General features: G+C 63.6%; 55 protein-coding genes, 1 tRNA gene and 2 pseudogenes (2 of these 58 only partly in view). 20 read left to right on the forward strand and 38 right to left on the reverse strand.

What is annotated here, in order from left to right; all coding sequences use genetic code 11:
• The 7 genes from lolB to hisC form a co-directional block, all read left to right on the forward strand.
• Nucleotides 1-601, forward strand: the 3' portion of a protein-coding gene (gene lolB, locus HV770_RS25455; RefSeq protein ID WP_175164177.1) for a lipoprotein insertase outer membrane protein LolB. 32 nt of this gene lie to the left of the window's left edge; 601 of the gene's 633 nt are visible here — the last part of the coding sequence; its start codon lies off the left edge, out of view; it ends in the stop codon at nucleotides 599-601.
• Between the two features lie 62 nt (nucleotides 602-663).
• Nucleotides 664-1,545 carry a 4-(cytidine 5'-diphospho)-2-C-methyl-D-erythritol kinase gene (gene ispE, locus HV770_RS25460; protein ID WP_175164179.1) on the forward strand — a complete coding sequence of 294 codons (882 nt, stop codon included), beginning with the start codon at nucleotides 664-666 and terminating at the stop codon, nucleotides 1,543-1,545.
• A gap of 52 nt (nucleotides 1,546-1,597) precedes the next feature.
• Nucleotides 1,598-1,674, forward strand: a tRNA-Gln gene (locus HV770_RS25465).
• Between the two features lie 47 nt (nucleotides 1,675-1,721).
• Nucleotides 1,722-2,678, forward strand: coding sequence for a ribose-phosphate pyrophosphokinase (locus tag HV770_RS25470; protein WP_006048037.1), 957 nt, complete (start codon nucleotides 1,722-1,724; stop codon nucleotides 2,676-2,678).
• 164 nt (nucleotides 2,679-2,842) lie between these two features.
• Nucleotides 2,843-3,463 carry a 50S ribosomal protein L25/general stress protein Ctc gene (locus tag HV770_RS25475; protein WP_175164181.1) on the forward strand — a complete coding sequence of 207 codons (621 nt, stop codon included), beginning with the start codon at nucleotides 2,843-2,845 and terminating at the stop codon, nucleotides 3,461-3,463.
• A gap of 151 nt (nucleotides 3,464-3,614) precedes the next feature.
• Complete coding sequence (gene pth, locus HV770_RS25480; RefSeq protein WP_175164183.1) at nucleotides 3,615-4,217, forward strand: aminoacyl-tRNA hydrolase; 603 nt, start codon at nucleotides 3,615-3,617, stop codon at nucleotides 4,215-4,217.
• Nucleotides 4,218-4,428: 211 nt separating this feature from the next.
• Nucleotides 4,429-5,508 (forward strand): histidinol-phosphate transaminase, encoded by a 1,080-nt coding sequence (gene hisC, locus HV770_RS25485; protein ID WP_175164185.1) that lies wholly within the window; start codon nucleotides 4,429-4,431, stop codon nucleotides 5,506-5,508.
• A gap of 84 nt (nucleotides 5,509-5,592) precedes the next feature.
• On the opposite strand, the gene HV770_RS25490 is transcribed toward hisC, so the two are convergent.
• The 3 genes from HV770_RS25490 to rsmD form a co-directional block, all read right to left on the reverse strand.
• Nucleotides 5,593-5,850 (reverse strand): YfhL family 4Fe-4S dicluster ferredoxin, encoded by a 258-nt coding sequence (locus HV770_RS25490; protein WP_175164187.1) that lies wholly within the window; start codon nucleotides 5,848-5,850, stop codon nucleotides 5,593-5,595.
• Between the two features lie 63 nt (nucleotides 5,851-5,913).
• On the reverse strand, nucleotides 5,914-6,429 hold the full coding sequence (gene coaD, locus HV770_RS25495) for a pantetheine-phosphate adenylyltransferase (protein WP_175164189.1): 516 nt from the start codon (nucleotides 6,427-6,429) through the stop codon (nucleotides 5,914-5,916).
• Between the two features lie 111 nt (nucleotides 6,430-6,540).
• Nucleotides 6,541-7,155: a 16S rRNA (guanine(966)-N(2))-methyltransferase RsmD gene (gene rsmD / locus HV770_RS25500; RefSeq protein WP_175164191.1), complete on the reverse strand. Its 615-nt coding sequence runs from the start codon at nucleotides 7,153-7,155 to the stop codon at nucleotides 6,541-6,543.
• Nucleotides 7,156-7,409: 254 nt separating this feature from the next.
• Between rsmD and ftsY the strand changes: the two genes are divergently transcribed.
• Nucleotides 7,410-8,600: a signal recognition particle-docking protein FtsY gene (gene ftsY, locus HV770_RS25505; protein ID WP_175164193.1), complete on the forward strand. Its 1,191-nt coding sequence runs from the start codon at nucleotides 7,410-7,412 to the stop codon at nucleotides 8,598-8,600.
• 85 nt (nucleotides 8,601-8,685) lie between these two features.
• Here the strand turns inward: ftsY and maiA are convergent, their stop codons facing one another.
• Nucleotides 8,686-9,330: a maleylacetoacetate isomerase gene (gene maiA / locus HV770_RS25510; protein WP_175164195.1), complete on the reverse strand. Its 645-nt coding sequence runs from the start codon at nucleotides 9,328-9,330 to the stop codon at nucleotides 8,686-8,688.
• Nucleotides 9,331-9,359: 29 nt separating this feature from the next.
• Nucleotides 9,360-10,058: a fumarylacetoacetate hydrolase family protein gene (locus tag HV770_RS25515; protein ID WP_121316452.1), complete on the reverse strand. Its 699-nt coding sequence runs from the start codon at nucleotides 10,056-10,058 to the stop codon at nucleotides 9,360-9,362.
• A 236-nt stretch (nucleotides 10,059-10,294) separates the two neighbouring features.
• Between HV770_RS25515 and ybiB the strand changes: the two genes are divergently transcribed.
• Both ybiB and HV770_RS25525 read left to right on the forward strand, forming a co-directional pair.
• Nucleotides 10,295-11,263 (forward strand): DNA-binding protein YbiB, encoded by a 969-nt coding sequence (gene ybiB / locus HV770_RS25520; RefSeq protein WP_175164197.1) that lies wholly within the window; start codon nucleotides 10,295-10,297, stop codon nucleotides 11,261-11,263.
• Nucleotides 11,264-11,806: 543 nt separating this feature from the next.
• Nucleotides 11,807-12,832: pseudogene (locus HV770_RS25525) on the forward strand (2-isopropylmalate synthase); the annotation flags it as partial.
• 203 nt (nucleotides 12,833-13,035) lie between these two features.
• Here the strand turns inward: HV770_RS25525 and HV770_RS25530 are convergent.
• Nucleotides 13,036-13,419 (reverse strand): nuclear transport factor 2 family protein, encoded by a 384-nt coding sequence (locus HV770_RS25530; protein ID WP_175164201.1) that lies wholly within the window; start codon nucleotides 13,417-13,419, stop codon nucleotides 13,036-13,038.
• 42 nt (nucleotides 13,420-13,461) lie between these two features.
• On the reverse strand, nucleotides 13,462-14,025 hold the full coding sequence (locus HV770_RS25535; protein WP_175164203.1) for an acyloxyacyl hydrolase: 564 nt from the start codon (nucleotides 14,023-14,025) through the stop codon (nucleotides 13,462-13,464).
• A 360-nt stretch (nucleotides 14,026-14,385) separates the two neighbouring features.
• On the opposite strand from HV770_RS25535, the gene rpoH reads away from it, so the two are divergent.
• Together rpoH and cydP are read left to right on the forward strand one after the other, a co-directional pair.
• Complete coding sequence (rpoH, locus tag HV770_RS25540; protein ID WP_121316448.1) at nucleotides 14,386-15,321, forward strand: RNA polymerase sigma factor RpoH; 936 nt, start codon at nucleotides 14,386-14,388, stop codon at nucleotides 15,319-15,321.
• A 393-nt stretch (nucleotides 15,322-15,714) separates the two neighbouring features.
• Nucleotides 15,715-15,935, forward strand: a pseudogene (gene cydP / locus HV770_RS25545) (cytochrome oxidase putative small subunit CydP); the annotation flags it as partial.
• A gap of 132 nt (nucleotides 15,936-16,067) precedes the next feature.
• On the opposite strand, the gene nagE reads toward cydP, so the two are convergent.
• The 5 genes from nagE to HV770_RS25570 form a co-directional block, all read right to left on the reverse strand.
• Nucleotides 16,068-17,855, reverse strand: coding sequence for an N-acetylglucosamine-specific PTS transporter subunit IIBC (gene nagE, locus HV770_RS25550; RefSeq protein WP_175164205.1), 1,788 nt, complete (start codon nucleotides 17,853-17,855; stop codon nucleotides 16,068-16,070).
• Between the two features lie 98 nt (nucleotides 17,856-17,953).
• A complete protein-coding gene (gene ptsP / locus HV770_RS25555) occupies nucleotides 17,954-20,545 on the reverse strand; it encodes a phosphoenolpyruvate--protein phosphotransferase (protein ID WP_175164207.1) in 2,592 nt (863 codons plus the stop codon).
• Nucleotides 20,546-20,556: 11 nt separating this feature from the next.
• Nucleotides 20,557-21,564 carry an SIS domain-containing protein gene (locus HV770_RS25560; protein WP_175164418.1) on the reverse strand — a complete coding sequence of 336 codons (1,008 nt, stop codon included), beginning with the start codon at nucleotides 21,562-21,564 and terminating at the stop codon, nucleotides 20,557-20,559.
• The gene (nagA, locus tag HV770_RS25565) at nucleotides 21,557-22,660 is read right to left on the reverse strand and encodes an N-acetylglucosamine-6-phosphate deacetylase (protein WP_175164209.1); all 1,104 of its coding nucleotides are present in this window, start codon (nucleotides 22,658-22,660) and stop codon (nucleotides 21,557-21,559) included. Before nagA ends, HV770_RS25560 begins: the two co-directional genes overlap by 8 nt.
• A 122-nt stretch (nucleotides 22,661-22,782) precedes the next feature.
• Nucleotides 22,783-23,517, reverse strand: a complete 735-nt coding sequence (locus HV770_RS25570) for a GntR family transcriptional regulator (protein WP_175164211.1) — start codon at nucleotides 23,515-23,517, stop codon at nucleotides 22,783-22,785.
• 372 nt (nucleotides 23,518-23,889) lie between these two features.
• On the opposite strand from HV770_RS25570, the gene HV770_RS25575 reads away from it, so the two are divergent.
• Nucleotides 23,890-24,816 (forward strand): bifunctional helix-turn-helix transcriptional regulator/GNAT family N-acetyltransferase, encoded by a 927-nt coding sequence (locus HV770_RS25575; protein WP_175164213.1) that lies wholly within the window; start codon nucleotides 23,890-23,892, stop codon nucleotides 24,814-24,816.
• 54 nt (nucleotides 24,817-24,870) lie between these two features.
• Here the strand turns inward: HV770_RS25575 and HV770_RS25580 are convergent, their stop codons facing one another.
• Together HV770_RS25580 and HV770_RS25585 are read right to left on the reverse strand one after the other, a co-directional pair.
• A complete protein-coding gene (locus HV770_RS25580) occupies nucleotides 24,871-25,683 on the reverse strand; it encodes a MetQ/NlpA family ABC transporter substrate-binding protein (RefSeq protein WP_175164215.1) in 813 nt (270 codons plus the stop codon).
• Nucleotides 25,684-25,910: 227 nt separating this feature from the next.
• The gene (locus HV770_RS25585) at nucleotides 25,911-27,794 is read right to left on the reverse strand and encodes a methyl-accepting chemotaxis protein (protein ID WP_246291157.1); all 1,884 of its coding nucleotides are present in this window, start codon (nucleotides 27,792-27,794) and stop codon (nucleotides 25,911-25,913) included.
• Between the two features lie 248 nt (nucleotides 27,795-28,042).
• Between HV770_RS25585 and HV770_RS25590 the strand changes: the two genes are divergently transcribed.
• Nucleotides 28,043-28,333: a YciI family protein gene (locus HV770_RS25590; protein ID WP_175164219.1), complete on the forward strand. Its 291-nt coding sequence runs from the start codon at nucleotides 28,043-28,045 to the stop codon at nucleotides 28,331-28,333.
• A gap of 84 nt (nucleotides 28,334-28,417) precedes the next feature.
• On the opposite strand, the gene HV770_RS25595 is transcribed toward HV770_RS25590, so the two are convergent.
• From HV770_RS25595 to HV770_RS25615, 5 genes are all read right to left on the reverse strand, one after another.
• Nucleotides 28,418-29,035, reverse strand: a complete 618-nt coding sequence (locus HV770_RS25595; RefSeq protein WP_175164220.1) for an SCO family protein — start codon at nucleotides 29,033-29,035, stop codon at nucleotides 28,418-28,420.
• Nucleotides 29,036-29,039: 4 nt separating this feature from the next.
• Nucleotides 29,040-29,945, reverse strand: coding sequence for a heme o synthase (cyoE, locus tag HV770_RS25600; RefSeq protein ID WP_175164222.1), 906 nt, complete (start codon nucleotides 29,943-29,945; stop codon nucleotides 29,040-29,042).
• 6 nt (nucleotides 29,946-29,951) lie between these two features.
• A complete protein-coding gene (locus HV770_RS25605; protein WP_175164224.1) occupies nucleotides 29,952-31,061 on the reverse strand; it encodes a COX15/CtaA family protein in 1,110 nt (369 codons plus the stop codon).
• Between the two features lie 36 nt (nucleotides 31,062-31,097).
• On the reverse strand, nucleotides 31,098-31,760 hold the full coding sequence (locus HV770_RS25610) for an SCO family protein (RefSeq protein ID WP_425497476.1): 663 nt from the start codon (nucleotides 31,758-31,760) through the stop codon (nucleotides 31,098-31,100).
• A 159-nt stretch (nucleotides 31,761-31,919) separates the two neighbouring features.
• A complete protein-coding gene (locus HV770_RS25615; RefSeq protein WP_175164227.1) occupies nucleotides 31,920-32,636 on the reverse strand; it encodes an SURF1 family protein in 717 nt (238 codons plus the stop codon).
• Between the two features lie 111 nt (nucleotides 32,637-32,747).
• Here HV770_RS25615 and HV770_RS25620 point away from each other — a divergent pair, with 111 nt between their 5' ends.
• On the forward strand, nucleotides 32,748-32,957 hold the full coding sequence (locus tag HV770_RS25620; protein WP_121316432.1) for a twin transmembrane helix small protein: 210 nt from the start codon (nucleotides 32,748-32,750) through the stop codon (nucleotides 32,955-32,957).
• 190 nt (nucleotides 32,958-33,147) lie between these two features.
• Here the strand turns inward: HV770_RS25620 and HV770_RS25625 are convergent, their stop codons facing one another.
• From HV770_RS25625 to HV770_RS25660, 8 genes are all read right to left on the reverse strand, one after another.
• The gene (locus HV770_RS25625) at nucleotides 33,148-34,005 is read right to left on the reverse strand and encodes a cytochrome c oxidase subunit 3 (protein ID WP_121316431.1); all 858 of its coding nucleotides are present in this window, start codon (nucleotides 34,003-34,005) and stop codon (nucleotides 33,148-33,150) included.
• Between the two features lie 138 nt (nucleotides 34,006-34,143).
• Nucleotides 34,144-34,353 carry a DUF2970 domain-containing protein gene (locus tag HV770_RS25630; RefSeq protein WP_042328736.1) on the reverse strand — a complete coding sequence of 70 codons (210 nt, stop codon included), beginning with the start codon at nucleotides 34,351-34,353 and terminating at the stop codon, nucleotides 34,144-34,146.
• Between the two features lie 35 nt (nucleotides 34,354-34,388).
• Nucleotides 34,389-35,003: a cytochrome c oxidase assembly protein gene (locus HV770_RS25635; protein ID WP_175164229.1), complete on the reverse strand. Its 615-nt coding sequence runs from the start codon at nucleotides 35,001-35,003 to the stop codon at nucleotides 34,389-34,391.
• 48 nt (nucleotides 35,004-35,051) lie between these two features.
• Nucleotides 35,052-35,186, reverse strand: a complete 135-nt coding sequence (locus tag HV770_RS38240) for a cytochrome oxidase small assembly protein (protein WP_217468646.1) — start codon at nucleotides 35,184-35,186, stop codon at nucleotides 35,052-35,054.
• Nucleotides 35,187-35,303: 117 nt separating this feature from the next.
• Complete coding sequence (ctaD, locus tag HV770_RS25645) at nucleotides 35,304-36,917, reverse strand: cytochrome c oxidase subunit I (protein WP_121316429.1); 1,614 nt, start codon at nucleotides 36,915-36,917, stop codon at nucleotides 35,304-35,306.
• 44 nt (nucleotides 36,918-36,961) lie between these two features.
• Nucleotides 36,962-38,572 carry a cytochrome c oxidase subunit II gene (gene coxB, locus HV770_RS25650; protein ID WP_175164231.1) on the reverse strand — a complete coding sequence of 537 codons (1,611 nt, stop codon included), beginning with the start codon at nucleotides 38,570-38,572 and terminating at the stop codon, nucleotides 36,962-36,964.
• Nucleotides 38,573-38,638: 66 nt separating this feature from the next.
• On the reverse strand, nucleotides 38,639-39,112 hold the full coding sequence (locus HV770_RS25655; protein WP_121319223.1) for a DUF2244 domain-containing protein: 474 nt from the start codon (nucleotides 39,110-39,112) through the stop codon (nucleotides 38,639-38,641).
• Between the two features lie 295 nt (nucleotides 39,113-39,407).
• Nucleotides 39,408-40,373 (reverse strand): methyltransferase domain-containing protein, encoded by a 966-nt coding sequence (locus HV770_RS25660; RefSeq protein WP_175164234.1) that lies wholly within the window; start codon nucleotides 40,371-40,373, stop codon nucleotides 39,408-39,410.
• A 167-nt stretch (nucleotides 40,374-40,540) separates the two neighbouring features.
• Here HV770_RS25660 and HV770_RS25665 point away from each other — a divergent pair, with 167 nt between their 5' ends.
• On the forward strand, nucleotides 40,541-41,242 hold the full coding sequence (locus tag HV770_RS25665; RefSeq protein ID WP_175164236.1) for a ComF family protein: 702 nt from the start codon (nucleotides 40,541-40,543) through the stop codon (nucleotides 41,240-41,242).
• A gap of 18 nt (nucleotides 41,243-41,260) precedes the next feature.
• On the forward strand, nucleotides 41,261-41,731 hold the full coding sequence (trmL, locus tag HV770_RS25670) for a tRNA (uridine(34)/cytosine(34)/5-carboxymethylaminomethyluridine(34)-2'-O)-methyltransferase TrmL (RefSeq protein WP_175164238.1): 471 nt from the start codon (nucleotides 41,261-41,263) through the stop codon (nucleotides 41,729-41,731).
• Here the strand turns inward: trmL and HV770_RS25675 are convergent.
• The 5 genes from HV770_RS25675 to HV770_RS25695 all read right to left on the reverse strand — a co-directional run bounded on the left by HV770_RS25675 (nucleotide 41,704) and on the right by HV770_RS25695 (nucleotide 44,694).
• Entirely contained in the window at nucleotides 41,704-42,252 is a 549-nt protein-coding gene (locus tag HV770_RS25675; protein WP_175164240.1) for an O-acetyl-ADP-ribose deacetylase, read from the reverse strand. The two genes, trmL and HV770_RS25675, sit on opposite strands and share 28 nt — an antisense overlap.
• Nucleotides 42,253-42,362: 110 nt before the next feature.
• Nucleotides 42,363-43,361: an NAD(P)H-dependent glycerol-3-phosphate dehydrogenase gene (locus tag HV770_RS25680; protein ID WP_175164242.1), complete on the reverse strand. Its 999-nt coding sequence runs from the start codon at nucleotides 43,359-43,361 to the stop codon at nucleotides 42,363-42,365.
• Between the two features lie 22 nt (nucleotides 43,362-43,383).
• Nucleotides 43,384-43,854: a protein-export chaperone SecB gene (gene secB, locus HV770_RS25685; RefSeq protein ID WP_074762880.1), complete on the reverse strand. Its 471-nt coding sequence runs from the start codon at nucleotides 43,852-43,854 to the stop codon at nucleotides 43,384-43,386.
• Between the two features lie 157 nt (nucleotides 43,855-44,011).
• A complete protein-coding gene (gene grxC / locus HV770_RS25690) occupies nucleotides 44,012-44,272 on the reverse strand; it encodes a glutaredoxin 3 (RefSeq protein ID WP_013088272.1) in 261 nt (86 codons plus the stop codon).
• Nucleotides 44,269-44,694, reverse strand: a complete 426-nt coding sequence (locus HV770_RS25695; protein WP_175164244.1) for a rhodanese-like domain-containing protein — start codon at nucleotides 44,692-44,694, stop codon at nucleotides 44,269-44,271. The genes grxC and HV770_RS25695 overlap by 4 nt, the downstream gene beginning before the upstream one ends.
• Nucleotides 44,695-44,832: 138 nt before the next feature.
• On the opposite strand from HV770_RS25695, the gene gpmA reads away from it, so the two are divergent.
• From gpmA to HV770_RS25710, 3 genes are all read left to right on the forward strand, one after another.
• A complete protein-coding gene (gene gpmA / locus HV770_RS25700) occupies nucleotides 44,833-45,579 on the forward strand; it encodes a 2,3-diphosphoglycerate-dependent phosphoglycerate mutase (RefSeq protein WP_175164247.1) in 747 nt (248 codons plus the stop codon).
• A 307-nt stretch (nucleotides 45,580-45,886) separates the two neighbouring features.
• On the forward strand, nucleotides 45,887-47,464 hold the full coding sequence (locus HV770_RS25705) for a S41 family peptidase (protein WP_121316423.1): 1,578 nt from the start codon (nucleotides 45,887-45,889) through the stop codon (nucleotides 47,462-47,464).
• Nucleotides 47,465-47,627: 163 nt separating this feature from the next.
• A complete protein-coding gene (locus HV770_RS25710; RefSeq protein WP_175164249.1) occupies nucleotides 47,628-48,386 on the forward strand; it encodes a HesA/MoeB/ThiF family protein in 759 nt (252 codons plus the stop codon).
• A gap of 83 nt (nucleotides 48,387-48,469) precedes the next feature.
• Here the strand turns inward: HV770_RS25710 and ptsP (HV770_RS25715) are convergent, their stop codons facing one another.
• From ptsP (HV770_RS25715) to HV770_RS25740, 6 genes are all read right to left on the reverse strand, one after another.
• Nucleotides 48,470-50,218 carry a phosphoenolpyruvate--protein phosphotransferase gene (gene ptsP, locus HV770_RS25715; protein ID WP_175164251.1) on the reverse strand — a complete coding sequence of 583 codons (1,749 nt, stop codon included), beginning with the start codon at nucleotides 50,216-50,218 and terminating at the stop codon, nucleotides 48,470-48,472.
• A 301-nt stretch (nucleotides 50,219-50,519) separates the two neighbouring features.
• Nucleotides 50,520-50,789 (reverse strand): HPr family phosphocarrier protein, encoded by a 270-nt coding sequence (locus tag HV770_RS25720; protein WP_175164253.1) that lies wholly within the window; start codon nucleotides 50,787-50,789, stop codon nucleotides 50,520-50,522.
• Nucleotides 50,790-50,903: 114 nt separating this feature from the next.
• Complete coding sequence (locus HV770_RS25725; protein WP_175164255.1) at nucleotides 50,904-51,431, reverse strand: PTS sugar transporter subunit IIA; 528 nt, start codon at nucleotides 51,429-51,431, stop codon at nucleotides 50,904-50,906.
• Between the two features lie 329 nt (nucleotides 51,432-51,760).
• Nucleotides 51,761-52,717 (reverse strand): glutathione synthase, encoded by a 957-nt coding sequence (gene gshB, locus HV770_RS25730; RefSeq protein ID WP_175164257.1) that lies wholly within the window; start codon nucleotides 52,715-52,717, stop codon nucleotides 51,761-51,763.
• A 102-nt stretch (nucleotides 52,718-52,819) separates the two neighbouring features.
• On the reverse strand, nucleotides 52,820-54,109 hold the full coding sequence (gene gshA / locus HV770_RS25735; protein ID WP_175164259.1) for a glutamate--cysteine ligase: 1,290 nt from the start codon (nucleotides 54,107-54,109) through the stop codon (nucleotides 52,820-52,822).
• Between the two features lie 236 nt (nucleotides 54,110-54,345).
• Nucleotides 54,346-55,397: the 3' portion of an ammonium transporter gene (locus HV770_RS25740; protein ID WP_175164261.1), read on the reverse strand. The gene runs 427 nt beyond the window's last position; the window shows 1,052 of its 1,479 coding nt (coding positions 428-1,479); its start codon lies off the right edge, out of view; the stop codon is at nucleotides 54,346-54,348.

A 55,397-nucleotide genomic window follows, 5' to 3' on the forward strand; every position in this document is an offset into this window, starting at 1 on the left:
GGCGCCTCGCGGCGCGGCGCTCGGATTCGCTGCGGCAGCGGTTGTCGCGTTGGCCGGCTGTGCGTCGGTGAAACCGCAGGGGCCGTCCACGTCGAATGCCGCCACTTCGGTCACCGCGCAGACGAGCCGCGCTTACCAGGGCCGCTTCGCGATCCAGTACAACGATCAGAACGGCCAGCAGCGCAACGCTTACGGCAACTTCTCCTGGCAGGAAACGGGCGACACCGTAACGCTGCAATTGCGCAACCCGCTTGGCCAGACGCTCGCGATCGTCACGTCGTCGCCATCCGCGGCCACGCTTGAATTGCCGAACCGCCAGCCCCTGACCGCGGACAACGTGTCCACGCTGATGCAGAATGCGCTCGGTTTCGCCCTGCCTGTCGAGGGTCTGCGTTATTGGCTGCAACCGTCGCCCGCGCCTACTTCGCGCGCCAAGACAGAGAACGACCCGGAGCAACCGTCGCGTCTGAAGCAGATCACGCAGGATGGCTGGACCGTCGACTACCTTGCGTATGCCGACGCGCCCGCCACCGGCGTAAAGCGCCTCAACCTGAGCCGTTCAGAGCCGCCGCTTGACATCAAGCTCGTGCTGGATCAGTAATCCGCGTCTGTTCGCAACCTTGCCGCTTCTTCGGCGCCGCTTGGCGCATGTAGCCTCGACTCATGATTGAAACGACCGATTCGCTGCGCGATTGCCTCGCGCCAGCGAAACTCAACCTCTTCCTGCACATCACCGGCCGCCGGCCGGATGGTTATCACACACTGCAAACTGTTTTCCAGTTGCTCGACTGGGGCGACACGCTGCACTTCAAGCGACGCGACGACGGGCGCATCACGCGCAGCACCGAGATCGCGGACGTGCCGCCTGAGCATGACCTGACCGTGCGCGCCGCTACTTTGCTCAAGGTGCATACGGGCTCGTCCGAGGGTGTCGACATCCAGATTGACAAGCGCCTGCCGATGGGCGCCGGCCTCGGCGGTGGCAGCTCCGACGCGGCGACGACGCTGCTCGCGTTGAACCGTCTGTGGAAGCTCGACTTGCCGCGTCTGGAATTGCAGGCATTGGCATTGAAGCTGGGCGCTGACGTGCCGTTTTTTGTTTTCGGACAAAATGCGTTCGCAGAGGGTGTCGGTGAAGCTTTAGACGTTGTACAATTGCCGCCGCGCCACTTCTTGGTGGTGACGCCGAGGGTGCAGGTTCCGACTTCAGCGATTTTTTCCGAAAAAGCGTTGACAAGAGATTCAAAGCCCCTCATAATTACGGACTTTCCTGCAGAACTTAGCTGCAATACTGAATGGCCGGAAAGTTTTGGCCGTAATGACATGCAGCGGGTTGTCGTAGAAAAGTACGCGGAAGTAGCGCAAGTGCTGCGATGGTTTGAAAGCGTCGCGCCAGCGCGGATGTCTGGATCAGGTGCAAGTGTCTTTGCAGCGTTCCGTAGTAAAGCTGAAGCAGAAGCGGTGCAAGCCAGGCTGCCAGCCGAATGGAACAGCGCAGTGGCCGCCGGTCTGGATCAACATCCACTCTTTGCTTTCGCGTCATAAGTTTTGCATCGTCGAACGAAACTCCACGTTCGGCGGAGCTCAGAGTTAGTGTAGGGGAGTCGCCAAGCTGGTTAAGGCACCGGATTTTGATTCCGGCATGCAAAGGTTCGAATCCTTTCTCCCCTGCCAAAAATTTCTCGCATTTCCCCTCGCCCCCAGCCTGAAGCAGGTGCATGATGAGCAGCCATGACGGCCTGATGGTTTTTACTGGCAACGCGAATCCCGCGCTTGCACAGGAAGTCGTCAAAATCCTCGGTATTCCCCTCGGCAAAGCAATGGTTAGCCGTTTCTCGGACGGTGAAATCCAGGTCGAGATTCAGGAAAACGTGCGTGGCAAGGACGTCTTCGTCCTGCAATCCACGTGCGCGCCGGCGAATGACAACCTGATGGAACTAATGATCATGGTCGATGCGCTCAAGCGCGCATCCGCTGGCCGGATCACCGCTGCCATCCCCTACTTCGGTTATGCCCGTCAAGATCGTCGCCCGCGTTCCGCGCGCGTCGCCATTTCGGCGAAGATCGTGGCGAACATGCTGGAAATCGCGGGCGTCGAGCGGATCATCACGATGGATCTGCACGCTGACCAGATTCAGGGCTTCTTCGACATCCCGGTCGACAATATCTACGCTACGCCCGTGCTGCTCGGCGATCTGCGCAAGCAGAACTATGAGAACCTGCTGGTCGTTTCGCCGGACGTCGGCGGCGTGGTGCGCGCCCGTGCATTGGCGAAGCAGCTCAATTGCGATCTCGCGATCATCGACAAGCGTCGTCCGAAGGCGAACGTCGCCGAAGTGATGAACATCATCGGTGAGGTCGAAGGCCGTACCTGCGTGATCATGGACGACATGGTCGACACCGCTGGCACGCTCTGCAAAGCAGCACAGGTTTTGAAGGAACGCGGCGCAAAGCAGGTGTTCGCTTACGCTACCCACCCGGTTCTGTCGGGCGGTGCAGGCGAGCGTATCGCGGCTTCCGCGCTCGACGAACTCGTTGTCACGGACACGATCCCGCTCGGCGAAGAAGCCCGCTCGTGCGCAAAGATCCGTTCGTTGACCAGCGCCGGCCTGCTTGCCGAAACGTTCTCGCGCATTCGTCGCGGCGATTCGGTCATGTCGCTGTTCGCCGAAAGTTAAGTATTTGCGAAGGCGCAGCGCATCGCTTCAGGCGGCGCGCTGCGCTTTTGCACAATCGGCACGAGCGAACGAAGGTTCGTGCCGCAGCTCTGGGGCCTCAGCCATATTGGCTTGGAGGCCCCGTTTTTACTGCCTGGTCGCGGGCAGTGCATTGGAGATTCAACATGAAAGTAGTCGCTTTCGAGCGTTCTTTGCAAGGTACGGGTGCGAGCCGCCGCCTGCGTAACTCGGGCAAGACCCCGGGCATCGTATATGGCGCTGGTGCTGAAACGCAATTGGTCGAACTGGACCACAACGCGCTGTGGCACGCGCTGAAGAAAGAAGTTTTCCACTCGTCGATCCTCGACCTGGAAGTGGCAGGCAAGTCGCAACAGGTTCTGCTGCGCGACGTGCAATACCACCCGTTCCGTCAGCTCGTGCTGCACGTGGACTTCCAACGTGTCGACGCGACGAAGAAGCTGCATACCAAGGTGCCGCTGCACTTCATGAACCAGGAATCGAACCCGGCAGTGAAGCTGTCGAGCGCGGTGATCTCGCACGTTCTCAATGAACTGGAAGTCGAGTGCCTGCCGTCGGCACTGCCGGAATTCATCGAAGTCGACCTGGCGAAGATCGAAGCGGGTCAATCGGTTCACGCTAAGGACATCGCGCTGCCGGCAGGTGTGTCGCTGGTTGCTCACCTCGACGCAGAAAACCCGGTGGTCGCCGCTGCAACGATCCCCGCTGGCGCAATCGCTGAAGGCGACGCCGCCGCTGCTGCTGAAGGCGAAACGCCGGCTGCTTAAGGACCTTTCGGGTTCTAGCCAAGCAATCCTCTCGATCCGTTTTCAATGAAACGGTCGATGTGACCCGCCGAGGTTCGCCACGGCGGGTTTTTTTTCGGTTTTTTTCGGCCCGGTCGAGTTCAGCTCCCTGGCCAGATGGACCTACGCAATCATGATCAAGCTGATCGTCGGGCTCGGCAATCCGGGCGCCGAATACACCGCGACGCGCCACAACGCTGGCTTCTGGCTGGTCGATCAACTAGCGCGCGAAGCAGGCACGACGCTGCGCGACGAGCGGCGCTTCCACGGTTTCTACGCGAAAGCGCGGCTGCACGGCGAGGAAGTGCATCTGCTTCAACCCCAGACGTATATGAACCGCTCCGGCCAGTCGGTCGTGGCGGTCGCGCAGTTCTTCAAGATTCTTCCCGACGAAATTCTGGTTGCGCACGACGAACTCGACATGCCGCCTGGCAGCGTCAAGCTGAAGCTCGGCGGCGGCAGCGGCGGCCATAATGGGTTGAAGGACATCACAGCGCATCTGTCATCGCAACAATACTGGCGACTGCGGATCGGTATCGGTCATCCACGCGATCTGATTCCTGAAAGCGCGCGTGCCGGCGCGAAGCCAGATGTCGCCAACTACGTGCTGAAGCCGCCGCGGCGGGAAGAGCAGGAGGAGATCGACGCATCGGTCGAGCGGGCGCTTGCCGTGATGCCGAAAATTATCGCAGGCGAGCTGGAGCGCGCGATGATGCAGTTGCATCGCAATCCTTGAGCTGGCCCGCCTGCGGACGTATTGCTGTAGCGTTATCGCTCGCTACTGCAACTAGCTGCATGGGATCGGAGTAAGCGCTAAAGCGCTAACTCTGGTCGACCGCCTTGCATGGGACCAGAGTAAGCGCTAAAGCGCTAACTCTGGTCGACCGCCTTGCATGGGACCAGAGTAAGCGCTAAAGCGCTAACTCTGGTCGACACAGGAGAATTGCTTGAGCCGCTATTGGAGTGACATCGTTCATCGTCTGACGCCGTATGTGCCAGGCGAGCAGCCCGTGCTCGCGCGTCCCGTGAAGCTGAACACCAACGAGAATCCCTATCCGCCGTCGCCGCGCGTGCTCGATGCGATCCGTCGGGAGCTGGGCGACGCCGGTGAATCGCTGCGGCGCTATCCCGATCCGACCGCGCTCAAACTGCGCGAAACGGTGGCCGCCTACCATGGCATCCGCGCAGACCAGGTGTTCGCGGGCAACGGTTCGGATGAAGTGCTGGCGCTCACGTTCCGGGCATTGCTGAAGCACGACCAGCCGCTGCTGTTCCCGGACATCACGTACAGCTTTTATCCGACCTACGCACGGCTCTTCGAAGTCGACTATCGGACCATCGCGCTCGACGACAGCTTCGCGATCAATGTCGACGACTACACGGCGCCCAATGGCGGCGTGCTGTTCCCGAACCCGAATGCGCCAACCGGCCGCCCTCTGCCGCTCGCCGACATCGAGCGTCTGGTGGCAAGCAACACGGAATCGGTCGTCGTAATCGACGAGGCTTACGTGGATTTCGGCGCGGAGTCGGCCATTGCGCTGATCGACCGCTATCCGAACCTGCTGGTCGTTCAGACGACCTCGAAGTCGCGCTCGCTGGCCGGCATGCGCGTAGGTTTCGCGTTCGGCAATCCGGCGCTGATCGACGCGCTGAACCGCGTGAAGGACAGCTTCAACTCCTATCCGCTCGACCGCCTCGCGCAAGCCGCCGCCACCGCCGCGTACGAAGATGACGCGTGGTTCCGCGACACCTGCGCCAAGGTGATCGCGAGCCGCGAGCGGCTGGCGGCGGGACTGACGGCGCTTGGCTTCGAGGTCGTGCCATCAGCGGCCAATCTCCTGTTCGCGCGCCATGAAGGCTACGACGCGGCGACGCTCGTCTTGCAGCTGAGGGAAAAGGAGATTTTCGTGCGCCATTTCAAGGCGCCGCGAATCGACCAACATCTGCGGATTTCGGTCGGCACCGACGCCGAATGCGACATTCTGCTGGTGGCGTTGCGCGATATCTTCAGCGCTTACGTCGGCTAGTCCGCGCACGACGAGAAAGCGCCGCGGCAAAAAGAAAAACGGCGAGGCCAAGGCCTCGCCGTTTTCTCATCCACATCGCGGATCTTATGCGCCCTTCGCGGCTTGCAGCGCGTGATACTTCGCCATCAAGCCCTCGGGCGTTTCCAGGTGGTCAGGATCGCGCGGAATGCACTCGACCGGGCACACCTGAATGCACTGCGGCTCGTCGAAATGGCCGACACACTCGGTGCATTTCTTCGGGTCGATCACGTAGATTTCCGGGCCCATCGAGATCGCGTCGTTCGGGCACTCGGGCTCGCACACGTCGCAATTGATGCACTCGTCGGTAATCATCAAGGCCATACTTCTCTCACTTCACGCCGGCCGCAGCCGGCTCTGATCCGTCAAACCAACAGTTTACGCCGGTTACGGCTGCGCCGCCGAAGCGCCGTCGTTCGGATCCAGCGCGGCGACCTTCTCGTGCAGCCATTTTTCGACCGATGGGAACACGAACTTGCTGACATCGCCGCCCAGCTGCGCGATCTCGCGCACGATCGTGCCCGAGATGAACTGGTACTGGTCGGACGGCGTCATGAACATGGTTTCGACGTCGGGCAGCAAATAGCGGTTCATGCCCGCCATCTGGAACTCATATTCGAAGTCCGACACGGCGCGCAAGCCACGCACGATCACCCGTGCGTTATTGCTGCGCACGAAGTCCTTCAGCAGTCCCTTGAAGCTCATCACCTGGACGTTCGGGTAGTGCCCGAGCACCTCGTGAGCGATGTCGAGGCGTTCTTCCAGCGTAAAGAACGGCTTCTTGTTGCGGCTATCGGCAACGCCCACCACCAGCGTGTCGAAAATGCTCGACGCGCGCCGAACGAGGTCTTCGTGACCGCGCGTCAGCGGGTCAAACGTGCCCGGGTACACGGCGACTACCATGAGACTTCTCCTCTCTTCAGACAAAGGGCACGTCAAAGCGTCCACACGACGCATTTGGCACCGACCGCGCTCGTGACGTCAAACCGCCCGGCGCCTGTTTTAGAACGCGCATTATTCCTTATTTTCGCGCTGCAGCAAATGAAAGTGGACGGCGCCCGCTTTCCCCTGCCGCACGATTTCCCAGCCCGCGAGTGTCTCGTTCCCGTCGAGTTCGAGCGCCTCGCCCGCTTCCACGTATAGAAACCCTGCCGCGCTGACGAGCGGCACGGCCAACGCGAGCGTTTTGCCGAGCAGGTCGCCGTCGAACGGCGGATCGAGGAACACCACGTCGAACGAGCCGGGTGCGAGACTCGCGGCGAGACGCAAACCGTCCGCCTCGGCAATTTCGATCGTGCGCGCGGCCAGCCGTTCCTGGTTCGCGCGCAACTGGCTGGCGGCACGCGCGTTGCGCTCCACCATCAGCACCCGCCCAGCACCGCGCGACGCGGCCTCGAAGCCCAGCGCACCACTGCCGGCGAACAGGTCCAGGCAGCGCTGGCCGTCGAGGCGCTGGCCCAGCCAGTTGAACAGTGTTTCGCGCACGCGGTCCGGCGTGGGGCGTAGGCCGTCGAGATCGAGCACAGGCAAAGGCGTGCGCTTCCAGTCGCCGCCGATGATACGGATGGCGTGCGGCTTGCCGCCTTTGGACGAAGCGCCGTGGGCGCGTGAGGGTGCGGAACGAGGCATGCAGTTTCAATGACGTGATGAACGCAACCGCGACGTCGATACGCGCGGGGTCGGAGCGCCAACGTTACCACAGGGGCGGCCCGCGTCCAGCCTGGCCGATCGGCCGATACGACGGGCGGCGGCGCGCCTGATAAAATGTGCGGCTTCCAGCGCCTTGCATCCCGCGCTTTGTCTACCCCTGCAACGCTGCCTGCTGCTCCCGCCGGTCTTGTGCCGGCTGCGCGCATCGGCGCGCGCTCTCACCACGCCAGATCATGTTCAGCTTTTTCAAACGATTCAAGGGTTCGAAAGAGTCCGATACCGCGGCAGACGAATCGCAGGCGGCACCCGAAGGCTCGGCGCCCGATGCCGCCGCAGAGGTGCCCGCAGTGCCTGTCGTGCCGGCTGCGCGTCCTGCAGCCTCCGTTGGCATCGAAGCCCCGGCGCCCGCCCCGGCCGCAAGCGTGCCGGAGCCCGAGCCGGAACTCGAGCCGGAACTCGAGCCGGAAGCAGCCGCGCTCGAAACCGTCGAAATCGTCCCGCCGCCCGTGCAGGACGCGGGCGCGAAACGCTCGTGGCTCACGCGCCTGAAAACCGGCCTGTCGAAGACGAGTTCGAGCCTGACCGGTATTTTCGTCGGCGCGAAGCTCGACGAAGACCTGTACGAAGAGCTCGAAACCGCGCTGCTGATGTCGGACGCGGGCGTCGAGGCCACCGAATTCCTGCTCGAGTCGCTGCGTGAGAAAGTGCGCAGCGAGCGCATCACCGATCCCCAACAGGTCAAGGGCGCGCTGCGCGCGCTGCTGGTCGACCTGCTCAAGCCGCTGGAAAAATCGCTGATGCTCGGCCGCGCGCAACCGCTCGTGATGATGATCGCGGGCGTCAACGGCGCGGGCAAGACCACCAGCATCGGCAAGCTCGCCAAGCATCTGCAGAGCTTCAATCAATCGGTGCTGCTGGCCGCGGGCGACACGTTCCGCGCCGCCGCGCGCGAGCAACTGGCGATCTGGGGCCAGCGCAACAACGTGACCGTGGTATCGCAGGAAAGCGGCGACCCGGCGGCGGTAATCTTCGACGCGGTCGGCGCCGCGCGCGCGCGCAAGATCGACGTGATGATGGCGGACACGGCCGGCCGTCTGCCGACCCAGCTGCATCTGATGGAAGAATTGCGCAAGGTGAAGCGCGTGATCGGCAAGGCGCACGACGGCGCACCGCACGAGGTGCTGCTGGTGATCGACGCGAACACCGGCCAGAACGCGCTCGCGCAAGTGAAGGCCTTCGACGACGCGCTCGGCCTCACCGGCCTGATCGTCACCAAGCTCGACGGCACCGCGAAGGGCGGCATTCTCGCCGCCATCGCTCGGCAGCGTCCGATTCCGGTGTACTTCATCGGCGTCGGCGAAAAGGTCGAGGACTTGCAGCCCTTCAGCGCGGAAGAATTTACGGACGCATTGCTGGGAGGTTGAATCTCTCGGCCGCGCAAGGTTCGGCGCACGTGTCAGCAAAAAGGGCACTCCACGGAGTGCCCTTTTTTCATTCGACATCGTCCTGTCACTCGGCGTCGGGTTGCACGCCAGGCGCTGCACGGGCAAACGCGTCGATCTGCATCGCGTGGTCGTAGATGCGCTGGATCGTCGGAAACCGCGTCGTGTCGACCTTGAAGCGCTGCGCATTGAACACCTGCGGGATCAGACAGGCGTCGGCGAGCGTCGGCGTATCGCCAAAACACAGCTTGCCGGTGCGCGCGCTGCCGGCCAGATGGGCTTCGAGCGTCGCGAAGCCCGCTTCGACCCAATGCCGATACCAGGCGTCTTTCGCGTCGTCGTCGACACACAGCGTGTGCTTCAGATACTTCAGCACCCGCAGATTGTTCAACGGATGAATCTCGCACGCGACCTGTAACGCCAGAGAACGAACGTACGCGCGGTCGCCGGGCGCTTTGGGCAGCAACGGCGGCTCGGGATGCGTCTCCTCCAGATACTCGATGATCGCAAGCGACTGCGGCATCAGCTCGTTGCCGTCGACGAGTGTCGGCACGATGCCATCCACATTCACTTTGCGATACTCCGGCTTCAGTTGCTCGCCGCCGTCGCGCACGAGGTGCACGGGCACATAGTCGTACGGCAGCTTCTTCACGTTCAGCGCAATGCGCACGCGATAGGACGCCGAGCTCCGGAAATAGCTGTAGAGCTTCATGTTGTCTGTCTCCTCCAAGCCGCCGCCTGTCAGACGACGCGCACGCTGAACTCGCCGAGTCCGTCCACACCGCCCTTCATCAGATCGCCCTTCGCCACCGCGCCGACGCCTTCAGGCGTGCCGGTGAAAATCAGATCGCCGGGCTGCAATTCGAACAGCGTCGACAGATAGGCGACCGTCTCCGCCACCGACCAGATCAGCTGCGACACGTCCGAGCGCTGCTTTTCCTCTCCATTGACCGACAACCAGATCGCGCCGTTGCCGACATGGCCGATCGCCGTCACGGGATGGATCGGGCCGAGCGGCGCCGAGTGATCGAAGCCCTTCGCGGTATCCCACGGACGGCCCAGCTTCTTTGCTTCGGCTTGCAGATCGCGGCGCGTCATGTCGAGACCGAGTGCATAGCCGTAGACGTGGTCGAGCGCGCTTTCGGCCGGAATGTCCTTGCCGCCTTTGCCGATCGCGGCCACCAGTTCCATTTCGAAGTGGACGTTTTTCGACTGCGTCGGATAGGGGAATTCGCCGGTGGCGCCGGGCGCGACATACAGCACGGCATCGGCTGGCTTGGTGAAGAAGAACGGCGGCTCGCGGTCGGGATCGTGACCCATCTCGCGCGCGTGTGCTTCGTAGTTGCGTCCCACGCAGTAGATGCGACGCACCGCGAACTGCTCGCTGGACCCCACAACCGGCACCGCCACCTGCGGTGCGGGTGCAAATACGTAACTCATCCCGTTCTCCGTTGCTTGATTTGCGCCGACGACGCGGCGAGAAAACTTCGAGTGTAACGCGCGGCAAAGCGCCGCGCGCGGCGGTCGGGCAGGTGCGCGCGGGCGGACGGCCGCGCACCGCGCCTCGCAGTATCGCCATAGATGCGATACTGACACCGAACAGCGACCAACAGCTTCCCTTGAATACCATGGCGAGCCGCCCGCGCGCGGCACGCCATCACGCCCCCTTGCGCCCGATGACCGACACCGCCCTTGACACCCCATTCCCCTGCGCCCGCTTCATCAAGGAAATCGGCCGCGGCCCGAATGGCGCCCGCGCGCTGACCGCTGAAGATACGCGCGCGCTCTACACCGCGATGCTCGATGGCCGCGTGGCCGAGCTCGAACTGGGCGCGGTGCTGCTCGCTTATCGTGTGAAAGGCGAAACCGCCGACGAACTCGCCGCGATGCTGGCGGGCGCGCACGCGTCGTTCGAGCCGATCCATTTGCCGCACGGCGCATTCCGGCCCGTGTCCATCCCCACCTACAACGGTGCGCGCAAGCAGCCGAACCTGGTCCCGCTGCTGGCCCTGCTACTGGCACGCGAAGGCGTGCCGGTACTGGTGCACGGCGTCACCGAAGATCCGGGCCGCGTGACGAGCGCGGAAATCTTCACCCATCTGCAAATCCAGCATGCGCGCTCGCACGCCGATATCGAAGACGGGCTCGCCGAGCACCGTCTCGCGTTCGCGCCGATCGACGTGCTCGCGCCGAAGCTCGCGCGCCTGCTCGCGCTGCGCCGACGCATGGGCGTGCGTAATTCGACGCACACGCTGGTGAAAATCCTGCAGCCGTTCGCGCCGGCGGGGCTGCGCCTCGTGAACTACACGCATCCGCCGTATCGCGACAGTCTCACGCAGTTGTTCAACTCGCATCCGGACGCGGCCCTGGGCGGCGCGCTGCTGGCGCGCGGCACCGAAGGCGAAGCGGTGGCCGACACGCGGCGTCAGGTGCAGGTGGACTGGCTGCACGACGGCGTCTGCGAAACGCGCGTGCCGCACGAGCGCTCGTCGCCTGATGCGCCGGAAGTCGACTTGCCCGAAGCGCGCGATGCCGCCACCACGGCCGCGTGGATCAGCGCCGTGCTGCGCGGTGAAGCGCCGGTGCCGAGCGCGATCGAACGGCAAGTGGAACTGATCGTGGACGTCGCGAAAATGCCGGTGTGAAGCGTTGAAAAAGAAGTTGAAGTCGAGGTCGACGCGCATGCGTGAGCCGGCGTGGCGCGCTCCTATGGCATGAGTTGGCGCGAGGAAGCGGTGGTCGCGGGTTGACACACCGCTTCATACCGTCATACATTCAGGCCCATGCGTTCCCTTCCGAACACCCTCCGAATTACCTTCGGCCGCCTAGCGCGGCCCCTATCGCTACGCCTGGCGTAAGTCAGGCATAGCGCCGTTCGTTGGCAACCCTCGTTGCCGCCGGACGGTCCTCCAGGCAGTGTCGCAGCTCCCGTTTCGCCCCCCAGCGTAGTTCTTCACAACCAGTAGTCGTTTGCGTTCGTCCGTTTACCGTGCGGACGAAGCGCGAGGGTCAAATGCACGTTGCATGGGCATCATCCACGTTCGTTTTCGTCATCCTCGTGACGTTGTTCGTTCGCGCCCGTTCGTTGTTGCCGCTAGCGATCGGCTGGCGGGCCGTGCATCCGTGGCAGTCCGCCAACCGCTCAATGCCACCGCCTTTCGCATACGACACAACGAACAAGGCACATCATGTTGCGCAATCCCGCTGAAAAATACCGTCCCTTCCCTCCCGTGCGCCTCACCGGCCGCAAATGGCCGAGCCGCACGATCGACCAGGCGCCCGTCTGGATGAGCACCGACCTGCGCGACGGCAACCAGGCGCTGATGGAGCCGATGAACGCTGCACAAAAGCTCGAATTCTTCGAGGTGCTGGTCGCGATCGGCTTCAAGGAGATCGAGGTCGGCTTTCCGTCGGCGTCGCAGACCGACTTCGATTTCGTGCGCAAGCTGATCGAGGAAAAGCGCATTCCCGACGACGTGACCATCGAGGTCTTCATGCCGTCGCGCGCGGACCTGATCGCTCGTACGTTCGAGTCCCTCGAGGGCGCGCCGCACGCCATCGTGCATCTGTATAACGCGATCTGCCCGTCGTTCCGGCGCATCGTCTACAACCAGTCGAGAGCCGGGATCAAGGCGCTGGCCGTGGACGGCACCCGCCTCATCAAGGAACACGCGCAGGCGCGCGCGGGCACGCACTGGACCTTCCAGTACTCGCCCGAAACCTTCAATACAGCCGAGCTTCCGTTTGCCCGCGAGGTCTGCGATGCCGTCGCGCAAACATGGCAGCCCACGCGCGCGCACAAGATGGTCCTCAACCTGCCGGCGAGCGTCGAGGCGGCGACGCCGAACGTCTTCGCCGACCAGATCGAATGGATGGATCGTCATCTTGCTTATCGCGACAGCATCGTGCTGTCGGTGCATCCGCATAACGATCGCGGCACCGCGGTGGCCGCGGCGGAACTGGCGCTGCTCGCGGGTGCGGACCGCGTCGAAGGATGCCTGTTCGGCAATGGCGAGCGTACGGGCAATCTCGATCTCGTCGCGCTGGCGATGAATCTCAATGCGCAGGGCATCGCCACCGGGCTCGATTTCTCCGATATCGCGGCGGTGCGGCGCGTGGTCGAGCGGTGCAATCGGCTTCCGGTGCATCCACGGCATCCGTATGCGGGCGATGCAGTGATGCAGGCGGCCGATGCGGGGCGCCGCCAGAGCGTCGCCGCGGATCAGGAGGGTGCGGCGAGCGCAATCGACACGGCGGGTCGTGCCGAGTCGCGCGTAGAGGAGCGGCAGCGCGTCGCCGCCTGAGATTTGCGCGGGAAGAACGAGCAAAGCGACGAGGAAGAGCGCGTACCCCGCGCTCTCAGCCTGCCGGCGCGTTCACGAGACGCGACCGGCCTGACGATGTGAACCCACGAGGCTTACTCCAGCGCGCACCGCGTGGCCTGCCACGCAATCAGGCGCCACTGCCCGTCTTCCTGCGTGTGAATCGCGGTGTAAGCGATCGGAAACAGCAACGCGCCGTTATTCGCCTCCATCTCGATCAGCGCGCGGCCGGTGACGACATACGTTTCCCGTCCGGCCGGCAGCACCTCCTGCGACTGCACTTCGATCTGCCGATAGCGGCGGCGTCCTCCGGTGATCCCGTCGATGAACTGCCGCTTCGTTTCGCGTTTGCCATTCGTGTGCACATAGCTCACGTTGTCCGCCAGCAGCGTGTCGAGCGATTGTCCGTCGCCTTCGACCATCGCACGAAAGCGCTCTCGCTCCAGCCCGCGAATCGCTTCGATCGTCTTTGCCGCCATTGCTCAGCCCCCACACCGGTAAGCCAAACGCGGCCTCGGTCGTCAGAAGTTATATTGCAAATATAACTGGCTGAAATTTATACCAGGATTCGGCTCTTTGATACCGCCGTTGGAAATATGCTGGAAGCGGTAGCCCGCGAGGTACTGCTGGCGGTGGCCGAACTGCACGCCGACGCCCGCCATTTCGGCGAACTGGAACGCGGTGCCGAGCGTGAAGTCCGAAGCAATCCGGGGGCTCGATAGCAGGCGGATGCCCGCGCCCACTTCGACGAAGGGGCGAACCCATCCCGACGTCTTGATGAAGCGGATCACAGGCGTCACGCCGATTTCGCCGATGTCGCCGTGCACGTTCCCTTCGTTGGTGTGCCACCAGGCCGCGTGCGCTTCGCCGATCAGCGCGAAATGCCAGTCACCGATCTGCCACCAGTACAGCCCGGGATCCCACGCGACGCCAAGGTCGAATTTCTTGACGTGATGATCGGCCGCGCCGGCAGCGACCTGAAGCCCGAACTGGCCGGCGGACGCCAGATCCGGGCCCACGAATAACAGCCCGACCACGACACTTTTTAGAGCCAGACCAAGCAAGACATTGTTTTTGTTGTCCATCTAACACCCGCAGCTGCCGAGGTTAAAAATACATAACTGTTTTGCTTATTCTAGATAGAAAGTCGATTTCGTTGATCGTATGAAAAATACTCATTTTTCGCAATTAGTTGCTGCTGATCCGGAAAATATCTGTCATTTATGAGAGCAGGAGCGCGCGAACGGATAACTTCTGCGTCCTGCGCAAGATGCTCCGTTGGTGTACCCTGTGGCTATTAAAACGCGACTTTCAATAGGACTTTGCGGAACCTGGATGCCCCTACTCCCTCTAAGTATTAGCACTCGCCGAACCGGAGTGCTAACATCCAACGCTGGAGTCGTTTACTGAATACGTTTTTGTCTGATTCCAAAGGAGTTTTCCACGTGAGCCATGCAATGACCCTTCCGAGTGTTTTGAGCCCGTCGTCGGCTAAGGCCGCTTCGGCAGGTGCACTGGCGCTCTCGCATTCCTCGCTGCTGCCCGGTCAACTGGGCAATATCGACGCCTACATCCAGGCCGTTAATCGGATTCCGATGCTGACGCCGGCGGAAGAACGCCAGTTCGCCACCGAATTTCGCGAGCAGGACAACCTGGAGTCCGCGCGCCGTCTCGTGCTGTCGCACCTGCGGCTGGTCGTGTCGATTGCGCGCAACTATCTCGGTTACGGACTGCCGCACGCAGACCTGATCCAGGAAGGCAATATCGGCCTGATGAAGGCCGTGAAGCGCTTCGATCCGGAGCAGAACGTGCGCCTCGTGTCATACGCGATGCACTGGATCAAGGCTGAGATCCACGAATACATTCTGCGCAACTGGCGCATGGTGAAGGTCGCCACCACCAAGGCGCAGCGCAAGCTGTTCTTCAACCTGCGCAGCCACAAGCAGGGCTTGGGCGCGTTCACGCCGGACGAGATCGAAGGTCTCGCGCAGGAACTGAACGTGAAGCGCGAAGAAGTCGCCGAAATGGAAACGCGCTTGTCCGGCGGTGACATCGCGCTGGAAGGCCAGGTCGAGGACGGCGAAGAGTCGTATGCGCCGATCGCCTATCTGGCCGACTCGCATAGCGAACCCACTGCCGTGCTGGCTTCGCGTCAGCGCGACCGCCTGCAAAGCGACGGTATCGCCAGCGCGCTGGACGCGTTGGACGCCCGCAGCCGCCGCATCATCGAAGCACGCTGGCTGAAGGTGGAAGACGACGGTTCGGGCGGCTCGACGCTGCACGAGCTGGCAGACGAGTTCGGGGTGTCCGCCGAGCGTATCCGGCAGATCGAAGCGAGCGCAATGAAGAAGATGCGCGGCGCACTGACCGAATATGCATAAGGCCTGAGGCTGTCAGCACGCCGGTTCGCCCGGCGTGCGCATCCGGCCTCGAGCCTCGCCCTCACAAGACGGCGGGGCTTTTTTTCGCCCACGCGGCAGGGCATTCGCGCACGCACACCCTGGCTGGATGAAATGGCCCGACCACGGCCTGCCGCCACAGCTGCTTTCTTGACGTATCACAAACCAGATAGCAATACTGGACAAACAAGGCGAGTTTAGCGACTCAATGCCGCACTGCCGAATCGATGCGCGCGAGGGGTTGCGCTCCCAAAATCGGGATGCACTCGCCAGACCGCTCACGCGGCCTGGAACCAGCCGGATTCACCGGTTTGAAGTCGCTTTCGACCGACTATGGCCATAGCCCTCAATCGCAATACCACTCTGCGGTAGCGCTGGCGCAAGCGACTCGCCGGCTGGGTGCGCGGTCCAACGCTGGCGCGGGATATCGCCATCGTCCTCGCCATCAAATTCGTTCTGCTGATGGCGCGCTCAAATACACCTTCTTCAATCATCCGCAGGCTGAGCATATGTCGCTGCCGCCTGAACAGGTCGCGCAGGCGCTGCTGTCCGCGCAAAGCGCACTGATGCAGTACGAACCGGCCTCGATCCGGTAAACGCAAAAGCGGCACCTTGCATCAAGGTGCCGCTTTTTTCGTTGCTGACCTATCACCGCCGCATGATCGCTTTACTGCCGACTCAGCGAATGCGCGCCGTGGCAGGGCACTTCGTTAGCAGCCCTGTGCGCTTTACGCGGGCAACGGCGTCGCGCCGCCGCTTTCCGACATCCGTGTCGCCAGTCTCGCGGCATAGCGCTGCGCCGCCTCGCCGACGACGATGTGGAACGTGTCGCCAGAGACCCATGCGGTGTCGAGCGAGGCGAGACGCTGACGATCGACCGCCGACGGATCGCGCACGACGATACGCAGACGCGTCGACGCCACCGCATCCAGCGACACCACATTGCCCGCGCCGCCGAACACGGCGAGCCAGCGCAGCGGATCCGGGTCGAGCGGACCGCCAGTTGCACCTGTAGTGGCAGCAGCCGGCGCCGGCGCGGCACTCGCAGCGGCCGCAGCCGGAGTAGCCGCCGCCACCGGCGTCACCGCCTCACCCCCACCCTGCGCGATCGCCGTACGCATTTCGTCTGCGATGATGTCCGCTTCCGGTCCGATAATCACCTGCACATTGTTCGAGCCGCGCTTGAGCACGCCACGCGCGCCAATCGTCTTCAGTTCGCTTTCAGAGACCTTGTTCGCATCGACCACCGACAGACGCAGACGCGTCGTGCACGCATCCACGACCGACAGATTCGCCGCGCCGCCGAGGGCCGCGATATAGCGCTGCGCGCGCGGCACGGCCGCACCGGCTGCCGGCGAAACGAAGCCGCCCGCCGCGAACGAGTCGGCCTGCTCGTCGGCGGCAGCGGGTTCGCGGCCCGGCGTCGCCATGTTGAACTTGCGGATGAAGAAGCGGAACAACCCGTAGTACGCGACCGAATACACGAGGCCGATCGGAATTGCCCACCAGCCCTTGGTCGACAGGCCGAAGTTCAGCACGTAGTCGATGAAACCCGCGGAGAACGTGAAGCCGAGGTGAATGCCGAGCGCCGAGCAGATCGCGAGCGACAGACCCGTCAGCAGCGCATGGATCACGTACAGCACCGGCGCGAGGAACATGAAGCTGAATTCGATCGGCTCGGTCACGCCCGTGAGGAACGAGGTCAATGCCATCGAGAACAGCAGGCCGCCGACCACTGCGCGGCGCTCCTTCGGCGCTTCATGGAACATCGCGAGACACGCGGCCGGCAGGCCGAACATCATCACCGGGAAGAAGCCGGTCATGAAGGTGCCCGCTGTCGGGTCGCCGGCGAAGAAGCGATGCAGATCGCCCGTCACCGCAGCACCGCCCGGCGGCGCGAAGGTACCGAACACGAACCACGTCAACGAATTGAGGATGTGGTGCAAGCCCGTGACGAGCAGCAGCCGGTTCAGCACGCCGAACACGAATGCGCCGAGCGCGCCCGCGGTGGTCAGCCAGTGGCCGGCCGTATCGATCACGGCCTGCACCGGCTGCCACACGTAGCCGAATGCTATGCCGAGCCCGAGGCAGACCACCCCCGTGGCAATCGGCACGAAGCGTTTCCCTCCGAAGAACGCGAGGTAGTCGGGCAGCTTGATGTCCTTGTACTTGTTGTACAGCAAGCCCGCGACGATACCCGCCACGATCCCCGACAACACGCCCATGTTGAGCTTGTCGTTGATGTCCTTCATCACCGCGATCTGGACCAGATAGCCGATCGCACCCGCGAGCCCCGCGACACCGTTATTGTCTTTCGCGAAGCCGACCGCCACGCCGATTGCGAACAGCAGCGGCAGGTTGTCGAAGATCGCGCCGCCGGCGTCGGCGACCATCTTGATGTTGAACACATCGGGCTGGCCGAGGCGCAGCAGCAGGCCGGCAACCGGCAGCACCGCGATAGGCAGCATCAGCGCGCGTCCCAGGCGCTGAATCTTCAGAAACGGATTCCCATCCATTGATATCTCCAATCCTTGTCTCGTGGTCGAACGTCGTCGTTGAATTTTTGTAGCTATACGAAGTCACTGTGCGAAGCTGGTTGCGGACTGTGTGCGGTTCAGTCCACAGGCCAGGTTTCGCGGCTTGCTGCTCTTACCGCCTGCGCCGATTCGAGCGCGAGAGCATCCTGAGCGCGTTGACGGCACATCTGATAATCGAGGTTGCGCACCCGCGCCTTGATGCCCGGGACCGACACCGGGTCCACCGACAGCTCGGTCACGCCGAGGCCGACGAGCAGCGGTACCGCGAGCGGATCGCCCGCGAGCGCACCGCACACGCCAACCCATTTGCCATGCCTGCCCGCGCCTTGCACGGTGGCCGCGATCAGGCGCAGCACCGCCGGGTGCAAGCCGTCGGCTTGCGCGGCGAGATCGGCCTGGCAACGGTCCATCGCGAGTGTGTATTGCGTGAGATCGTTGGTGCCGATCGACAGGAAGTCCGCGTATTGCGCGAGTTGATCGGCCAGCAGCGCCGCCGACGGCACTTCGATCATCACCCCGACTTCGATCGGCTCCGTGCGGCCCGCGTCGCGAGCCAGTTCGTCGATACGCTTGCGGATGCGGATCAGCTCGCCGACATCGGTGACCATCGGCAACAGGATGCGCACCGAGCCGAGCGGCTGCACCGCGAGCAGGCCGCGCAACTGATCGTCGAGCAGATCTGGGCGCACCTGAGCGAGGCGAATGCCGCGCAGGCCGAGCGCCGGATTCGGCTCGGGCGGCAGCGTGAGGTAGTCCACTTCCTTGTCCGCGCCGACATCCAGCGTGCGGATGATCGCGGTGCGTCCGCTCAATGCGTCGACGATTCCCTGGTAGCTCTGACGATGTTCGTCGGTCGTCGGCGCAGCCGCGCGATGGATGAACAGCAGTTCGGTGCGCAGCAGGCCCACCGCATCGGCGCCGTTGCCGACGGCGGCATTTGCGTCGTCGAGCGTGGCGATGTTTGCGGCCACTTCGATCGCGCGGCCGTCGGACGTCACCGCGGCTTGCTGCGACGTGCGGCGATTCGCTTCGCGCACGTCGGCAAGACGGCTGCGCTCGCGGCGAGCCCGTTCGACGTCGAGCCCGGTCGGCGCGAATTCGAGGCGGCCGCTGCTGGCGTTCACCACCACTTGCGTGCCAGGCGCAATCGCATGTAGCGCGTCGCCGAGCGCGACCAGCGCGGGAATGCCCGCCTGGCGCGCGAGAATCGCCGCGTGCGAGGTCGCGCCGCCACGCGCCATTACCAGGCCGGTGACGCGCGAGCGATCGAGCGACGACAGATCCGACGGCGTGAACTCTTCCGCGGCGAGCACGGCTTCTTCCGGCAACGTGCGCGCGGCGGCATTCGTATAGCCGAGCGCGCGCACGACGCGCTTGTCGATGTCACGCAGATCGGCGGCACGTTCCGCGAGCAAGGCGTCTTCCACATTGCTCAGGATGCCGATCTGTGCACGGATCGCCTCGCGCCACGCAAAGCCGGCGCTCTTGCCGAGACTGATCAGATCGCGCGCGGCGTCGAGCAGCGTGGGATCTTCGAGCAGTACGCGATGCACGGCGAAAATGCCCGCTTCGCCGTGCGCGCCGCGTTGCGACGCGTCGCGTACGGTCGTGTCGAGATCGGCGTCGACGGTGGCGATCGCTTTGTCGAGCAAACGGCTTTCAGCGGCGGACGTGCCGCTTGCCTGCTCGGGCGGATCGATGTCCGCATCGTCCCAACGCACCAGCTTGCCGAGCGCAATGCCCGGCGCCGCGCAGACACCGGCGAGCGTATTCGGCGCGAGCGCTTCGCCTGCCGCACGCGGAACCGCCTGCGGCGCAGGCGAAATTTGCCGCGCCGGTTTTTCTTCAACTTCGCCGCGCGCTTCGCGGGTCAGTTCATGCTCGATCGCATCTACTGCGGCTTGCGCTTGCGGACCGACACCGAGCAATTCGACGCGCGCGCCCTCACCCGCGCCGAGCCCGAGCAGTCCAACCACGCTTTCGATCGCCGCTTTACGCCCTTCGTATCGCACTTCGACGCGCGCATCGAAACCGCGCGCCGCTTCGCGCGCACGCGCCGCGGGACGCGCATGCAGACCGCCCGCGTGAACCAGCGTGACCTGCCGGCGCGCTTCCTCCATCACCTTCGTCGCGCTGAGCTGGCGCGACGCGTCGGCTGCCGCGCCGTCACGGGCACGCAGTATCAGCAGCGGCGTTTCCCCAGCCTTCAGCACACCGCCTGGCGCACGCTCGACGATCTCGAACGCATCCGAATTGGCGATCGCGATCACCGACACGAGGCTCGGCGCATTCAACGCGACCTGATCCTGATCGAACTCGATCAGCACGTCGCCGGCACGCACATGCGCGCCCTGCTCGACCATTGGTGCAAAGCCTTTGCCGTTCAGCTCGACCGTGTCGATACCGATGTGCAGCAAGATCTCGGCGCCTTCGGTGGTGGCCAGCGTGAGCGCATGACCGGTGCGCGCGAGATGGGTAATGGTCCCGTCGCACGGCGCGAGCAGCCGTCCCTCCAACGGATCGATGCCGATGCCATCACCGAACATGCCACCCGAAAACACCGGGTCGGGCACCTGCGCGAGCGGCACGACCGGACCGGTCAGCGGCGCGAGCAAAACAATATGGCCTTCAGAATGGCTCTTCAAGCGGGACTCCTCGACACGTCGCATCTGATGTCTCGTCAGTGAGTTTCGGTGACTTTGTTGAGATGGCGCGGCGCATCGGGATTGCGTCCGCGCGCGGCAGCAAGGCCGGCGGCCATCACGTAAAAGGACAGAATGGCGGCGATCGGGTCGAGCGCCGCGTGAGCGGTGGCGGCCAGCGGCAAGGTGGCCTCGGGCACGTCGTCCGGTGCAGCGAGCAGCACGCGCGCGCCGCGCGCCCGCATGTCGTGTGCGAGTTGCAGCAGACCGGCCTGCTCGGGGCCGCGCGGTGCGAACACCAGCAGCGGATAATCGCGGTCGATCAGTTCCATCGGACCGTGACGCACTTCCGCGCTCGAAAACGCTTCGGCCTGAATGCCGGAGGTTTCCTTCAGTTTCAACGCGGCTTCCTGTGCGATCGCGAGACCCAGACCCCGGCCGATCACGATCATGCGCTCGATGCCGCGCAGTTCGTCCACGGCCTTCGACCAGTCGAGTTTGCCTGCGGTCTGCAAAGCGTCGGGCAGGGTGTTCAGCGCGCCGAGCAACTCGGCATCCTTCTGCCAGTGCGCGACCAGTTGCGCTGAAACCGACAGCATCGCGATATAGCTCTTCGTGGCCGCGACGCTCAGTTCAGGACCGGCGACGAGCGGCAGTTGCCATTCGCACGCATCGGCCAGCGGCGAGCCCGGCGCGTTCACGGCAGCCACGGTCAACGCGCCCGCGTTGCGCAACGCCTGCATCGTGCCGACCAGATCCGGGCTCTTGCCCGATTGCGAGAATGCCAGTGCGAGCTGATCGCGTACCTGCAGCGGCGCCTGTTGCAGCGTCGCGACCGACATCGGCAGCGATGCGACCGGCACGCCGAGGCGGCTCATCGTCAGCGATGCGAAGTAACTCGCCGCATGGTCCGAGCTGCCGCGTGCGACGGTCAGCGCGACGTGGCGCGGCTGTAGCGCCAGCGTCGCAGCGAGCGCCGCGACGCGCGAGGTGTCCGTGAGTTGCGCGGCGACCGTATCAGCGGACGCCAGCGCCTCTTTAAGCATATTCGACAATTGCTTCTCCTTCGACGTAAGTCGCGGTCAATGCCAGTTCACGATCGAACACGACCACGTCGGCCCAGGCGCCGCGCGCGATACGGCCGCGGTCCTCGATACCGAGATAGTCGGCGGCATAGCGCGACAAACGGTTTGATACGTCGGCCATCGGCAGGCCGATCGATACGAGATTGCGCAGCGCCTGATCCATCGTCAGGGTGCTGCCGGCGAGCGTGCCGTCGGCGAGGCGCACGCCGCCCAGGCACTTCGTCACGTGCTGGCTGCCGAGGCGGTATTCGCCGTCAGGCATGCCGGTGGCCGACGTGCTGTCCGTCACTACGTACAGACGCGGAATCGCGCGCAACGCGGCGCGGATCGCGCCTGGATGAACGTGCAGCAGATCGGGAATGATTTCGGCGAACTCGGCATGCGCGAGCGCCGCGCCCACCAGCCCAGGGTTGCGGTGATGCAGCGGCGACATCGCGTTGAACAGGTGCGTGAAGCCGCACGCGCCGTGCTTGAGCGCGGCGACGGCGTCGTCGTAGGTGCCGAGCGAATGGCCGAGCTGCACGCGCACGCCACGCGCCGCCATCGCGGAGATGATCTCCATGTGGCCGGCGATTTCGGGTGCCAGCGTGACCACGCGGATCGGCGCGATCGACAGATACTTCAGCACTTCGTCCATCACCGCCGAGACCGCCGCGTCCGGCTGTGCACCGAGCTTGCCCGGGTTGATGTACGGCCCTTCCAGATGCACGCCCAGCACGCGCGCGCCGCCCGGCGTGCGCACCTTCGCATTGTTGCCGAGCCCGGCCACCACGTTCATCAGTTCGTCGCGCGGCGCGGTCATCGTGGTGGCGAGCAGGCTCGTCGTGCCGTAGCGCGCATGCGTGCGGGCGATCACTTCGATCGCGTCGCCGGCCTCCATCACGTCGGAACCGCCGCCGCCGTGCACGTGCAGATCGATGAAGCCCGGCAGGATGTACGGCGCGTCGTTCGTCGACGGATCGACGCGCTCGCCGGTGAGCGCCGTGATGCGGCCGTTTTCGTATTCGAGCGTGCCGTGAATCCACCCATCGGTGGTGAGTATGTTTCCGGTCAGCATGAGTCTTCCTGGTGAGGCGTAATACGGGTGTGGCCGACTTGCGCTCGCCTGCGCCGCGTCCGACGGCTGGCCACGCGGGCCGCCTCGCGGCGCAACCGGCTGAGGCGAGTCAGACGCGCAACTCAGGTGCGCAATTCGGCGACGAAGTCGTAGTAGTCGTCGCGGCAATAGGTATCGGTCAGTTCGATCGCGCGCTGGTCCGCGCTATAGCCGATACGGGTAATGACCAGCAGCGCCGTGCGCGGTTCGATGTCCATCAACGAAGCGATCTCGCTCGACGCGTTGACCGCCCGGAAGTGCTGCAACGCGCGCACGACCGCCGCGCCGCGCTGCTCCAGATAGCTGTAAAGCGATACGCCGATGGCTTGGGGGTCGGGCACGATCGACGCCGGCAGCGCCGAATGCTCGACCGCCATCACGATGCCGTCCGCGCGCCGTAGCCGCCGCAGACTCGTGACCGCGGCGCCGGGCGACAGTCCGAGGTGCACCAGCTCGTCGCGGTTGGCGGCGCGGATATCGCGCTCGAGCCACACCGAATCCGGCCGGAAACCGCGCTGCTGCATCTTCTTCGTGAAACCGGTCAGCCGCGACAGCGGATCTTCGACGCGCGGCGTGATGAAGCTGCCCGCGCCGCGTGCGCGCCGGATCAGGCCTTGTTCGACCAGCAGCTCGATGGCCTTGCGCGCGGTGATGCGCGAGACGCCGATCGCGTCCGACAGCGTGCGCTCCGACGGCAGCGCCTCGCCCGCCGACCACACGCCGCAATGGATCGCCGTGGCCAGATTGCGCGCGAGCTGCAAATAGAGCGGCGTGACGTTGCGGGCGTCAGGCATCAGTGCGGACCAGCGAGTTTCCATGGGGCTCCGGCGGCCGTCACGAACAGATTGGCCTACGAAAAATGAGAGCCCATTATATAACCAACATAATACCAGTCAACCAACTGGTTCCATGCCGGTACGAACGGCCGCAAAGCCTTGCCGGATAAGGCTTACATGGGCTTTGGAATGCTGTCGGGAGCACCTTTTAACGATCAGGATTTACCCGTATTCACCACACCGGCGGGGCTTTCGCGGTCACCGCCGGTCGCCAACTTGATCGAACCGAAGGTCCAGATTGATACCTGTTTAATACCAATTGAAGGCACTCTTGTCCGGCGCGGCTTTGCTCGCGACAGACGTTCAAATATAGTGCGGGATACCAAGCCATAAAAAATCCCCGGGGAGCCGCACTTGACCGATTCCGAAGCGCGGCGGCGCGCTCAGGTCGTCCGCCATTTCAACCGCTTCTATACCCAGCACATTGGCGCATTGCATGAGCATCTGGCGAAGAGCGAGTTCTCGCTGACGGAGGTGCGCGTGCTGCACGAACTCTCCCGCGGCCGTGCGCAGACAGCCTCCGTGCTGGGCCGCGCGCTCGGTCTCGACAGCGGCTATCTCAGCCGTCTGCTGACCAGTTTCGAACGACGCGGCCTGATCACGCGCCGCCCGTCCGAGTCGGACGCCCGCCAGTCGCTGATCGCGCTCACCGAGGATGGCCATGCGGTCTACGCCCCGCTCGACGCCGCCGCCATCGATGAAGTGTCGGCGCTGCTCGGCCACCTTACCGTGCTCTCGCAGGAGCAGTTGATTACCGCGATGAAGCTCATCGAGCGGCTGCTGCGCGATAGACCGAAGCACGAACTCGTGACACTGCGGCAGCCGCGTGCCGGCGAGTGCAGCTGGCTCGTGTATCGGCAGGCGCAATGGTTCGCCGCGCAATACGGTTGGGATCGATCGTTCGAGGGGTTGCTGGCGCGCGTGGTCGCCGATTACACGCAGCGCGACGACCCGTTGCGCGAGATGTGCTGGGTCGCCGAACAGGACGGTATGGTGGTCGGGTCGGTATGCGTCGTCGGGGTGTCGACGACGGTGGCCGGCGTGCGGCTGCTATGGGTCGAACCGGACGTGCAGCGGCTTGGCATCGGCACGCAACTGCTCAGCGAGTCGATGCGGTTCGCGCGGCGGACGGGCTATACGAAGCTCACGCTGACTACCGCCAGCTCGCTCGGCGAAACGCGGCGACTCTGCGGGCGCGCCGGGTTCAGGCTTGCCGGCACGACGGCTGAGCGCCGTTTCGGCAAGGAACTGATGATCGAAAGATGGGAGCTGGAGTTGTAGCAGCACGCGCGCGGCGGACATGGCCGCGCGCACCTGGATGCTCAGTGCGCTCGCTTAGAACGACGGCACCATCGAACCCTTGAACTGGGTCTTGATGAACTGGCGCACATCTTCCGACTGATAAGCCGCGACCAGCTTCTTCACCCACGGCTTGTCCTTGTCCTGCGCGCGCACGGCGATCAGGTTCGCGTACGGGCTGTGGATGTCTTCCAGCGCGATCGCGTCTTTGGTCGGCTGCAGGCCGGCGGCCAGCGCGAAGTTCGTGTTGATCACGGCGGCGTCGACGTCCGACAGCGAGCGCGGCAGTTGCGCGGCGTCGAGTTCGACGAACTTGATCTTCTTCGGATTTTCCGCGACGTCGAGCGGCGTCGCGTTATTGCCGCCCGTGCCCGCGCCAGCTTTGAGCTTGATCAGACCTTGCGACTGCAGCAATAGCAGCGCGCGGTTTTCGTTCGACGGATCGTTCGGCACCGCGACCTTCGCGCCTTGCGGCAGGTCCTTCAGCGACTTCAGCTTCTTCGAGTAGACGCCGAGCGGCGAGATGTAGGTAAGACCGGCGTTGACGAGCTTGTAGCCGCGCTGCTTGATCTGACTGTCGAGGTACGGCTGGTGCTGGAAGCTGTTCGCGTCGAGGTCGCCCGCGTCGAGCGCGGCGTTCGGCTGCACGTAATCGTTGAATTCGACGACCTTCACGTTCAGGCCTTCGCGCTTCGCCACTTTGGTGACGACTTCCCAGATTTGCGCATCCGGGCCGCCGATGGTGCCGACCTTGATCACCTTGTCGTCGGCATGGGCGCCGACGCTGGTGAGGATCGCTGCGCCGGTGACGATGGCGGAGAGGGCTTTGAGGAGGTTTCTGCGCTGCATGTGATTCTCGCTGTTTCTAATCGACTATTTCGCACCGATGCTTCGCTCGGTGTCGGATTCGGGTGAAGCCGGCGGCGGCGCTTACGGATGCGAGCGCACCGCCAGCCAAGCCATAAATGGTCTCATATGCACGGCGAGATGGGAAATAGCGCGATTGCATATCGGTATGCATATGAACGGCGCGGGACCGCGTCCGCTGAAAACGCGGTACGCGGCCGGGGTAGTGACTAGAAGGTGGTCCAGTCGTCGTCGGAGGTACTGGTGCGTGCGGGAGCGGGCCTTGCAGAGGCGGCGGACTGACGCGTGGCGGCGGGCCTGGTGTGCGCAGTCGATGCAGTCGATGCGGTCGATGCAGCCGGTGCGGTCCTCGCCGAACCGGTGGCCGAAGCTGTCGCGGTTAATTTCGGCTCGGCGCGTATGGGCGCCTCCTTGAGCTGAGCCGCTGCGCTGCCGTCCCGCGTCGCCCCTGCAGGCGCTGGTGGAGCCGCTGGAGCCGCTGGAGCCGCTTCACGCGGCCGCCCCGCAACCGCTGGTTCAGTTGCGTCCATCGCGCCGCTCCCACCACCGTTCACACGAAACGCGCTCACCGTATCGCGCAGACGCCCGGCCTGGTCCTGCAACGATGCCGCCGCGGCCGCAGCCTGTTCGACCAGCGCTGCATTCTGCTGCGTCACTTCGTCCATCTGCGTGACGGCGCGGCCAACCTGCGAGATGCCGCTGCTCTGCTCCTCGGACGCCGCCGCGATTTCGCCCATGATGTCGGTCACGCGCTGCACCGCCTGCAGAATCTCGCCCATGGTCGCGCCGGCCTGCTGCACCAGCGTCGACCCGTTGTGCACGCGCTCCACCGATGCACCGATCAACTGCTTGATCTCCTTGGCCGCCGTGGCCGAGCGCTGCGCGAGGCTGCGCACCTCGCCCGCGACGACCGCGAAGCCGCGCCCCTGCTCGCCGGCGCGCGCGGCTTCCACCGCCGCGTTCAACGCCAGGATATTGGTCTGGAACGCGATCCCTTCGATCACGCCGATGATGTCGGCAATCTGCCGCGAACTGTCGTTGATCTCGCCCATTGTGCCGATCACGCGGCTCACGACGTCGTTGCCCCGGGTCGCGATTTCCGACGCGTTGTGGGCGAGTCCGCTCGCCTGGCGCGCGTTGTCGGCGTTCTGCTTGACCGTCGCTGTCAGCTCTTCCATGCTCGCCGCGGTCTCCTGCAACGACGCCGCCTGCTGTTCGGTGCGCTGCGACAGGTCGCCGTTGCCGGCGGCAATCTGCTGCGTCGCCGATGCGATCGATTCCGCCGAGCGCCGGATCTCGCCGATCGTGCGCTGCAAACGGTTCTGCATGTCGCGCATCGCGGCCATCATGCTCGTCGTGTCCTGCGCGCGAACCTCGACCGCGTGCGTCAGATCGCCCTGCGCGATACTCGCCGCGAGCCGCGCCGCCTGGTCCGGCTCGCCGCCGAGGCTCGCGCGCACGTTGCGGATGATCAGCACCATCGCCAGCGAAATGACCGCGCCGATCACCAGCACGACCACGAGGTGGCCGAGCAGCGTGTGGTAGTACACCGTGTCGATGTCCTTGATGAACACGCCGCTCGTGATGTTCCAGTCCCACGGCGCGAACCGCACCACGTAACTGATCTTCGGCACCGCCGTTTCGCTGTGCGGCAGGCGCCCGCGATACTGCGCGAAGCCGCGGCCGCTTGCCTTGGCCGCGTCGACGATCGCCACATACAGCAGCTTGCCGTCCGGGTCCTTGAAGTCGCCGACGGGCTTGCCGGTCATTTGCGGCAGCGTCGGGTGCATCAGCACGACCGGCTTCGAATCCATCACGAACAGATAGCCCGATTCGCCGTAGCGCATCGTGGCAAGCCGGGCGAGCGCCTCGCGCTGCGCGTCGGCCTCGCTCATTCTGCCGTTCTGCGACAGCGCGTAGTAGCCGCTCACCACCCCCTGCGCCGCCTCGACGAGGTTCGCCATGCCCGCCTTGCGCTCGGCCAGCATCGTGCTGCGGGTTTCGACCGCGCTCCACAGGCCGACGCCAAGCAGCCCCAGCCATACGAGCGCGAGCGACAGCCATAGTTTGCGATTCAAACTCATCCTGCTCATTGTTGTGGTCCCTCTCGTGTGATTCGTCTTCGATCCGCGGCGTAAGCGTGTTGCCGCGCGCGGAGCGCAAACGATTGCCTGTGCTATATCGGCATGTCAGACGGCCAACTTGAGGGACCTGGCTGCACTGCAGGGCGGCGCGCGCATGAGCGGGTCTCACGCAATAAAGCGCTCGCTGGCTGATAATTCAAGGTCGTAGCCGCGAGCGCCAATGCACGCGGCTCGTTCAATTGCCTGCGAGAACACTCATGTACGTCATCAATCTTATCTACACCGCATCGCTCGAACGCATCGACGACGCGCTCGACGCGCACCGCGCGTTTCTGGCGCAGCAGTTCGAAGCGGGGGTATTCGTCGCCGCCGGACCGAAAGTGCCGCGCGACGGCGGCATCATCCTGGCGGTGCGCATCGAGCGCGAGAGGCTGGACCAGATCCTCGCCAGCGACCCATTCGCCGAGCAGAAGCTCGCGCGTTACGAAGTGACGGAGTTCAAGACGACGCGTCTCGCACCGGGGTTGAAGCTGCCGATGCCGGTTTGAGAATCGGCGGGAATTGGTTGCAGCGAGGGGATTTGAACATGGGCGCGTGATCCGATCACGCGCCCATGTTGATGCAGCCGCGACTCAGTCGAGCAGCAGTTTGATATCGTGCACCCATGGCGTGGCGCCCTGGCCGTCGCGCGCGAACAGACGCAGCTTGCCTTGCGTGTCGAACACATAGCTCGCGGCCGTGTGATCCATCGTGTAGCTGTCGGGCGTCTTGCCCGGCACCTTTGCGTAATAGATGCGGAAGTCTTTCGCGACCTTGGCGAGCTGCGCCGCATCGGCAGGACGCAAGCCAACGAAAGTCGGATTGAACGCCGGTACGTATTGCCCCAGCAATTCCGGCGTATCGCGCTCGGGGTCGACGGTCACGAACAATACCTGCACGCGCTTCGCGTCCTCGGGGCCGAGTTGCTGCAACGCTTGCGAGAGTTCGGCCATCGTGGTTGGACAAACGTCCGGGCAATGCGTATAGCCGAAGAACAGCACCACCACCTTGCCCTTGTAATCCGCCATCGTGCGAATTTTGCCGGACGTGTCGGGCAGCGAGAAATCGCTCGCGAATTGGGTATTGCCGGTGATGTCGAGATTGGTGAACGCCGGCGGCTGCTTGCCGCAGCTCGCCACCAGCATCGCGCCGCCCAGCGCGCAAGCGATCACGGCGGCACGCGCGACGCGCGCGAAGCGGTTTGTGAGCATGGTATTACGCGCCGATCAGGACACGTGCATAGTGGTCGATCAGCAGCGCGGCGAACAGCAGCGACAGATAGACGATCGAGTAACGGAAGGTGCTGCGCGCCAGATCGTCCGAGTATTCCCGATAGATCTTCCACGCATACGCGAGAAACACGGCGCCCAGCAACACGGCCGCGGCAAGGTACACCACGCCGCTCATGCCGGAGATGAACGGCATCAGCGTGACCGCGAACAGGATCACCGTGTAGAGCAGAATATGCAGACGCGTGTACTTCTCGCCGTGCGTGTTCGGCAGCATCGGCAGGCCGGCGTTCTCGTAGTCCTTGCGGCGATACAGCGCGAGCGCCCAAAAATGCGGCGGCGTCCACACGAAGATGATCAGCACCAGAATCCAGGCATCGCCCGGCACGTGACCGGTGACCGCGGCCCAGCCCAGCGCGGGCGGCATCGCACCCGACGCGCCGCCGATCACGATGTTCTGCGGCGTAGCCGGCTTGAGCAACAGCGTATAGATGACCGCATAGCCGACGAAGGTGGCCAGCGTGAGCCACATGGTCAGCGGATTGGCGAACGTGTAGAGCGTCCACATGCCGATGCCGCCGAGCACCGCCGAAAACAGCAGAATCTGCGCCGTGCTGATTTCACCGCGCGCGGACGGGCGCCACGAAGTGCGGCGCATCTTCGCGTCGATTTTCTGTTCGACGAGGCAATTGATCGCGAACGCGGCGCCGGCCAGCAGCCAGATGCCGACGGTGCCGCCGATCAATACGGTCCACGGCACCATGCCGGGCGTGGACAGGAACATGCCGATGACAGCGCAGAACACGGCGAGTTGCGTGACGCGCGGCTTCGTCAGGGCGATGTACTGGGAGACCCGGCTACCGGGCGTTTGGGAGAGTGTTGTGCTGTCCATGTGGAGTCACGCTGGCGCGGCATCGCGCGCTGGGAGCACGGCGCGGCCGGGACGGCTATAAGCGATTCGAAAGTTTAACATAACGAGCAAAAGCAGCAGGATCGCGGCCCCGCCGTTATGCGCGACCGCGATCGGCAAAGGCCATTGCAGGACGATGTTCGACAGTCCGGTGACGAACTGGATCAGCACCACCAGCAGCATGCCGTTCGCCGGCGCACGCAGCGATTCGAAGCGGCGCAGCTTCGCCGCGAACCACAACAGATACGCGATCACCACGAACGCAAACGTGCGATGCGTCCAGTGGATCGCAACCAGCGCGTCCTGGGTGATCACGTCGCCGTCGCCGGTCATGCCGAGCGCACGCCACAGGTGAAAGCCGTGCGCGAAGTCCATCTGCGGAATCCATTGGCCGTTGCAGGTCGGGAAGTCGGTGCACGCGAGCACCGCGTAGTTCGTGCTGACCCAGCCGCCCAACGCGATCTGCACGACCAGCAGCGCGAGGCCCGCCAGCGCCGCCGCGCGCCAGCGCGCGGCTTCGGGCTCGTAAGCCGGCAAGGGCGTGAGCCGCGCCGCCAGCCAGCCAAGCGTGCCGAGCAGCGCGAGGCCGAGCAGCAGGTGCGTCGTCACGATGACCGGTTGCAGCTTCATGGTCACGGTCCACGCGCCGAACGCGCCCTGCACGAGGATCAGCAACAGCAGCGAGGTCGGCCACCACGGCGACACATGCAGCGGGCGGCGTTTGATACGCGCGGTCCACGCAATGATCGTCTGCGCGATGATCAGCACGCCGATCGCCATCGCAAAGTAGCGGTGGATCATTTCGATCCAGGCCTTCGTCATGCTGACCGGCCCGGTGGGCATTGCCTGATGTGCGGCCGAAATCGCCGCGTGCGCGATGAACGGCGACGAGGTACCGTAACAGCCCGGCCAATCCGGGCAGCCGAGTCCGGAATCGGTGAGGCGAGTGAAGCCGCCGAACATCACGAGATCGAGCGTGAGGAAGGTGGTCAGCCAGACCAGCTTGCGGAATTTATTGTCGTCGGCCTTGACCCACACGTAGGACAGCGGCAACAACGCAATACACAAGCCGATCAGGGCCAGTTGCAATACGAACATCTTTTTTTACTCTGTCGTCTTAGCCTGGTTGCGGCGTCAGCCGATGCTCGACCATTTGAGCAGCTTGGTCACGTCGCCCTTGATCTTGCTGGGGTTCGGATCTTTCGGAAAACGCATCATCAGATTGCCGTTCGGATCGACCATGTAGATGTGGTCGGTGATCTGGGTGCCCGTGTCGGCGGGCAGCCATGCGGACACCTGCGCTGGATCGGCGACCAGCATGTCGGTGTCCGGGTAGGCGGTTTGTATCACGTCGGCGACCTTGCCCGCATCGGTGCGTAGCCACACTTCCACGAGGCGCTGGCGTTCCGGGCCCTGAGCTGCGCGGATTTGTCGCATGAAGTAGAGCTTGGTGACACACGCTTTGTCGCATGCGCTATTGTCGACGGATACCAGCAGCCAGTGGCCGCGCAGCGTCGCCAACTTGAGCGGCTTGCCGTCTTCGCCGGTGACCACGAGCGAGTCGGGAATCGGCCGCTGCGGCTCGACCAGCGTGCCATAGCTCGTGCTGCCGCCATTCGGCTTGACCACGTAGTACATGAAATACGACACGGCGATCGGCGCGGCGCAGATGATCGTCAGCAGCAGCAGCATCCAGCGGCCGCGCTGCCAGGAACCTTTGCCATTGGGTTGGCCGGGCATCGCTTTCGATGCAGCGGGTTTGCCGGCTCGCGGCGAACGGGGAGATTGCGTCGACACTACAGGACCTCTTTCAATGATTGCGCGGCCTGGCCGTTATTTACCGGACCGTCAAGCCGAATGTGCTGCGTCACGCGCGCAGCGTGTGCTCTGTTTCGCCACGCACCCCGCGCGTTGCTCTTTCTCACGACGCGGCCCGAGCGCAGGCCATATTTCCGGTTACGCGCCCGGTGCATGCTCTTTCTTGCCGGCGCGGCGCGCGGCGTACAGCCCAAAGGCCAGCGCCGCGGCCGCCATGCCCCACCACTGGAACATGTAGCCGTAGTTGCGCTCGACACCACTTGTCGGCGCGGGCCAGTCGCGCACCAGTTTGTCGCCGTCGTCGCTCAGTTGCTGAATCACGAACGACTGCAACGGCAGCCCGGTTTCCGCGGCATACGCGGCGATATCCAGATTCTGGCGGATCAGTTGATGCGCGGCCGAACCGCCCTGCCCCAGCTCGAACGCGCGCGACGCGTCGGCCCGCGCGATCCCTTCGATCTCGATTTCGCCTTGCGGCGTCGTGTACGGCGCGATGGTCTCGCGACTACGCATGTTGCGCGGCAGCCAGCCGCGGTTGACCAGCACATACCCGCCGTCGGCCAGTTTAAAAGGCATCACGACGTAAAAGCCCGGTTGATCGTTATACGGACGATTATCCAGGTACACGACCTTGCCCGCGACAAAACTGCCGCGCGCCTTCACGCGATGAAATTCGACGTCCTTCAGTTCGACCGGCGCGGCACTCACCGGCTGCGCGGGCGCGTTTTCGAACTGCGTGATGTGCGCTTCGAGCGCTTCCTTTTGATGCGCGCGCTCGCGCTGCCAGAAACCGAGCCGCACGGTCACGACGATCACCAGCAGAATCAGCAGCGCGGGAATCAGCCGGAACTTCATCGAACATGCTCCGACACGGCTTGCGGCACCCGCTGGAACCGCCGGCAAACGCTCACGCACGGTGCGATAATAAACTTCTTGCCTCTGCGCTTCCTGGTTTCAACCAGTTCCATGCACATTCTCGTTCCCATTGCCTTCGCTCTGATCATCGCCAGCATGGTGTCGGCGCTGTACTTCATGATGCATGACAAGGGCAAAACCAAGCGGATGGTCTGGTCGCTCGCCACACGGGTGGGCCTGTCGATCTCGCTGTTTCTGTTCATCCTGTTCGCACACTGGATGGGCTGGATTCAATCGACCGGTATTCCTTACGGGCGTTGACCGAGTACGGCGGACGAACCCTCGCGCTGCCGACCGCAGCCACTCGCAGCCAAACAAAACGCCGCCCTGACAGGGTCGAGGGCGGCGCGGCTTACGTGCTTGCATGCTGCTGGTGCGCCCCGCCCCGAAGAGCCTCGCGCGAACGGCCTGCACGCGGTCCGGTTAGCCGGTCGGCGCAGGCCAAACTCCGTTACAGCCAGTACACGACGACGTACAACCCGAGCCACACGACGTCCACGAAGTGCCAGTACCATGCGGCGCCTTCGAACGCGAAGTGATGCTCCGCCGTGAAGTGGCCACGGATCAAGCGTGCCAGCACCACCGCCAGCATCGTGCCGCCGAGGAACACGTGGAAACCGTGGAAGCCCGTCAGCAGGAAGAACGTCGAACCATACACGCCCGACGACAGCGTCAGATTCAGTTCGTTGTACGCGTGGAAATACTCGAAACCTTGCAGGAATAGGAAGCTGACGCCGAGCACGAGCGTCGCCGCTAACCAGACGATCGCCTTCTTGCGATGATTTTCACGCAGCGCGTGGTGCGAAACCGTCAGCGTGGCGCCCGAGGACAACAGCAGCGCCGTGTTGATGGTCGGCACCGGCCACGGCTGCATCGACTTGTAGGTCGACACGAGCGCAGCCGGTCCGTTGTTCGGCCACACCGCCGAGAAATCCGGCCAGATCAGCTTGTAATCGAGACTGCCGAGTTGATGCATCGCGATTTCACGCGCATAGAACAGCGCACCGAAAAACGCGCCGAAGAACATCACTTCGGAGAAGATGAACCAGCTCATACTCCAGCGATACGACTTGTCGACGTTCTTGCCGTACATGCCGCCTTCCGACTCGGCGATCGCGTCGCCAAACCAGTGCCACAGCGTAAAGAGCAGCCACAACAAACCGGCGAAGACGCCGATCGGCGCCCAGCTTTGTTCGTTGATCCAGGCCGCAAGCGATCCGAGCATGACCAGCAAGCCGGTGGCGGCGCTGATTGGATGCCGCGACGGATGCGGTACGAAATAGTACGGGCTCTCGTTTTGACCGCTCATTCTTGATTCTCCACTTCAGTCCAGTTGTTCCGGAATCACCGGCTGTATCTTCGGCGGCGCGTCGATACCGCACCGCTTCGCTCTAATTCGTGGGCCCTGCTTCGTCCTGCCCTGCTCGCTGCGTGTGCGCCCGAACGTCTATCCCACCACGACGCGCACGACCAGGATCAGCACGCCAATCAGGATAGCCGTGGCGATCAGCGCCGCCGCGATCACATGCAGCGGATTTAACTGCGTCGCATCCGCTTCCAGATCGCGGCGCTTGCGCACGCCGAAAAACGACCACAGCACGGCCCGCATCGACTGACCGAAACTACTCTTGCGCGGACTGCCGCCGTTCTCGCTCATCTTGTCTCGTCTTCCTTCGCCCGCGGCTCGCGCCATCAGGCGGGATTGGCCGCAATTGCCGCCGTATCGGCCGTGGGCCCCGCGCTCCCGGCCTTCGCCGCTGCCGGCGTGCTCAACTCGAAGAACGTGTACGACAACGTGATCGTCTTCACATCCTTCGGCAACTTCGGATCGACCGCGAACACCACCGGCATCCGTTTGGTCTGATTCGCTGTCAACGTCTGCTGCGTAAAGCAAAAGCACTCGATCTTCTTGAAGTACTCGGTAGCCTGCTTCGGCGCGTAGCTCGGAATCGCTTGCGCCTGAATCGTGCGCGCCTGTTCGTTGCTCACCTCGTACATCACCGTCGTGACTTCGCCCGGATGCACGTCGAGGCTGCGCTGCTCCGGCTTGAAACCCAACGGGCCGCGCGCGTTTGCGTCGAACTCGATCGAAATCGTGCGGCTCATGTCGACCTGCGTATTCTTCGCCTCGCGCGCCGTGGCATCGCGCTGCACGAGGTTGTTCACGCCGGTGATCTGGCAGATCGCGCGATACATCGGTATCAGCGCGAAGCCGAAACCGAACATCATCAAGGCGACGATGAACAGCTTGATCAGCATCGAACGGTTGAAAGAGCGGTCGGCCTGAGCCGGCGGTTGCGTCGACATCTCCATCCTCAACAAACCTGCATACAGACTCGAACGGCCAAGGCTGCCTCAGGCGAACCAGCACTGCTTGATGATGACGCTCGCGAAAAAGATCGCTGCGATGGCGAACATCACAAGACCTATTCGCCTGTTGCCCGCGCGGATCTGCTCCGGTGTACGTCGTTCCTGTGGATTGCGCGTCATGCTCGACTTTCTGAATACTTTCCGTGACTGGCGGGTTGCGGCCGCCGCCCGGCGGGTGCCCGGTTCCACGCCACGCAGTAATGCGACGCCGGAGCCGGGCATCTCGCCGAAGACCGATTATTCGACGGTCGGCGGATGTTCGAACGTGTGGAATGGAGCCGGGCTCGGCACGGTCCACTCGAGGCCCGTTGCGCCGTCCCACGGCTTGTCGCCGGCTTCTTCGTGCTCGCCGCCGCCACGGTAGGCCGGCAGCGCAACCGCGAACAGGAAGTAGACCTGCGCCAGACCGAAGCCGAATGCGCCGATCGAGATGACCTGGTTCCAGTCGGTGAATTGAGCCGGGTAGTCGGCGTAACGACGCGGCATACCGGCGAGACCGACGAAGTGCATCGGCAGGAACGCGAGGTTGAAGAAGAACATCGACGCCCAGAAGTGGATCTTGCCGCGTGTTTCGTTGTACATCCAGCCGGTCCACTTCGGCGACCAGTAGTACCAGCCGGCGAACAGCGCGAACAGCGAGCCCGCCACCAGCACGTAGTGGAAGTGCGCGACCACGAAGTAGGTGCCGTGGTACTGGATGTCGAGCGGCGCCATCGCCAGCATCAGACCCGACAGACCACCGAACGTGAACACCAGCAGGAAGCCGACTGCGAACAGCATCGGCGTTTCGAAGCTCAACGAACCGCGCCACATCGTCGCGACCCAGTTGAACACCTTCACGCCGGTCGGCACCGCGATCAGCATCGTCGCGTACATGAAGAACAATTGGCCCGTCACCGGCATGCCGGTCGTGAACATGTGGTGCGCCCAGACCATGAACGACAGAATCGCGATCGACGCGGTCGCGTACACCATCGAGCTATAGCCGAACAGCGGCTTGCGCGAGAACGCCGGGATCACCTGCGACACGATCCCGAACGCCGGCAAGATCATGATGTACACCTCGGGGTGCCCGAAGAACCAGAAGATGTGCTGGTACATCACCGGGTCGCCGCCGCCTGCCGCGTTGAAGAACGACGTGCCGAAGTGGCGATCGAACAGCACCATCGTGATCGCGCCAGCCAGAACCGGCATCACGGCGATCAGCAGGTACGCGGTGATCAGCCATGTCCACACGAACATCGGCATCTTCATCAGCGTGAGGCCGGGTGCGCGCATGTTCAGGATCGTCACGACGATGTTGATGCCGCCCATGATCGACGAAGCACCCATCAGGTGGATCGCGAAAATCGCGAAGTCCATGCCCGGGCCCATCTGCGTGGACAACGGTGCGTAGAGCGTCCAGCCCGCAGCGGTTGCGCCGCCCGGCGAGAAGAACGAACCGACCAGCAGCACCGCCGCCACCGGCAGCAGCCAGAAGCTGAAGTTGTTCATCCGCGCGAAAGCCATGTCCGATGCGCCGATCTGCAGCGGCACCATCCAGTTCGCGAAACCGACGAAGGCCGGCATGATCGCGCCGAACACCATGATCAGGCCGTGCATGGTGGTCAACTGGTTGAAGAACTCGGGACGCATGATCTGCAGACCCGGCTCGAACAGCTCGGCACGGATGCCCAGCGCCATCACGCCTCCGGAGAGGAACATGGTGAACGAGAAGATCAGGTACAGCGTACCGATGTCCTTGTGATTGGTTGCGAACAGCCAACGGCGCCAGCCATGCGGTGTTTCGTGGGCATGGTCGCCGTGCACGTGCTCGTGGCCCGCGACTACATCGTGTCCGATGCTAGACATGACAATCTCCTAAAGCGAATTCTGCGGTGCTGATCATGAACACGTCAGGCAGCCGGGCTGATCTGAACACGCCGGGCCTCTTTCGCGTCGGTGCCGCCCGTGATCGTTTCCGGCTTCTTCAAAATAATGTGGTCTTCGGCAATGCCGGCTGCTTTCAGTGCGTCGCGCACGGCTTCGGCACGACTCTTCGCGAGCTTCGCGTTGAGGTCGGCGGAGCCGGTGGCGTCGGTGAAGCCCGACAGCGTGAATTTTGCGTCCGGATGCGCCTTCGCGTAGGCCGCGGCCGCGTCGACCGCCGCCTGCGCGTCGGCCGGCAGCGTGCTCTTGCCCGTTTCGAAGTAGATGCTTGCCGGCAGTGCAGCCTGCGTTGCAACCGCGTTGTCCGAACTGGACGCAGCACCTTCCGCGCCCGAAGCCGCCGTTGCACCGCTGGCTGCGGCACCCGCGTCGGCCAGATGGTTGCCGCCTTCCGGCAGCTTGCCGTTGCGGGCATCCGCAACCTGCTTCGGCTGGAGAATGTCGCCGGTGTGGTTGCCCCACGAGTTGCGCTCGTACGTGACCACCGATGCGATTTCGACGTCGTTCAACGTCGGCGCCCACGAAGGCATCGCGTTTTTGCCCTTCAGCACGAGGCTCACGTGCTCGGCGATCGCGCCATTGGCGATTTTGCTGCCATCGAGCGCCGGGAAGGCGCCTGCGCCCTTGCCGGTCGGCTGGTGGCAGACCGCGCAGTTCGCCGCGTACACCTTGCCGCCGCGCTCCATCAGCTCGGCCATCGTGTAGGTTTTGTTGGGATCGTCCTGGCCAGCGGCCATTTTCTTCTTCTCGGCGTCGACCCACTTCGCGTAGTCGTCGGCGGAAAGCACTTCGACCACTACCGGCATGAACGCGTGTTCCTTGCCGCACAGCTCAGTACAGAAGCCGCGGAACGTGCCGATCCGGTTAGCCTTGAACCACGTGTCGCGCACGAAACCCGGAATCGCGTCCTGCTTCACGCCGAAGGCCGGCACGTACCAGGAGTGGACCACGTCGTTCGCGGTGGTGATGATGCGGATTTTCTTGTCGACCGGAACGACCAGCGGATTGTCGACTTCCTGCAGATACAGCGTGGAAATCGGCTTGTGGCCATCGGTTTCCGCGCGCGGCGTAGCCAGTGTGGACAGGAAGTTGATGCCCTCGCCCGGACCCTTCACGTAGTCGTAGCCCCATTTCCACTGGTAGCCCGTGACCTTGATCGTGAGGTCGGCGTTCGTGGTGTCTTTCATCGCGACGACGGTGCGGGTGGCGGGCAGCGCCATCAGCACGACGATGACGAACGGCACGATCGTCCAGATGATTTCGACGGTAGTGCTTTCGTGGAAATTCGAAGCCTTGTGGCCCTTCGATTTGCGGTGCGCGAAGATCGAATAGAACATGACGGCGAACACGCCGACAAAGATCACCGTGCAAAGAGCCAGCATGAACATGTGGAGGCTGAAGAGCTCCTCGGCGATTCTCGTCGCAGGCGGCTGGAGATTGATCGCGTTGACGGCAGGGCCGCCCGGAGCATCGCCCACTGCCAGGGCGGCGCCGGCGAAAAGCAGTCCGCTCATCGCCAGCACGCTCATGAGCGCTCGCTTGATTGTTTTCATAGCTTCCTTACCCAAATTTTCCATTCAAACCCTCGACCCCGCTGGCAGCCTCTCTCGCACTCCCCTTGAACGCCGCGTGACTCGCCCCATCTAACAGCGGGAGAGCCACATACGCAATTCGCCTGCGAACTGCGCGCGCCGATACTGCGCGAGATGTTGCCCGATCATGATCGTCTGGCCGCGCGAGACCAGTTTGATCTGGTCACGCGGCGTTGCGCCCGGCTCGATCCGCACCCAGCGCGGATTGAATTCAAACTGCGTGAGCTGCTCGGCGCTGACTTGCTCGATTACCAACCGGCTCTGGAACAACCGGATACGTTCGTAATCGACAGCATGACGCGCATAAATGGCAAAGGCGATGCCCACCGCGAGCAATTCGATACCGGTGAACGGCAACACCAGCCAAGCGCCGACTAGAACCAGCATGAAAGCAATTGCCAGCGAGAACAGCGCAAGCGAAACGTAGAGACAGATGAACTGCCGGGGCGATATCGAACAGTTGCGCTTCATCGTCCAGTCTTTGAGAACCGGTTCTGAATCCGCCAGCAGATCTGATGCGCCCACCGCTGCCTCCTGCGAATCGCCAACTTCGGCCATTCCTTGCGGCCATCGATTCCGGCCGCGCGAACCCTCTACCGCGTCACCGCATGTTGCAACCCTATGCCTCGGGCCTGCCGCCCCAAATGTGGGAACTCCGGGCGACAAACTGACGCATTATAGGCGCGATCCATAGCATCCACAAGCAAGCCCCAATTGGCCCACAAGCCAGGCGCGACAAGCCTTAGCGCCGTTTTGACCCGCCTTTTGCGGGTCTTTGGAAGTGCAAATTTCAGACATAACAGATGTCGTCTTTACCGCTTCAACGATTCCTCGACGAACCCCGTCCGATATCCTCGATGCGCACGATGCCATGCCCTTCGGCCGTCGTGCGCGGCACGGCTTTCCATGCGTGCCCGTAGATCACCTCGAAGGTCAGCGCGATCGTGCCGTCGGCCCGGCGACGGGCTTCGAGCGCCGCCAGCAACGCTTTGTGCAATCTGCGCGCGACCGCGCTCGAGGACGCTTCGCGCTCGAACGGATACGCGCCCCAGCGGCGCACGTCCGCAAGCAACGATTCCGGCGACTTATAGGTGATGGTGAGCACTTCCTGGTCCATCACCGGAATTTCGAAGCCGCTTTCGACCAGCATGTCGCCGAGGTCGTGCATATCGACAAAGTCGATCACGTGTTTGCGCGAGGCGACGCCGTGCGCGGCTTCGACTTCGGCGTAGGCGCCGCGCAATTCCTTGAGCGTGTCGGGGCCGAGCGTGCTGAACATCAGCAGGCCATTGACCTTCAGTACGCGCTGCCATTCCGGGAATACGAGATCGGGCCGCGAATGCCAGTGCAGCGCGAGATTGGACCAGATGAATTCGAAGGCGCCGGCCGCGAACGGCAGCGCGGAGAAGTCCGCTTGCGCGAAGCGCGGACCGCGGGCGCCGAGCGCCTTGCCGAGTGAGGCTGGCAAAAAGCGCCGCCAGCTCGTGTCGCCGGCATCGTGGTGGAGTGCACGCGTCAGCATGCCGTGCGACAGGTCGGAGCCGAACACCGGCGCTTCGGGGAAGCGCTCGCGCAGCGCGGGGATGTCTTCGCCCGCTCCGCAGCCCGCGTCGAGCACGCTCGACGGCGCGACCTTGATGTAGTCGAGACGTTCGCGCATGCGTTGCGCGATCTCGCGCGGCAGGAACGCAACCTCGTCGAACCGTGCGGCGCGGCGGTCGAAAATACGCCGGAGGCGCCGTGAATCATAGGCCGGACGGCCTGATTGAGCGGAAGTTGAGGGCATGAGTGTCGTGCTGGCGTAGAGCACGAAGTATACTCGTTCGCTTCCTTCCATTCAGTGTGAAAGGCCTTCGCGGGCGCCCACTCGTGCCATTCCGACCATTTTCTTCGTCTTCGCGCGGCAGATTCGCGCGTTTTACATCCGGCTTGCATTCGGCATGGCCGCACGTGATGCACGCGGCATTGCCGAACCTCTGCGCACTCTGCGGCAATTTGTCGCACAAGACGTTGTGCGCCGGTTGCGACGAAGCCTACTGGAACGAGCGCCAGTTGCGATGCACGGCATGCGCGGTGCCCTTGCCGGCAACGCGATGGGCGGCTCATGCGCGATATCGCTGCGCGGATTGCGTCGCGCAAGCGCCGCCGTTCGATGCGACCTTCGCGCTCGCCGACTATCGCGCACCGCTCGACACGCTCGCGGTCGGCCTGAAATTCCGCGCCCGGCTGATGCTGGCGCAGGAGTTCGCGCAGCGCCTCGCGCGGCTTGCGCAGGACGCCTGGCAAGATGAGTCCGAGCGCCCCGACGTGATCGCGCCGGTGCCCTTGGCGGGCCAGCGTCTCACCGAGCGCGGCTACAACCAGGCATGGCAGATCGCCAGGCCATTGGCCCGCACGCTCGACGTGCGCAGTGACGCCACCTTGCTGCATCGCGTGATCCACACCGCACCACAATCGCGGCTCGACCTCGACGCGCGCCGGCTGAACGTCGGCCGCGCATTTCAGGTCGCACGGACCGTGCGCGGGCTGCACGTCGGCGTGGTCGACGATGTGATGACGACCGGCGCGACACTCGAAGCGCTCGCCCGTACGCTAAAGGCTGCCGGTGCGCGGCGGGTCACGAACTTCGTCGCGCTGCGCACACCGAAAAACTAGTCTTTACCTGGCCTCACTATGTTCAATGTCGTTCTCGTAGAACCGGAAATTCCGCCGAACACCGGCAACGTGATTCGCCTGTGCGCCAACACCGGCGCGCGGCTGCATCTGATCGAGCCGCTCGGCTTTCCGCTCGACGACGCCAAGCTGCGCCGTGCCGGCCTCGACTATCACGAGTATGCGCAAATGAACGTGCATGCCGATTGGGCAACCTTCGTCGCCAAAGAAACGCCGGATCCGGCGCGCATGTTCGCGTTCACCACGCGCGGCTCAGGCCGCTTTCACGAGCACGCGTTTCAGGCGGGCGACTGGTTCGTGTTCGGCGCCGAAACGCGCGGCCTGCCTGACGCCGTGCTCGACGAGTTCGCGAACGAGCAGCGCGTGCGCCTGCCGATGCGCCCGGGCAACCGCAGCCTCAACCTCTCGAATACCGTCGCGGTGGTGGTGTTCGAGGCCTGGCGTCAGACCGGCTTCGACGGCGGCGCCTGACGGCGCTTCAATTCGGCCTCGTAGTGCGCGAACATCGCGTCGTCGAAACAGGCGAACACCACGTGTTCGATGTGGGGCGCGCGCGGCAAGGTGTCGAGCACCGTTGCGAGCGCGATCCGCACCGCGTCGTCGGCGGGGAAGCGGTAGATGCCACAACTGATCGCGGGAAACGCAATGCTCCTGCACTGCGCCTCGCGCGCCACCTCCAGCGAGCGCTGATAGCACGAGGCGAGCAGATCGGCTTCGCCATGCGCCCCACCCCGCCATACCGGGCCGACTGCGTGGATCACATATTTGGCCGGCAAGCGGTGACCGCCGGTGAGCTTCGCGTCGCCGGTCGCACAACCACCCAGCGTTTCACATTCGCGCAGCAAGTCGCGGCCGGCTGCGCGATGAATCGCGCCGTCCACACCGCCGCCGCCCAGCAGCGACGTATTCGCAGCGTTGACGATCGCGTCCACTGCAAGCGTCGTGATGTCGACTACACGCGCTTCCAACGTGCAAGCATTGACAGTGAGCATGGGAACCTCGCTGATCCGAAGTGTCGATAAAAACGTGGACAGCGATGAAGAGCAGCCGTTCAACGCAATGACGCGCTAAACGGCTGAAACTGATCGATTCAAAACAGCGCTTATTCAGCCTTGGAATCGCGCCGCAGCAGGGCGCTGACGGCGTCGCGAGGCGCTACGCCGTCGAATAGCACGGCGCACACCGCTTGCGTGATCGGCATCTCGATCGCGTGCGCGCGGGCAATGGCGAGAACCGCTTGCGCGCAGCGGACACCCTCGGCCACGTGACCCAGGGCACCGAGAATGTCGTCGAGCGTGCGGCCCGCGGCAAGTTGCACGCCAACCGTGCGATTGCGCGACAGGTCGCCGGTCGCGGTCAGGATCAGATCGCCGAGACCGGTCAGGCCGGTGAACGTCTCAGCCCGTCCGCCAAGCGTCACGCCGAGGCGCGACATTTCGGCCAGCCCGCGCGTGATCAGCGCAGCACGTGCATTGAGACCGAGCCCGAGACCGTCGGCAATGCCCGTTGCGATGGCCAGCACGTTTTTCACCGCCCCGCCCACTTCCACACCGACGACGTCGTCGCCGGTATAGATGCGCATAGCGTCGTGGTGAAACGCGGCAACCGTGTTCTCGCGGCATGCCGCCGACGCGCTGGCGATCGTCAATGCGACCGGTAAGCCCTGGCCGACTTCGCGCGCGAAGCTCGGACCGGACAGCACGCCGTTGCTGCCATGCGCCGGCAGCTCGGCCGCGACCACCTGATGCGGCAGCAACTGCGAATCGGCTTCGAAGCCCTTGCACAACCACACCAGGTGCGCAGGCACCTTGCCCGCGTCGCGCATCGTTCGAAGCAGCCCACGCAGGCCGGCCACGGGGGTGGCCACGACGCATAGCGCGTCATCGGCAAGGGCGTGCTCGAGTGCCGCGTTCAGGTCCACTTCGTAGCGAAGCGCGGGCGGCAAAGCAACGCCCGCCAGGTAGCGGGCGTTTTCGTGCGTCGCGCAGAGATCGGCAATGAGCGCGGGCTCGCGCGCCCACAGCACCGTGTCGTGCCGTAAGGCCAGATGGCCGGCGAGGGCTGTGCCCCATGCGCCGGCGCCGAGGACAGCAACCTTCATAGCCGGCACTGCCTGCGGCACCTTAGTGCGTGACGCCGTTCTGCGCCGCGCCTTCCTGGCTGCCCATCTGCGCGAGACGTTGCTCGTACAGTGCCTGGAAGTTGATTTCGGCGAGGTGGATCGGCGGGAACCCGGCGCGCGTGATCGCGTCGGCGATGTTCGAGCGCAGGTACGGGAACAGGATCGTCGGGCAGGCGATGCCGACGAGCGGATCGATCTGCTCTGCGGGGATGTTGCGGATGTCGAAAATACCGGCTTGCTTGGCCTCGATCAGGAATGCAACCTTGTCCGACACCTTGGCCGTGACTGTGCCCGTCACGAGGATCTCGAACACGGTGTCGGCGAGACGCTCGGCCTTTACGTCGACTTCGACTTCGACCGACGGCATTTCCTGCTCAAGGAAGATGCCCGGCGAATTCGGCTGCTCGAGCGACATGTCCTTCAAATAGATACGCTGGATGTTGAAGAACGGCTGGTTATTCTCGTCGGACATGATTGAGTGATTCCCTGATAGGTGTGCATGGTGGCGGCCCATGATTCCATGGACCGCCGGATCGTTGCGGCGCGCCGCCCTCGCGGGGCAGGCACGCGCCAGCTTGTATTTCACCGCCCGCTCAGACCGTCCGCAGATGTGCGGAGGACGCGCGAATTCAGGCGGCTTCGAGCAGCGGCGTCAGACCGCCCGCGCGGTCGAGCGCGGACAGGTCATCGTACCCGCCGACATGCGTCTCGCCGATGAACACCTGCGGCACCGTGCGACGACCGGTGCGGGTCATCATCTCCTCACGACGGGCCGGGTCCTTGTCGATCAGTACCTTCTCAACGTGCTCGACGCCGCGCGACTTTAAAAGACGTTCGGCCATCTGGCAATACGGGCACACCTGGGTGCTGTACATGATCACTTTGTTCACTTGGCTGCTCCTTGTTTCACAACCGGCATACCGGCTTTCTGCCAGGCGTCGACACCGCCTTCGAGAACGTGGACTTCCGCGTATCCCGCATCCTGCACGATACGCGCTGCCTTGTTCGACTGCTGGCCGGTCTGACACACCAGCAGCACCGGGTTGCTCTTGTTCTTCACGAGTTGCGCGACCTTCGCTTGCAACTCCGCAAATTCAAGGTGCCGTGCCGAGGGCAAATGCCCCAGGGCAAAGGCGGCGGACGAACGAAGATCGATGACCGCCGCATTGCGCCGGTTGATCAGTTGGGTGGCTTCAGCGGCCGACAGGCCACCGCGACCGCGCCGACTGATCGTCGGCCACAGCAGCAACCCACCGGAGATGAGGACGATCGCGATCAGTACAAGGTTTGTGTAATCAGTGAAAAACTTCACGGAAAATCCGCCGAAAAAGAGAGAAATCGAAAAGGGCAATCCACCCATTATAAAATAACCGTCTGACGCGATGGCGGTGCTCCTTCAGAGGAATCCCCGCTGCGCTTTACCGCTTCCTTACTACCGACTGGCAATCTCATGTACAAACTCGTGCTCATCCGCCACGGCGAATCGACGTGGAACAAGGAAAACCGCTTCACCGGCTGGGTGGACGTCGACCTCACCGAACAGGGCAACAGTGAAGCGCAGCAGGCGGGCCTGCTGCTGAAGGAATCCGGCTACACGTTCGATATCGCCTACACATCGGTGCTCAAGCGCGCGATCCGCACGCTGTGGCACGTGCAGGACAAGATGGATCTGATGTACCTGCCGGTCGTTCATTCGTGGCGCCTGAACGAACGTCATTACGGCGCGCTGTCGGGCCTGAACAAGGCGGAAACCGCCGCGAAGTTCGGCGACGAGCAGGTGCTGGTCTGGCGTCGCAGCTACGACACGCCGCCGCCGGCGCTGGAGCCGACGGACGAACGTGCGCCGTACGACGACCCGCGTTACGCGAAGGTGCCGCGCGAACAGCTGCCGCTGACCGAATGCCTGAAAGACACGGTGGCTCGCGTGCTGCCGCTGTGGAACGAGTCGATCGCGCCGGCCATCAAGTCGGGCCGCAAGATCGTGATTGCGGCGCACGGCAACTCGATCCGCGCGCTGGTTAAGTACCTCGACGACATCTCGGACAGCGACATCGTCGGCCTCAATATTCCGAACGGCGTACCGCTCGTCTATGAACTCGACGAGAACCTGAAGCCGATCAAGCACTACTATCTGGGTGACCAGGAAGCAATCGCCAAAGCGCAAGCCGCGGTCGCCAAGCAGGGCAAGGCGGGCTGATTCCGCCCAGCCGGCCGCGCGCCCCGTGCATTGAACATGCACGGGCGCCGCGGTCCGCCGGCTGCGCCGACCGGCAACACGTACCGGCTGGCGTGGGCCGCTTCACGCACGCGCACCCTTCTGGCCGCCTTGTGCGTGTTACGGCACATTACTTCGCTCGCGCGGGCTCAATCTCACGAACCAGCTCCGGTTCGCACTGTCGAATCACCTTTGCCCGCCCTGCCCCCTGAGTAGGCGGGTGTGCAGTTATACTTGTCCGTCCAAATCCTATCGACGCTGCCACGCGCTTCCGACCGCAACAGACTCTATGCGAAAGAACCTGAAAAATATCGGCCTGATTGCCGCGGGCCTTGCTACCGGTGCATTTGCCACCCTGCAACTTTCCGCCTCGGCCCAGCAACCCGCTAGTGCCGCCGCCGCGCCCCTGCCGTTAGACCAGCTCAGGCTCTTTGCCGAAGTGTTCGGGCAAATCAAGCACGAATACGTCGAACCGGTCGACGATAAAAAGCTTCTCACCTCCGCCATCAAGGGCATGGTGTCGAGCCTCGACCCGCACTCGTCGTACCTCGACAAGACCGATTACGAGGAACTGCAGGAGCAGACCAAGGGCCGCTTCGCGGGTCTGGGCATCGAGATTTCGTCGGAAGACGGCCTGATCAAGGTGATTTCGCCGATTGAAGACACGCCCGCGTTTCGCGCCGGCATCCGTCCGGGCGACCTGATCACACGCATCAACGACAAACCCGTACGCGGCATGACGCTCGACCGGGCGGTCAAGCAGATGCGCGGCGAGCCGGGCACCAAGGTCACGCTCACGATCTTCCGCAAGTCCGACGACCGCACGTTCCCGCTCACGGTGACGCGCGCGATCATCAAGGTCCAGTCGGTCAAGGGCAAGGTCATTGCGCCGGGATTCGCGTATGTCCGCGTCACCAGTTTCCAGGAACGCACCACGCCTGATCTCGCGGCAAAGCTGCAAGACATCGCGCGTCAGGAGCCGAATCTGAAGGGCCTCGTGCTTGACCTGCGCAACAACGGCGGCGGTTTGCTGCAAAGCGCGGTTGGCGTAGCCGGCGCGTTCCTGCCGCCGAATTCGGTGGTGGTGTCGACCAACGGCCAGATTCCGGATTCGAAGCAGGTCTATCGCGACACGTACGACAACTACCGCCTGCAATCCTTCGACAGTGATCCGCTGAAGGACATCCCGGCCATCTTCAAGACCGTGCCGATGATCGTGCTGACCAACGCCTACTCGGCGTCTGCTTCGGAAATCGTCGCAGGTGCACTGCAGGATCAGCATCGCGCGCTGATCGTCGGCAAGACCACCTTCGGCAAGGGCTCGGTGCAGACCGTGCGCCCCATGACCGCGGATACTGCGCTGCGCCTGACCACCGCCTACTACTACACGCCGAGCGGCCGTTCGATCCAGAACAAGGGCATCCGTCCTGATATCGCGGTCGACCAATACGCGGAAGGCGATCCGGACGACGCACTCGTGACCCGCGAAGTCGACTACTCGAACCACCTCGCGAACACGCAGGACCCGAACGAGAAGAAGGAAGCGGAACAACGCGAACAGGAACGCATGGACCAGTTGCGCCAGCTCGAAGAAGCGAACGACAAGAAGACGCCGGAACAGCGTCAGAAGGATCGTGAGCGCAAGCCGGTGGAATTTGGTTCGGCCGACGACTTCATGCTGCAACAGGCGCTGGCCAAGCTCCAGGGCAAGCCGGTGCAGGAATCGAAGTCGCTGACCGAGCGCCGTCTCGCGCAGAGCAAGCCGGCCACGTCGGCGTCCGCGCCGGTCGCGGTGAAGCCGACGCAACCGGTTCCGGGTGCATCGGCCGTCGCGCCCGCTTCGGCTCCGGCTACACAAAGCAAGTAAGCAGCAAACCCTTGCGTGTCTTCGCAGCGAATCATGCTGCGAAGACACGCAGCAAGACCCGCAACGAGCCTCACCCTTCGCGCGATTAAAATAACAACAATGAAACGCGCGCGGCGGACCGCAAGTCTGCTTCCCTTTGCGCGACATACTCACGCGCCCCGCCATGAATGACGATCAACTCCTTCGCTACTCCCGCCATATTCTCGTCGACGAAATCGGCATCGAGGCGCAGCAGCGCTTTATCGACGCGCACGCGATCATCGTCGGCGCGGGCGGGTTGGGTTCGCCCGCTGCGATGTATCTCGCGGCGGCTGGCGTCGGCCGCTTGACACTGGTCGATGCCGATACGGTCGACCTGACCAATCTGCAGCGGCAGATCCTGCACGTGAGTGCATCGGTCGGGCGCAAAAAGGTGGAGTCGGGACGCGATTCGCTTGCCCGGATCAATCCCGAGGTGACGGTGAACGCGGTGGCCGAGCGCGTCGATGACGCGTGGCTCGATCGCGAGGTACCGCACGCGAGCGTCGTACTCGATTGCACCGATAACTTCGCGACGCGCCACGCGATCAACCGCGCCTGCGTGAAGCACGGCGTGCCGCTGGTGTCGGGCGCGGCGTTGCGTTTCGACGGCCAGATCAGCACGTTCGATTTCCGCGACGAAGCATCGCCCTGCTATGCATGCGTGTTTCCCGAGGACCAGCCGTTCGAGGAAGTCGCGTGCTCGACGATGGGGGTGTTCGCGCCGACGGTGGGCATCATCGGTTCGATGCAGGCCGCTGAAGCGCTCAAGGTGATCGGGACCATCGGCACGCCGCTGCAGGGCCGTCTGATGATGCTCGATTCGCTGCGGATGGAATGGAACACGATGCGAATCGGGCGCCAACCGGATTGCCCGGTATGTGGACAAACGCATCACGCTTGACGGCGCGATGCCTACGCTAACGAACCGCTGAATAAAAAAACGCCGCATGCGGCGTTTTTTCATGCGAATAACCAGCCTCGCGCTCAGGCCTGCGCGACGCGCTTGAGTGCGGCCTGCACCTCTTCCGGTTCGAACGAAGCCAGCACGTCGGCCACCGGCTTCTCGAGCGTTTTGAGATGGGAGCGCAGCACCTCCTGCTTGACCACCAGCAACTGGCTCGGGTGCATCGAGAACTCGGTGAGGCCCATACCCAGCAATAAGCGCGTCAGCGCCGGATCCCCCGCCATCTCACCGCACACCGACACCGGCACGCCCGCGCGCCTCGCCTCGCGCAGCGTGAACGCGATCAGATGCAGTACGGCCGGATGCAGCGGGTCGTACAGGTGCGCCACCGCGTTGTCCGCGCGATCGATCGCCAGCGTGTACTGGATCAGATCGTTGGTGCCGATCGACAGAAAGTCGAGCCGCTTCAGAAACAGCGGCAATGCGATGGCGGCCGCCGGGATCTCGATCATCGCGCCGACTTGCACGTTGGGATCGTAGGCAATGCCTGCATCGTCGAGTTGGCGCTTGGCTTCGCGCAGCAGATCGAGCGTCTGGTCGATTTCCTGCGCGTGCGCGAGCATCGGAATCAGAATCTTCACCGTGCCGAACGCCGACGCGCGCAGAATCGCGCGCAACTGCGTGAGGAACATCTGCGGCTCCGAGAGGCTCCAGCGAATCGCGCGCAGCCCCAACGCGGGATTCGCCGCAGTCTCGTAGCCGTCACCGCCGCCGATGGAGTCGAGCGGCTTGTCGGCGCCGACGTCGATGGTGCGGATCGTGACCGGCAAACCGTTCATCAACTCGACGGCCTGGCGGTACGCGGCGAACTGCTCTTCCTCCTCGGGCAAGCGGTGCTTGTGATTCATGAACAGGAACTCGGTGCGGAACAGACCCACGCCGGTCGCACCCGAGTTGACCGCGGCGCGCGCGTCTTCCGGCAGCTCGATGTTCGCGCACAGTTCGATGCGCGTGCCGCACAGCGTTTGCGTCGGCGAAAATTTCAGGCGCTGCAGCTTGCGTTGCTCCAGCTCTTTTTCGCTTTGCCGATACGAATACTCTTCGAGCACGATCGGCGCGGGATCGACGATCACGATGCCATGATCACCGTCGACAATGATGAGGTCATCTTGACGGATCAACGCGCTCGCGTGCTGCACGCCGACCGCGGCCGGAATGCCCAGGCTGCGCGCGACGATCGCCGTATGCGACGTGCGCCCGCCGAGGTCCGTGACGAAGCCCTGAAACGTCTGCGTCTTGAACTGCATCATGTCGGCCGGCGCGATGTCGTGCGCGACCACGATCATCTCGTCGCAGGCGCCGTGCACCCCGCCACCGAGCGTCGCCGATGCCCCCGCGAGCGCCTTCAGCACGCGCTCCACCACCTGCTCGATGTCGGCTTTGCGCTCGCGCAGGTACTCGTCTTCGATGTCGTCGAAGTGACGCGACAGGCGCTCGAGTTGTTCGGTCAGCGCCCACTCCACGTTGTAGCGGCGCGTGCGGATCAGGTCGATGGTTTCCTGCACGAGCATCGCATCGTTCAGGATCATTGAATGAACATTGATGAACGCGCCCATTTCGCTGGGCGCGTCTGCGGCGAGATCGGCGCGCAGCGTGTCGAGCTCCCGATGCACGTGTTGCTGAGCCGCGCGAAAACGCTCGACCTCGCCCTCGATCTGGGCAGGTTCGATCAGATAGTGGTCTACGTCAAGTGCTGCCGGGGCGATCAGATAGGCCCGCCCGATGGCGATACCGCGTGACACGGGAATTCCATGCAGCGTGAAGGACACGCGCACCTCCTCTAGTTGTGTGATGCCGCGGCAAACCGCTGCAATGCTCTCAGACTCTGCTGGTCATTATAAATTCCGCACCCTCCGCAAGTACGGCGGGGCTATGTGCAGCGCAGCACCAATTATCGTCATCGACATGACAATGCGCCTTCAGCAGGTTTGCATTCCAGCAAGTTGATCACGCCTATGCGCAGATAGGCAAGCCGATTTCCCCGCGCCTGTCTGCCCATTCTCTCGCGCTAAAAAAAACGCCGCGGACAACCGCGGCGTAGATGCTCGTTGTAAACGTGCATGCGCGACTTCACTGACCCTCGCCGAATTTATCGGCAATCAGTTTCAGCAGTGCGTCCATCGCTTCCTTTTCGTCAGTGCCTTCCGTTTCGATCAGCACCGTGCTGCCGATGCCCGCGGCCAGCATCATCACACCCATGATGCTCTTGGCATTGATGCGGCGGCCATTGCGGCTCATCCAGATTTCCGCCTGGTAGTTGCCCGCGAGTTGCGTCAACTTGGCCGACGCACGTGCGTGCAGCCCCAGCTTGTTCACAATAGTCGTTTCGTGTTGCAGCATGTGATGGTCCAAAAGCGCGGATAAGTATGGTTACGAAAGGTGAATCTGCACACACCCGTTGCCCTGCATTTGAAGCATTGAGCATTGGGCTTTGGAACGGTCTGCGCGCGCGGCCTACAAACCGGCCGCGTCAGTCTTCTGGGTCAGATCGGCGTCGGCCGGGAGCGCGGGTAGACAGTCGCCCGCAGCCGCGTCGGGCGGCAAACCCGAGATGCACTCGCTGACAGCCGCCGCGCACGCCACGGAGGCCGGTGTAGCCGGTCCGATTGCATGCACGCCCTTGGTCGCGCCGGCGAGCGCCTTGTCGACCAGCGTGTCGAGCGGCGTGGCGCGATAGCAGACCGCGCGTACCAGCATCGGCAAATTGACGCCGCAGAGCACGCGTACATTCGGCACCGTGGCGAGCCGGCCCGCGATATTCGCGGGCGTCGCACCGAACATATCCGTGAGCACGAGTGCGCCGTTTTCTTCCTTCAAACGCTCGATTTCCGCGTTCGCAAACGCAACCTGTTGCGCCGGATCGCAATCGGGCGATACGTCGATCACGCCGATGCGAGCCGGCAAACCGCCGTAGATGTGCGAAATACAATCGCGCAACGCGGTGGCGAACGGAGCGTGCGCAATGATCAGAATGCCTGCCATGTCAGCCTTGCTGCAAAAGAACGGCCCCAAACCGTGGACCGGGACAAGGCCCGGTTCGTCAGCGCCCTCGACCGGCCGTAGGTCATGAGAGCCGGAACGCATCATTTGATGAGCAGAGCGTCCGCGCCGCGCCATGCCGGCGCCGCCTGGTCATTGCTCACTCACCGTCCGCGATCCGTGCGCGTGGCCTCGGTTGAAGCCATCGAACCGGCTTTGCGCGGAAGAGCGGGCATTGTATCAGGCTCATTTTCACGCCAAATCCGGCGCTGCGCTTGCTGCGGATTTACTACACAGGTGGGGGGCTATGGCGGGCATTCAAGGCTCACGCGTCAGGCCGCCGCGTGCTCCAGCGCGTCGATGAACATCGCGGCCACGTCGAAGCCGGTCTGATCCATGATCTCCCGGAAACACGTCGGGCTCGTCACGTTGACTTCGGTCAGCCAGTCGCCGATCGCGTCCAGCCCGACCAGCAGCAGACCGCGCGCCGCGAGCACCGGCGCCAGCGTCTCGGCGATCTTGCGATCATGCTCCGTGAGCGGACGCGCCACGCCGAGGCCACCGGCTGCGAGATTGCCGCGCACTTCATTACCCTGAGGAATACGCGCGAGCGAATATGGCACTGCAGCGCCGCCGATCAGCAAAATGCGCTTGTCGCCGTCCTTGATTTCGGGGATGAACTTTTGCGCCATCACCGAGCGCGCGCCATCGTGGCTCAGCATTTCGACGATCGAGCCCAGGTTCATACCGTCGGCCTTCACGCGGAACACGCCCATGCCGCCCATGCCGTCGAGCGGCTTGAGGATCACGTCGCCGTGCTGTTCATGGAATGCGCGCAAACGGGTCGGGTCGCGCGTGACCAGCGTGGGCGTGACGAACTGCGCGAACTCGCCGATCGCCAGTTTTTCCGAATGGTCGCGAATCGCCTGCGGCTTGTTGAAGATGCGCGCGCCGCCGCGCTCGGCCATTTCGAGCAGCCACGTCGACGTGACGTATTCCATGTCGAACGGCGGGTCCTTGCGCATCACCACCGCGCTGAAGCTCTTCAGCGCGCGCGGCGCGGCCGCGTCGGCGGCGTGCCACTCGTCGCGATGCAGATCTGTCACGTCGCCGACGATCGCAATCCGCTGCACGTTCGCTTCGACGTCGCCGCCCGTCCACGCCAGATGCTTCGGCTCGCACGTGTACACCACGTGCCCGCGGCGTGCGGCTTCGGCCATCATCGCATAGGTCGAATCTTTGTAGATCTTGAACTGGGAGAGCGGATCGGCGATGAAAAGAATGTCCATGAAGGTCCCGGTGCGCCCTGACGGGGCGTGGCATTGTTCGTCAATATAGTCGTTGAAAATGGCGATGGCGGCACGCATGCCGCCATCGCCATTCAGGATGGCTTAGACCTGGATTGCTTCCGGATCGGTCTTTTCCAGTTCGACCGATGCGGCAAGCAGCCCGAGCCGCGCCACCACACCGTACATGTAGAACCGGTTCGGCGGCGCCGCGCCGGGCTTCGCGTGCGCGTCCGGCAGCGCCGTATGCTCGAAGCCGAGCGGCACGAAGTGCATGCCGGGCGCGTTCAGGTTCTGGTCGCGCTCGCGGCTGCCGTGCACACGGTAGAAGCCGCCCACCACGTAGCGGTCGATCATGTAGACGACCGGCTCGGCGACTTCCTCGCCGATGCGCTCGAACGTGTACACGCCTTCCTGCACGATCACGTCGTGCACTTCGAGGCCGTCTTTGGTGGCCGCCATCTTCGCGCGCTCGCGCTTGGTGAGCGCGGCCACTTCCGACGCGTCGTGCACGGTCATCACGCCCATGCCGTACGTGCCCGCGTCCGACTTGATGACGACATACGGTTTCTCGGCGATGCCGTACTCGCGATACTTCCTGGCGATCTTTTTGAGCACGCCGTCGATCGCGTCGGTCAGCGCTTCTTCACCGGTGCGCTCCTGGAAATCGACGCCTTCGACATGCGCGAAGTACGGATTGATCATCCACGGATCGATTTCGACCATCTTCGCGAATTTCTTCGCGACGTCGTCGTAACACGAGAAATGCGTGGATTTGCGACGAACCGCCCAGCCGGCGTGCAACGGCGGCAGCAGGTACTGTTCGTGCAGATTTTCGAGCACGGGCGGGATGCCCCCTGACAGGTCGTTGTTCAGCAGGATCGAGCACGGGTCGAAGTTCTTCAAGCCGAGACGGCGCTGCGAACGTTCGAGCGGTTCGAGCACGAGTTTCTGGCCGTCCGACAGCGCGATCGTGACAGGCCCGTTGATGCTTTCGTCGAGCGTGCCGAAACGCACGTTCAGGCCGGCCTGGCGCATGATCGCGGCGAGACGGGCGACGTTTTCGAGGTAAAACGCGTTGCGCGTGTGGCGCTCCGGAATCACCAGCAGATTCTTCGCGTCCGGGCAGATCTTCTCGATCGAGGCCATCGCGGCCTGCACGGCAAGGGGCAGCACTTCCTGCGGCAGATTGTTGAATGCGCCCGGGAACAGATTGGTGTCGACCGGCGCGAGCTTGAACCCCGCGTTACGCAGATCGACGGAGCAGTAGAACGGCGGCGTGTGCTCCTGCCATTCGAGCCGGAACCAGCGTTCGATGGCGGGTGTGGCGTCGAGGATCTTCCGCTCGAGATCGAGCAGCGGGCCGTTTAACGCCGTAACTAGGTGCGGAACCATTGATCACTCGCAGACTGGAGAAAAAAGATTGTAGAGCAAATGCTTTGTCCATTTGGGGACGGTTTCTCCATTCGCAAGCGGACGCGAATGCATTCTCCCTATGGTCATGATAGGCGGGGAAATCTGCCGCTCACAAGAGAGCCAGCAAGAAAAAAGCCCGCCATGAAGGCGGGCCGAATCGCTGCGCTTGATCGTGATCAGACGAGCCCGGGAGCACGGGCTCGCAGACGTTTTGCTTATTCGACGTGTTCGCCGTGCAGACTCACGTCGAGGCCCTCGCGCTCCTCTTCTTCCGTCACGCGGATGCCCATCACCATGTCGATGATCTTCAGCAGGATGTAGCTCACCACGCCGCTGTAGACCAGCGTCGTCAGCACGCCCTTGGCTTGCACGATGACGCTGCCGTCCGCGCCGCCAATGTCCTTGACCGCGAACACGCCGGTCAGGAGCGCACCGACGATACCGCCGATGCAGTGCACGCCGAACGCGTCGAGCGAGTCGTCGTAACCGAGCTTGTGCTTGAGCCACGTGGCCGACCAGAAGCAGACCACACCCGCCACGATACCGATCACCAGCGCGCCCAGCGTGCCGACGAAGCCCGAGGCCGGCGTAATCGCCACCAGACCCGCCACCGCACCCGACACGATACCGAGCACCGACGGCTTACCCTTGGCCGCCCATTCGGCGAACATCCACGCGAGCGCTGCCGCAGCGGTGGCCACTTGCGTCGTGAACATCGCGAAACCGGCACGGCCGTCAGCCGCCACCGCCGAACCCGCGTTGAAGCCGAACCAGCCCACCCACAGCATCGCGCCACCGATCAGCGTGAGCGTGAGGTTGTGCGGAGCCATGGCTTCCTTGCCGTAACCGACACGCTTGCCAAGCACCAGCGCGCAGACCAGCGCCGCGATACCGGCGTTGATGTGCACCACCGTGCCGCCCGCGAAGTCGAGGATGCCCGCGCTAGCCAGCCAGCCCGTCGGTTCCCAGACCATGTGCGCGATCGGCGAGTAGACGATGATCGACCACAGCGTCATGAACACCAGCATCGCCGAGAACTTCATACGGTCGGCAAACGCGCCCGTGATCAGTGCCGGGGTGATGATCGCGAACGTCATCTGATAGACGAAGTAGACCGTTTCGGGAATCGTCGGAGCCAGATGGCTGACGGTCAGCGTCGTGGCCTTGTCGCCCTTGATGTAGTTCATGCCCGTCATGAAGACGCGCGAGAAGCCGCCGATGAACGAGCCGCCCGGCGTGAAGGCGAGGCTGTAGCCCACCACCGTCC

The sequence above is a fragment of the Paraburkholderia fynbosensis genome, from assembly GCF_902859935.1.
GTDB lineage: Bacteria > Pseudomonadota > Gammaproteobacteria > Burkholderiales > Burkholderiaceae > Paraburkholderia > Paraburkholderia fynbosensis.

What these genes read in the sequence shown, in the direction of transcription:
- HV770_RS25620 (WP_121316432.1), top strand. Translation starts at nt 32,748, where the DNA reads ATGCACATTCTCGTTCCCATTGCCTTCGCTCTGATCATCGCCAGCATG.
- HV770_RS25580 (WP_175164215.1), bottom strand. Translation starts at nt 25,683, where the DNA reads ATGCAGCGCAGAAACCTCCTCAAAGCCCTCTCCGCCATCGTCACCGGC.
- ctaD (WP_121316429.1), bottom strand. Translation starts at nt 36,917, where the DNA reads ATGTCTAGCATCGGACACGATGTAGTCGCGGGCCACGAGCACGTGCAC.
- HV770_RS25585 (WP_246291157.1), bottom strand. Translation starts at nt 27,794, where the DNA reads ATGAGCAGGATGAGTTTGAATCGCAAACTATGGCTGTCGCTCGCGCTC.
- HV770_RS25515 (WP_121316452.1), bottom strand. Translation starts at nt 10,058, where the DNA reads ATGAGTTACGTATTTGCACCCGCACCGCAGGTGGCGGTGCCGGTTGTG.
- ybiB (WP_175164197.1), top strand. Translation starts at nt 10,295, where the DNA reads ATGACCGACACCGCCCTTGACACCCCATTCCCCTGCGCCCGCTTCATC.
- HV770_RS25665 (WP_175164236.1), top strand. Translation starts at nt 40,541, where the DNA reads ATGCACGCGGCATTGCCGAACCTCTGCGCACTCTGCGGCAATTTGTCG.
- HV770_RS25475 (WP_175164181.1), top strand. Translation starts at nt 2,843, where the DNA reads ATGAAAGTAGTCGCTTTCGAGCGTTCTTTGCAAGGTACGGGTGCGAGC.
- HV770_RS25710 (WP_175164249.1), top strand. Translation starts at nt 47,628, where the DNA reads ATGAATGACGATCAACTCCTTCGCTACTCCCGCCATATTCTCGTCGAC.
- HV770_RS25560 (WP_175164418.1), bottom strand. Translation starts at nt 21,564, where the DNA reads ATGCTTAAAGAGGCGCTGGCGTCCGCTGATACGGTCGCCGCGCAACTC.
- gshB (WP_175164257.1), bottom strand. Translation starts at nt 52,717, where the DNA reads ATGGACATTCTTTTCATCGCCGATCCGCTCTCCCAGTTCAAGATCTAC.
- HV770_RS25720 (WP_175164253.1), bottom strand. Translation starts at nt 50,789, where the DNA reads ATGCTGCAACACGAAACGACTATTGTGAACAAGCTGGGGCTGCACGCA.
- HV770_RS25615 (WP_175164227.1), bottom strand. Translation starts at nt 32,636, where the DNA reads ATGAAGTTCCGGCTGATTCCCGCGCTGCTGATTCTGCTGGTGATCGTC.
- HV770_RS25605 (WP_175164224.1), bottom strand. Translation starts at nt 31,061, where the DNA reads ATGTTCGTATTGCAACTGGCCCTGATCGGCTTGTGTATTGCGTTGTTG.
- cyoE (WP_175164222.1), bottom strand. Translation starts at nt 29,945, where the DNA reads ATGGACAGCACAACACTCTCCCAAACGCCCGGTAGCCGGGTCTCCCAG.
- nagA (WP_175164209.1), bottom strand. Translation starts at nt 22,660, where the DNA reads ATGCTGACCGGAAACATACTCACCACCGATGGGTGGATTCACGGCACG.
- ftsY (WP_175164193.1), top strand. Translation starts at nt 7,410, where the DNA reads ATGTTCAGCTTTTTCAAACGATTCAAGGGTTCGAAAGAGTCCGATACC.
- ptsP (WP_175164207.1), bottom strand. Translation starts at nt 20,545, where the DNA reads ATGCGACGTGTCGAGGAGTCCCGCTTGAAGAGCCATTCTGAAGGCCAT.
- nagE (WP_175164205.1), bottom strand. Translation starts at nt 17,855, where the DNA reads ATGGATGGGAATCCGTTTCTGAAGATTCAGCGCCTGGGACGCGCGCTG.
- HV770_RS25470 (WP_006048037.1), top strand. Translation starts at nt 1,722, where the DNA reads ATGAGCAGCCATGACGGCCTGATGGTTTTTACTGGCAACGCGAATCCC.
- HV770_RS25705 (WP_121316423.1), top strand. Translation starts at nt 45,887, where the DNA reads ATGCGAAAGAACCTGAAAAATATCGGCCTGATTGCCGCGGGCCTTGCT.
- maiA (WP_175164195.1), bottom strand. Translation starts at nt 9,330, where the DNA reads ATGAAGCTCTACAGCTATTTCCGGAGCTCGGCGTCCTATCGCGTGCGC.
- HV770_RS25630 (WP_042328736.1), bottom strand. Translation starts at nt 34,353, where the DNA reads ATGAGCGAGAACGGCGGCAGTCCGCGCAAGAGTAGTTTCGGTCAGTCG.
- HV770_RS25625 (WP_121316431.1), bottom strand. Translation starts at nt 34,005, where the DNA reads ATGAGCGGTCAAAACGAGAGCCCGTACTATTTCGTACCGCATCCGTCG.
- ispE (WP_175164179.1), top strand. Translation starts at nt 664, where the DNA reads ATGATTGAAACGACCGATTCGCTGCGCGATTGCCTCGCGCCAGCGAAA.
- HV770_RS25595 (WP_175164220.1), bottom strand. Translation starts at nt 29,035, where the DNA reads ATGCTCACAAACCGCTTCGCGCGCGTCGCGCGTGCCGCCGTGATCGCT.
- rsmD (WP_175164191.1), bottom strand. Translation starts at nt 7,155, where the DNA reads ATGCCTCGTTCCGCACCCTCACGCGCCCACGGCGCTTCGTCCAAAGGC.
- HV770_RS25570 (WP_175164211.1), bottom strand. Translation starts at nt 23,517, where the DNA reads ATGGAAACTCGCTGGTCCGCACTGATGCCTGACGCCCGCAACGTCACG.
- gshA (WP_175164259.1), bottom strand. Translation starts at nt 54,109, where the DNA reads ATGGTTCCGCACCTAGTTACGGCGTTAAACGGCCCGCTGCTCGATCTC.
- HV770_RS25675 (WP_175164240.1), bottom strand. Translation starts at nt 42,252, where the DNA reads ATGCTCACTGTCAATGCTTGCACGTTGGAAGCGCGTGTAGTCGACATC.
- HV770_RS25635 (WP_175164229.1), bottom strand. Translation starts at nt 35,003, where the DNA reads ATGTCGACGCAACCGCCGGCTCAGGCCGACCGCTCTTTCAACCGTTCG.
- HV770_RS25660 (WP_175164234.1), bottom strand. Translation starts at nt 40,373, where the DNA reads ATGCCCTCAACTTCCGCTCAATCAGGCCGTCCGGCCTATGATTCACGG.
- HV770_RS25535 (WP_175164203.1), bottom strand. Translation starts at nt 14,025, where the DNA reads ATGGACAACAAAAACAATGTCTTGCTTGGTCTGGCTCTAAAAAGTGTC.
- HV770_RS38240 (WP_217468646.1), bottom strand. Translation starts at nt 35,186, where the DNA reads ATGACGCGCAATCCACAGGAACGACGTACACCGGAGCAGATCCGCGCG.
- coxB (WP_175164231.1), bottom strand. Translation starts at nt 38,572, where the DNA reads ATGGAAAATTTGGGTAAGGAAGCTATGAAAACAATCAAGCGAGCGCTC.
- HV770_RS25530 (WP_175164201.1), bottom strand. Translation starts at nt 13,419, where the DNA reads ATGGCGGCAAAGACGATCGAAGCGATTCGCGGGCTGGAGCGAGAGCGC.
- HV770_RS25490 (WP_175164187.1), bottom strand. Translation starts at nt 5,850, where the DNA reads ATGGCCTTGATGATTACCGACGAGTGCATCAATTGCGACGTGTGCGAG.
- pth (WP_175164183.1), top strand. Translation starts at nt 3,615, where the DNA reads ATGATCAAGCTGATCGTCGGGCTCGGCAATCCGGGCGCCGAATACACC.
- secB (WP_074762880.1), bottom strand. Translation starts at nt 43,854, where the DNA reads ATGTCCGACGAGAATAACCAGCCGTTCTTCAACATCCAGCGTATCTAT.
- HV770_RS25680 (WP_175164242.1), bottom strand. Translation starts at nt 43,361, where the DNA reads ATGAAGGTTGCTGTCCTCGGCGCCGGCGCATGGGGCACAGCCCTCGCC.
- trmL (WP_175164238.1), top strand. Translation starts at nt 41,261, where the DNA reads ATGTTCAATGTCGTTCTCGTAGAACCGGAAATTCCGCCGAACACCGGC.
- HV770_RS25725 (WP_175164255.1), bottom strand. Translation starts at nt 51,431, where the DNA reads ATGGCAGGCATTCTGATCATTGCGCACGCTCCGTTCGCCACCGCGTTG.
- HV770_RS25590 (WP_175164219.1), top strand. Translation starts at nt 28,043, where the DNA reads ATGTACGTCATCAATCTTATCTACACCGCATCGCTCGAACGCATCGAC.
- gpmA (WP_175164247.1), top strand. Translation starts at nt 44,833, where the DNA reads ATGTACAAACTCGTGCTCATCCGCCACGGCGAATCGACGTGGAACAAG.
- coaD (WP_175164189.1), bottom strand. Translation starts at nt 6,429, where the DNA reads ATGGTAGTCGCCGTGTACCCGGGCACGTTTGACCCGCTGACGCGCGGT.